Origin of the sequence: Metasolibacillus sp. (assembly GCF_025291715.1) — a bacterium.
Taxonomy (GTDB): Bacteria; Bacillota; Bacilli; order Bacillales_A; family Planococcaceae; genus Metasolibacillus; species Metasolibacillus louembei.
Window position 1 is genome coordinate 1 of record NZ_JAMBIZ010000022.1, and the last position, 57,671, is coordinate 57,671.

The 57,671-nt window shown below is 39.4% G+C and carries 56 protein-coding genes and 1 riboswitch (1 of these 57 running past the window's edge); of the genes, 10 read left to right on the forward strand and 46 right to left on the reverse strand.

What is annotated here, in order from left to right:
- Window positions 1-113: 113 nt before the first annotated feature.
- Complete coding sequence (locus M3Z76_RS13235; RefSeq protein WP_293927874.1) at window positions 114-1,466, reverse strand: sodium-dependent transporter; 1,353 nt, start codon at window positions 1,464-1,466, stop codon at window positions 114-116.
- Between the two features lie 126 nt (window positions 1,467-1,592).
- A complete protein-coding gene (locus tag M3Z76_RS13240; protein WP_066166526.1) occupies window positions 1,593-1,829 on the reverse strand; it encodes a NifU family protein in 237 nt (78 codons plus the stop codon).
- 84 nt (window positions 1,830-1,913) lie between these two features.
- Between M3Z76_RS13240 and M3Z76_RS13245 the strand changes: the two genes are divergently transcribed.
- The gene (locus M3Z76_RS13245; protein WP_293927869.1) at window positions 1,914-2,249 is read left to right on the forward strand and encodes a YuzD family protein; all 336 of its coding nucleotides are present in this window, start codon (window positions 1,914-1,916) and stop codon (window positions 2,247-2,249) included.
- Window positions 2,250-2,378: 129 nt separating this feature from the next.
- Here the strand turns inward: M3Z76_RS13245 and M3Z76_RS13250 are convergent, their stop codons facing one another.
- Window positions 2,379-3,446, reverse strand: coding sequence for an NAD(P)/FAD-dependent oxidoreductase (locus tag M3Z76_RS13250; protein WP_293927867.1), 1,068 nt, complete (start codon window positions 3,444-3,446; stop codon window positions 2,379-2,381).
- A gap of 158 nt (window positions 3,447-3,604) precedes the next feature.
- On the opposite strand from M3Z76_RS13250, the gene M3Z76_RS13255 reads away from it, so the two are divergent.
- Window positions 3,605-3,841: a YuzB family protein gene (locus tag M3Z76_RS13255; RefSeq protein ID WP_293927865.1), complete on the forward strand. Its 237-nt coding sequence runs from the start codon at window positions 3,605-3,607 to the stop codon at window positions 3,839-3,841.
- A gap of 76 nt (window positions 3,842-3,917) precedes the next feature.
- Here M3Z76_RS13255 and M3Z76_RS13260 read toward each other — a convergent pair whose 3' ends face one another.
- The 8 genes from M3Z76_RS13260 to M3Z76_RS13295 form a co-directional block, all read right to left on the reverse strand.
- The gene (locus M3Z76_RS13260) at window positions 3,918-4,433 is read right to left on the reverse strand and encodes a pyrophosphohydrolase domain-containing protein (RefSeq protein WP_293927863.1); all 516 of its coding nucleotides are present in this window, start codon (window positions 4,431-4,433) and stop codon (window positions 3,918-3,920) included.
- A gap of 75 nt (window positions 4,434-4,508) precedes the next feature.
- Window positions 4,509-5,177 carry a GGDEF domain-containing protein gene (locus M3Z76_RS13265; protein WP_293927860.1) on the reverse strand — a complete coding sequence of 223 codons (669 nt, stop codon included), beginning with the start codon at window positions 5,175-5,177 and terminating at the stop codon, window positions 4,509-4,511.
- A 115-nt stretch (window positions 5,178-5,292) separates the two neighbouring features.
- Window positions 5,293-6,273, reverse strand: a complete 981-nt coding sequence (gene nrdF / locus M3Z76_RS13270; RefSeq protein WP_293927857.1) for a class 1b ribonucleoside-diphosphate reductase subunit beta — start codon at window positions 6,271-6,273, stop codon at window positions 5,293-5,295.
- Window positions 6,261-8,354, reverse strand: coding sequence for a class 1b ribonucleoside-diphosphate reductase subunit alpha (gene nrdE, locus M3Z76_RS13275; RefSeq protein WP_293927854.1), 2,094 nt, complete (start codon window positions 8,352-8,354; stop codon window positions 6,261-6,263). The genes nrdF and nrdE overlap by 13 nt, the downstream gene beginning before the upstream one ends.
- Window positions 8,351-8,722 (reverse strand): class Ib ribonucleoside-diphosphate reductase assembly flavoprotein NrdI, encoded by a 372-nt coding sequence (gene nrdI, locus M3Z76_RS13280; RefSeq protein WP_293927851.1) that lies wholly within the window; start codon window positions 8,720-8,722, stop codon window positions 8,351-8,353. The genes nrdE and nrdI overlap by 4 nt, the downstream gene beginning before the upstream one ends.
- Entirely contained in the window at window positions 8,719-8,949 is a 231-nt protein-coding gene (locus M3Z76_RS13285; RefSeq protein WP_293927849.1) for a glutaredoxin family protein, read from the reverse strand. The genes nrdI and M3Z76_RS13285 overlap by 4 nt, the downstream gene beginning before the upstream one ends.
- Before the next feature lie 476 nt (window positions 8,950-9,425).
- A complete protein-coding gene (locus M3Z76_RS13290; RefSeq protein ID WP_293927882.1) occupies window positions 9,426-10,190 on the reverse strand; it encodes a TIGR01457 family HAD-type hydrolase in 765 nt (254 codons plus the stop codon).
- On the reverse strand, window positions 10,190-10,639 hold the full coding sequence (locus tag M3Z76_RS13295) for a DUF86 domain-containing protein (protein WP_293927846.1): 450 nt from the start codon (window positions 10,637-10,639) through the stop codon (window positions 10,190-10,192). The genes M3Z76_RS13290 and M3Z76_RS13295 overlap by 1 nt, the downstream gene beginning before the upstream one ends.
- Before the next feature lie 90 nt (window positions 10,640-10,729).
- Here M3Z76_RS13295 and M3Z76_RS13300 point away from each other — a divergent pair, with 90 nt between their 5' ends.
- Window positions 10,730-10,996, forward strand: coding sequence for a DUF3055 domain-containing protein (locus M3Z76_RS13300; RefSeq protein ID WP_293927844.1), 267 nt, complete (start codon window positions 10,730-10,732; stop codon window positions 10,994-10,996).
- Window positions 10,997-11,104: 108 nt separating this feature from the next.
- On the opposite strand, the gene M3Z76_RS13305 is transcribed toward M3Z76_RS13300, so the two are convergent.
- From M3Z76_RS13305 to M3Z76_RS13350, 10 genes are all read right to left on the reverse strand, one after another.
- On the reverse strand, window positions 11,105-11,422 hold the full coding sequence (locus M3Z76_RS13305) for a YutD family protein (RefSeq protein ID WP_293927842.1): 318 nt from the start codon (window positions 11,420-11,422) through the stop codon (window positions 11,105-11,107).
- A 30-nt stretch (window positions 11,423-11,452) separates the two neighbouring features.
- The gene (gene lipA, locus M3Z76_RS13310; protein ID WP_293927839.1) at window positions 11,453-12,376 is read right to left on the reverse strand and encodes a lipoyl synthase; all 924 of its coding nucleotides are present in this window, start codon (window positions 12,374-12,376) and stop codon (window positions 11,453-11,455) included.
- Between the two features lie 121 nt (window positions 12,377-12,497).
- On the reverse strand, window positions 12,498-13,244 hold the full coding sequence (gene yunB / locus M3Z76_RS13315; RefSeq protein ID WP_293927837.1) for a sporulation protein YunB: 747 nt from the start codon (window positions 13,242-13,244) through the stop codon (window positions 12,498-12,500).
- Window positions 13,245-13,307: 63 nt separating this feature from the next.
- Window positions 13,308-14,408, reverse strand: coding sequence for an HD-GYP domain-containing protein (locus M3Z76_RS13320; protein WP_293927835.1), 1,101 nt, complete (start codon window positions 14,406-14,408; stop codon window positions 13,308-13,310).
- Between the two features lie 142 nt (window positions 14,409-14,550).
- Window positions 14,551-15,912: a bifunctional metallophosphatase/5'-nucleotidase gene (locus M3Z76_RS13325; RefSeq protein ID WP_293927832.1), complete on the reverse strand. Its 1,362-nt coding sequence runs from the start codon at window positions 15,910-15,912 to the stop codon at window positions 14,551-14,553.
- A 17-nt stretch (window positions 15,913-15,929) separates the two neighbouring features.
- Entirely contained in the window at window positions 15,930-16,751 is an 822-nt protein-coding gene (locus M3Z76_RS13330; RefSeq protein WP_293927830.1) for a sulfite exporter TauE/SafE family protein, read from the reverse strand.
- A complete protein-coding gene (locus M3Z76_RS13335; protein WP_293927828.1) occupies window positions 16,751-17,608 on the reverse strand; it encodes a DUF72 domain-containing protein in 858 nt (285 codons plus the stop codon). The genes M3Z76_RS13330 and M3Z76_RS13335 overlap by 1 nt, the downstream gene beginning before the upstream one ends.
- A gap of 156 nt (window positions 17,609-17,764) precedes the next feature.
- Window positions 17,765-18,877, reverse strand: a complete 1,113-nt coding sequence (locus tag M3Z76_RS13340) for an amidohydrolase (RefSeq protein WP_293927826.1) — start codon at window positions 18,875-18,877, stop codon at window positions 17,765-17,767.
- A 1-nt stretch (window position 18,878) separates the two neighbouring features.
- Window positions 18,879-20,282 carry a YfcC family protein gene (locus tag M3Z76_RS13345; RefSeq protein WP_293927824.1) on the reverse strand — a complete coding sequence of 468 codons (1,404 nt, stop codon included), beginning with the start codon at window positions 20,280-20,282 and terminating at the stop codon, window positions 18,879-18,881.
- Between the two features lie 201 nt (window positions 20,283-20,483).
- Window positions 20,484-21,710, reverse strand: a complete 1,227-nt coding sequence (locus tag M3Z76_RS13350) for a hypothetical protein (RefSeq protein WP_293927821.1) — start codon at window positions 21,708-21,710, stop codon at window positions 20,484-20,486.
- A 33-nt stretch (window positions 21,711-21,743) separates the two neighbouring features.
- On the opposite strand from M3Z76_RS13350, the gene M3Z76_RS13355 reads away from it, so the two are divergent.
- Together M3Z76_RS13355 and M3Z76_RS13360 are read left to right on the forward strand one after the other, a co-directional pair.
- The gene (locus M3Z76_RS13355) at window positions 21,744-22,853 is read left to right on the forward strand and encodes a mandelate racemase/muconate lactonizing enzyme family protein (protein WP_293927819.1); all 1,110 of its coding nucleotides are present in this window, start codon (window positions 21,744-21,746) and stop codon (window positions 22,851-22,853) included.
- A gap of 644 nt (window positions 22,854-23,497) precedes the next feature.
- On the forward strand, window positions 23,498-24,295 hold the full coding sequence (locus M3Z76_RS13360) for a hypothetical protein (protein WP_293927816.1): 798 nt from the start codon (window positions 23,498-23,500) through the stop codon (window positions 24,293-24,295).
- 462 nt (window positions 24,296-24,757) lie between these two features.
- On the opposite strand, the gene M3Z76_RS13365 is transcribed toward M3Z76_RS13360, so the two are convergent.
- The 8 genes from M3Z76_RS13365 to gltB all read right to left on the reverse strand — a co-directional run bounded on the left by M3Z76_RS13365 (window position 24,758) and on the right by gltB (window position 36,865).
- Window positions 24,758-25,192, reverse strand: coding sequence for a VOC family protein (locus tag M3Z76_RS13365; protein ID WP_293927813.1), 435 nt, complete (start codon window positions 25,190-25,192; stop codon window positions 24,758-24,760).
- A gap of 157 nt (window positions 25,193-25,349) precedes the next feature.
- Window positions 25,350-26,747: a Fe-S cluster assembly protein SufB gene (sufB, locus tag M3Z76_RS13370; protein WP_293927810.1), complete on the reverse strand. Its 1,398-nt coding sequence runs from the start codon at window positions 26,745-26,747 to the stop codon at window positions 25,350-25,352.
- A 23-nt stretch (window positions 26,748-26,770) separates the two neighbouring features.
- On the reverse strand, window positions 26,771-27,211 hold the full coding sequence (gene sufU / locus M3Z76_RS13375; protein ID WP_293927807.1) for a Fe-S cluster assembly sulfur transfer protein SufU: 441 nt from the start codon (window positions 27,209-27,211) through the stop codon (window positions 26,771-26,773).
- Complete coding sequence (locus M3Z76_RS13380; protein WP_293927805.1) at window positions 27,201-28,430, reverse strand: cysteine desulfurase; 1,230 nt, start codon at window positions 28,428-28,430, stop codon at window positions 27,201-27,203. The genes sufU and M3Z76_RS13380 overlap by 11 nt, the downstream gene beginning before the upstream one ends.
- Window positions 28,430-29,737 (reverse strand): Fe-S cluster assembly protein SufD, encoded by a 1,308-nt coding sequence (gene sufD, locus M3Z76_RS13385; protein ID WP_293927802.1) that lies wholly within the window; start codon window positions 29,735-29,737, stop codon window positions 28,430-28,432. The genes M3Z76_RS13380 and sufD overlap by 1 nt, the downstream gene beginning before the upstream one ends.
- Window positions 29,738-29,756: 19 nt before the next feature.
- Window positions 29,757-30,536, reverse strand: a complete 780-nt coding sequence (gene sufC, locus M3Z76_RS13390; RefSeq protein WP_293927800.1) for a Fe-S cluster assembly ATPase SufC — start codon at window positions 30,534-30,536, stop codon at window positions 29,757-29,759.
- 318 nt (window positions 30,537-30,854) lie between these two features.
- Window positions 30,855-32,339 (reverse strand): glutamate synthase subunit beta, encoded by a 1,485-nt coding sequence (locus M3Z76_RS13395; protein ID WP_293927797.1) that lies wholly within the window; start codon window positions 32,337-32,339, stop codon window positions 30,855-30,857.
- 14 nt (window positions 32,340-32,353) lie between these two features.
- Window positions 32,354-36,865 carry a glutamate synthase large subunit gene (gltB, locus tag M3Z76_RS13400; RefSeq protein WP_293927794.1) on the reverse strand — a complete coding sequence of 1,504 codons (4,512 nt, stop codon included), beginning with the start codon at window positions 36,863-36,865 and terminating at the stop codon, window positions 32,354-32,356.
- A 118-nt stretch (window positions 36,866-36,983) separates the two neighbouring features.
- Here gltB and gltC point away from each other — a divergent pair, with 118 nt between their 5' ends.
- Window positions 36,984-37,886 (forward strand): glutamate biosynthesis transcriptional regulator GltC, encoded by a 903-nt coding sequence (gltC, locus tag M3Z76_RS13405; RefSeq protein WP_293927792.1) that lies wholly within the window; start codon window positions 36,984-36,986, stop codon window positions 37,884-37,886.
- Between the two features lie 251 nt (window positions 37,887-38,137).
- Here gltC and M3Z76_RS13410 read toward each other — a convergent pair whose 3' ends face one another.
- The 7 genes from M3Z76_RS13410 to M3Z76_RS13440 form a co-directional block, all read right to left on the reverse strand.
- Window positions 38,138-39,010, reverse strand: a complete 873-nt coding sequence (locus tag M3Z76_RS13410) for a MetQ/NlpA family ABC transporter substrate-binding protein (protein ID WP_293927790.1) — start codon at window positions 39,008-39,010, stop codon at window positions 38,138-38,140.
- Between the two features lie 58 nt (window positions 39,011-39,068).
- Complete coding sequence (locus tag M3Z76_RS13415) at window positions 39,069-39,737, reverse strand: methionine ABC transporter permease (protein WP_293927787.1); 669 nt, start codon at window positions 39,735-39,737, stop codon at window positions 39,069-39,071.
- On the reverse strand, window positions 39,730-40,755 hold the full coding sequence (locus M3Z76_RS13420) for a methionine ABC transporter ATP-binding protein (RefSeq protein WP_293927784.1): 1,026 nt from the start codon (window positions 40,753-40,755) through the stop codon (window positions 39,730-39,732). The genes M3Z76_RS13415 and M3Z76_RS13420 overlap by 8 nt, the downstream gene beginning before the upstream one ends.
- A gap of 86 nt (window positions 40,756-40,841) precedes the next feature.
- Window positions 40,842-40,946: riboswitch (SAM riboswitch) on the reverse strand.
- A gap of 58 nt (window positions 40,947-41,004) precedes the next feature.
- The gene (locus tag M3Z76_RS13425; protein ID WP_293927781.1) at window positions 41,005-41,310 is read right to left on the reverse strand and encodes a thioredoxin family protein; all 306 of its coding nucleotides are present in this window, start codon (window positions 41,308-41,310) and stop codon (window positions 41,005-41,007) included.
- A 10-nt stretch (window positions 41,311-41,320) separates the two neighbouring features.
- The gene (locus M3Z76_RS13430) at window positions 41,321-41,638 is read right to left on the reverse strand and encodes a toprim domain-containing protein (RefSeq protein WP_293927780.1); all 318 of its coding nucleotides are present in this window, start codon (window positions 41,636-41,638) and stop codon (window positions 41,321-41,323) included.
- A gap of 82 nt (window positions 41,639-41,720) precedes the next feature.
- Window positions 41,721-42,101, reverse strand: a complete 381-nt coding sequence (gcvH, locus tag M3Z76_RS13435) for a glycine cleavage system protein GcvH (RefSeq protein ID WP_293927779.1) — start codon at window positions 42,099-42,101, stop codon at window positions 41,721-41,723.
- 77 nt (window positions 42,102-42,178) lie between these two features.
- Entirely contained in the window at window positions 42,179-42,535 is a 357-nt protein-coding gene (locus tag M3Z76_RS13440; RefSeq protein WP_293927778.1) for an arsenate reductase family protein, read from the reverse strand.
- A gap of 114 nt (window positions 42,536-42,649) precedes the next feature.
- Here M3Z76_RS13440 and M3Z76_RS13445 point away from each other — a divergent pair, with 114 nt between their 5' ends.
- The gene (locus M3Z76_RS13445; RefSeq protein ID WP_293927776.1) at window positions 42,650-43,099 is read left to right on the forward strand and encodes an AraC family transcriptional regulator; all 450 of its coding nucleotides are present in this window, start codon (window positions 42,650-42,652) and stop codon (window positions 43,097-43,099) included.
- A gap of 116 nt (window positions 43,100-43,215) precedes the next feature.
- Here M3Z76_RS13445 and M3Z76_RS13450 read toward each other — a convergent pair whose 3' ends face one another.
- The 3 genes from M3Z76_RS13450 to M3Z76_RS13460 all read right to left on the reverse strand — a co-directional run bounded on the left by M3Z76_RS13450 (window position 43,216) and on the right by M3Z76_RS13460 (window position 48,637).
- Window positions 43,216-44,988 (reverse strand): acyl-CoA dehydrogenase family protein, encoded by a 1,773-nt coding sequence (locus M3Z76_RS13450; protein ID WP_293927773.1) that lies wholly within the window; start codon window positions 44,986-44,988, stop codon window positions 43,216-43,218.
- Window positions 44,989-45,057: 69 nt separating this feature from the next.
- Window positions 45,058-46,230: an acetyl-CoA C-acetyltransferase gene (locus tag M3Z76_RS13455; RefSeq protein WP_293927879.1), complete on the reverse strand. Its 1,173-nt coding sequence runs from the start codon at window positions 46,228-46,230 to the stop codon at window positions 45,058-45,060.
- 22 nt (window positions 46,231-46,252) lie between these two features.
- Window positions 46,253-48,637 carry a 3-hydroxyacyl-CoA dehydrogenase/enoyl-CoA hydratase family protein gene (locus M3Z76_RS13460; protein WP_293927770.1) on the reverse strand — a complete coding sequence of 795 codons (2,385 nt, stop codon included), beginning with the start codon at window positions 48,635-48,637 and terminating at the stop codon, window positions 46,253-46,255.
- A gap of 234 nt (window positions 48,638-48,871) precedes the next feature.
- Here M3Z76_RS13460 and M3Z76_RS13465 point away from each other — a divergent pair, with 234 nt between their 5' ends.
- Window positions 48,872-49,189 carry a thioredoxin family protein gene (locus M3Z76_RS13465; RefSeq protein WP_293927768.1) on the forward strand — a complete coding sequence of 106 codons (318 nt, stop codon included), beginning with the start codon at window positions 48,872-48,874 and terminating at the stop codon, window positions 49,187-49,189.
- Window positions 49,190-49,315: 126 nt separating this feature from the next.
- Here M3Z76_RS13465 and M3Z76_RS13470 read toward each other — a convergent pair whose 3' ends face one another.
- Complete coding sequence (locus M3Z76_RS13470) at window positions 49,316-49,912, reverse strand: zinc dependent phospholipase C family protein (protein WP_293927766.1); 597 nt, start codon at window positions 49,910-49,912, stop codon at window positions 49,316-49,318.
- Between the two features lie 109 nt (window positions 49,913-50,021).
- On the opposite strand from M3Z76_RS13470, the gene M3Z76_RS13475 reads away from it, so the two are divergent.
- A complete protein-coding gene (locus M3Z76_RS13475) occupies window positions 50,022-50,360 on the forward strand; it encodes a DUF3221 domain-containing protein (RefSeq protein WP_293927764.1) in 339 nt (112 codons plus the stop codon).
- Window positions 50,361-50,388: 28 nt separating this feature from the next.
- On the opposite strand, the gene M3Z76_RS13480 is transcribed toward M3Z76_RS13475, so the two are convergent.
- From M3Z76_RS13480 to M3Z76_RS13495, 4 genes are all read right to left on the reverse strand, one after another.
- Window positions 50,389-52,980 carry an EAL domain-containing protein gene (locus M3Z76_RS13480; protein ID WP_293927762.1) on the reverse strand — a complete coding sequence of 864 codons (2,592 nt, stop codon included), beginning with the start codon at window positions 52,978-52,980 and terminating at the stop codon, window positions 50,389-50,391.
- A 148-nt stretch (window positions 52,981-53,128) separates the two neighbouring features.
- Window positions 53,129-53,992: a DMT family transporter gene (locus M3Z76_RS13485; protein ID WP_293927759.1), complete on the reverse strand. Its 864-nt coding sequence runs from the start codon at window positions 53,990-53,992 to the stop codon at window positions 53,129-53,131.
- 97 nt (window positions 53,993-54,089) lie between these two features.
- A complete protein-coding gene (locus tag M3Z76_RS13490; RefSeq protein WP_293927756.1) occupies window positions 54,090-55,340 on the reverse strand; it encodes a hypothetical protein in 1,251 nt (416 codons plus the stop codon).
- Window positions 55,318-55,833, reverse strand: coding sequence for a sigma-70 family RNA polymerase sigma factor (locus tag M3Z76_RS13495; RefSeq protein WP_293927754.1), 516 nt, complete (start codon window positions 55,831-55,833; stop codon window positions 55,318-55,320). Before M3Z76_RS13495 ends, M3Z76_RS13490 begins: the two co-directional genes overlap by 23 nt.
- Before the next feature lie 109 nt (window positions 55,834-55,942).
- On the opposite strand from M3Z76_RS13495, the gene M3Z76_RS13500 reads away from it, so the two are divergent.
- Window positions 55,943-56,452 (forward strand): C39 family peptidase, encoded by a 510-nt coding sequence (locus M3Z76_RS13500; protein ID WP_293927752.1) that lies wholly within the window; start codon window positions 55,943-55,945, stop codon window positions 56,450-56,452.
- 90 nt (window positions 56,453-56,542) lie between these two features.
- Here M3Z76_RS13500 and M3Z76_RS13505 read toward each other — a convergent pair whose 3' ends face one another.
- Together M3Z76_RS13505 and dmpG are read right to left on the reverse strand one after the other, a co-directional pair.
- Complete coding sequence (locus M3Z76_RS13505; protein WP_293927876.1) at window positions 56,543-57,334, reverse strand: 2-keto-4-pentenoate hydratase; 792 nt, start codon at window positions 57,332-57,334, stop codon at window positions 56,543-56,545.
- 3 nt (window positions 57,335-57,337) lie between these two features.
- A protein-coding gene (dmpG, locus tag M3Z76_RS13510; RefSeq protein ID WP_293927750.1) for a 4-hydroxy-2-oxovalerate aldolase crosses the window boundary here: on the reverse strand, window positions 57,338-57,671 show its 3' end. Its footprint extends 683 nt past the window's final position; the window shows 334 of its 1,017 coding nt (coding positions 684-1,017); the start codon falls outside the window, past its right edge; it ends in the stop codon at window positions 57,338-57,340.

Below are 57,671 nucleotides of genomic sequence, written 5' to 3' on the forward strand. Positions count from 1 at the left end.
GCTCTTGGCTAACCTCTACTTCTGTCTTCGGGGTTCGGGACTTGCACCCTATAGTTCATGCGCATGCTGGGCGCACACAAAAAGCTGTAGGGTGCCTCCTACAGCTTTTTGCATTAAAACTTCAACAGCCCAATCGCATCTAAAAAGACAATAATAATCGCAATTGGTGCTATATATTTAATAGCAATTAACCATATAGCAAATATTTTTTTGGCATAGCTTGCCCCATCGCTAATTTCTTCTAGTAACACTTTGCGTGGAATTTTAAAGCCTGCGAATAAGGCGATTAATAATGCACCTAACGGCATTAAAATATTGGATACAAGATAATCGGCAGCATCAAAAATCGTTTTATCGAAAATCGTAAAATCGCTTAACACCCCGTAAGATAAGGCAGAAGGAATACCAACGATAAAGATTAGGATTCCCGTAATCCATGTTGTCCTTTTACGCTTTGTGCGATCTTGCTTCGTGACAGCTGCTACGATGATTTCTAGCATTGAAAAAGCAGATGTTAATGTCGCAAATAAGAACAAAATTAAAAAAATAAATAAGAAAAATACTCCAAACGGCATTTGATTGAACACAGCAGGTAACACAACAAATAATAGCCCAGGACCTTCAGTCGGCTCAAAGCCAAATGAAAATACTGCTGGAAAAATCGCTAGCCCTGCTAAAAGCGAAATAAATAAATTCATCATAACAATCATCAATGCTGATTTAGGCAAATCTTCATTTTTCGATAAATAGGAGCTGTATGTGACCATAACAGACACCCCGACACTAATAGCGAAAAAGGACTGTCCTAATGCAAATAAAATTGTCTTAGAGCTCATATTTGAAAAATCAGGATATAAGAAAAAGTGCAGCCCTTCCCCAACGCCATCCAATGTTAAAGAGCGGATAATTAAAATAAGAAAGGAAATAAATAAAGCTGGCATCATCATTTTACCTGCGCGCTCAATCCCCTGCTGAACACCTTTTGCTACAACATAAATGGTAATCGCCATAAAAATAAATTGGAATAGGGTCGCATATATCGGATTGGCGATAAAATCATTAAATAGCGGTGCATAGGCGCTTTCTGAAAGCCCCGATAAATTCCCAATAACAGCTTGAACCATGTAAAGAATAATCCAGCCACCAACAACACTGTAAAAGGATAATAAAATAAAGCATGTAACCATGCCAAGTATCCCGACAAAATGCCATTTCGAATTAGGGGCAAATGTTAAATATGCTGAAACGGCATCCTTTTGTGAGCCTCGTCCAATAACAAACTCTGCAAGTAAAATTGGCAGACCCATAAATAATGTAAAAATTAAAAAGATGAGAAAAAATGCACCCCCACCAGAAATTCCAGCTATATAAGGAAACTTCCAAATCGCGCCTAATCCAATAGCGGAGCCAGCTGTTGCTAAAATAAAGCCTAATCTTGATGTCCATTGTTCTTGCTGTTGACCCATAAATAAACTCCTTCATCGTAAAAAACTATATTAAAAAACACACCTATCCATTATACATGAAATGAACATAAAAAAGCGGAATTCGGAAACAGCTTGCTTCCAATTCCACTTTTCATATAAGCTATATTAGAATACTTGCTCTACTTCGACAATGCCTGGTACTTCTTCTAATAATGCACGTTCAATACCAGCTTTTAATGTAATTGTAGAGCTTGGGCAGCTACCGCATGCGCCTAGTAATCGTAATTTCACAATACCTTCTTCTACATCTACTAATTCGCAATCTCCACCGTCACGTAGTAAAAACGGACGTAATTTATCTAAAACTTCCTGTACTTGTTCGCGTTGTTCTAATTCTGTCATTTTTCTCGACTCCTTTCATTAAAATCATTATAATGTGAACAAGAGAAAAAAGCCAATATTGTATTACGAAAGGTCGGAATTTATATGACAACATCTAAAGCAGTAATCGAAATATACGGAGCAGACATTGTTTGTGCAAGCTGTGTCAATGCCCCGTCCTCTAAGGACACATACGAATGGCTACAAGCCGCAATTGATCGCAAATACCCAAATCAGCCTTTTACAATTCGCTACGTTGATATTGAAGGAGACTTAAATGACGATCGAGATCTTGATTATGCCAATCGCATTCAAGATGATGAATTTTTCTACCCACTCGTTTTAATTAATGATGAAGTCATCGGCGAAGGCTATATTCAAATCAAGCCTGTCTACTCCGCCCTTGAAAAACTAGGCTATATCCCTGAAGAAAAAGCCTAATCCAATGGAACGTGCCTTTTCAGACACGTTCCTCTTTTAATTCAGTGATTTGGCAATCTTACGGGCGAATTTCACAATTTCACGGGCGAATTCGACCACCTTACGGGCGATTCATTACTTTCACCAACCCTAATTGTTTTGGCGCTTATACATCCACAACAAGCCTGATTTCATTAAGCGTGCGATACGCCCTGTTACTGTTGTATCTGCTAAATGTACAAAGCCCTGTTTCTTTCCTAACGCGCCCATAAAGCCTTTTAATTTAATTTCTGGCATTGTTTCTGGTAGTGGCTCGTTATTCCAACGGTGACGCAATACTTTGACGATACGCTCGCCTTGCTCCTCCGCAAGCTGTGCTGTCGGTGGTAAATCTGAGGAAGCACAGTCCCCTACGACAAACACATGCTCATCATTTGGTAATGTGAAGTATTTTGTAACAATTGGGCGTCCAAATTTATCTTTCTCAACTTCCATATCGCGTACAATTTTCACAGGCTGTACACCTGCTGTCCAAACAACAGCATCTACATCAATTACTTGGTCATGATTATAAATTTTATTTTCCTCAACCTTTGTAATATTAGACTCTGCAATTACTTCTACATCATGTTTAATAAACCATGACTTCACGTAATTGCTTAGCTTTTCAGGGAAATCGCGTAAAATTCGTGACGAGCGATCAAATAATTTAATTTTTAAATCTGCACGGCTTTCACGTAGCTCACTTGCCATTTCAATACCTGATAAGCCTGCACCAACGATGGCAACAGTTGAATCAGGTGGTAAGCTACAAAGCTTTTCAAATGTAATACGTGATTTTGCAATTGTTTGGATGCTAAATGTATTTTCTTTAGCTCCTGGTACGCCATGATATTTATCCTCACAGCCCAGACCGATTACTAAATCATCGTACTGTACCTCTTGACCACCCTCTAGGAAAACTGTTTTCTCTTCACAGTCAATGCGAATTACTTCACCAAAAACTGTTTTTAAGCGTGGGTGCTCTGGAAAGGCTACACGAATTTCTTTATCCGTTGAAGTACCTGCAGCAAGCGCATAAAATTCTGTTTTTAAGCTATGGAATGATGTGCGGTCAATTAAAATAATTTCTGTATCTTCCGGTAAATTATTCGGTAGTAGACGCAGCAATATACGCATATTGCCATAGCCGCCACCTAATAGCACTAGTTTTTTCATATGAAAATCTCCTTTTTTACTTATACGATTTATTTATCCAATACGAGTATAGCTCATTGTGATATATTTCACAATATATTTTGTGAAACATTTCACAAAATAGGATGTTTGACGAAATCGCTAAAAAAAAGTAGCATACAATTGTGAGGTGACATGTTGTGAATCCAATGGTTGAATTTTGTATTAGCAATTTGGCAAACGGTGCACAGGAAACATATGAAGCACTTGAAAAAGATCCAAATATTGATGTGCTAGAATACGGTTGCTTGAGCTTCTGCACAAAATGTTCCGAATCCTTTTATGCACTTGTTAATGGAGATATCGTAGAAGCTGACTCTCCGAGTGAGCTAACGAAAAAAATATATGACTACATTGAGGAAAATCCTCTTTGGTGATCAATTACGCTGTAGCGTAATTGCGTAATAAAATAGCTGTAGAGAAAGCATCCGCTCTTCCCTACAGCTATTTTTTCTATTTCATCTGTTTTAATACTTCTTCTTTAATAAATGGCTCAGGGCTATAAAAATCTGGTGATTTAATAATTTTGCCATCCTCGCGACATTTCGCATATTTATTGCCATTTTCATCTGTAAAAAGCTTTGACATATTTGCACCTTGCACAATATCAAAGACCGGCTCGATATCAACACCAATCTCCACTGCTGAACCGAATGAAAAGTATAGCTGATCCGCTAAAGCATCTGCCTGTGCAATTACTTTTTCTTCAGCTGTTTGTGGGAATTCACCATTTAATGATTTTTCATATGCTTTGTGAATACCTGCTAAAAATACTTCAAAGCTTGCTTCGAATTGTTCTTTCGTTGTACAAGAAGCAGCAATAAACTCAATTGCCTCCTCCGCTGTCCAAACGCTACGATTAATTGCTCGCTCGCGTTCCATCGGCACAAGCTGCTCAGGTGCGGGGTGACTAAATGCGACATGAAAGTCACGTACATGGTTTTGTAATTTGTTTGCAAACTGTTTCATAAAAACTTCTACTCCTCTTTCAATATAGTTTTAATCATACACGAACTAAGTTGAAAGAGAAACCATATCCATTTTTTAAGAAAGCAATTTACTTAAAAATGCCGTTTGATTACGTCCTGCTTTTTTCGCTGTATAAAGTGCTTGGTCTGCCAAATCAATGTATTTTTCAAACTGCTCCAAGCTTTCAACCTCTTGCACGACATAGCCAAGGCTTATTGTGACATACGGAGCGACCACTGACCTTTCATGTGGTATTTGCAGTGCTTCAATTGCTAAACGAATTTCTTCAGCAATCATCGCCGCATCCTGCTCTGACATATTTAAGCCTACAACTAAAAACTCCTCTCCACCATAGCGACAAGCGAATAAGCCTTTTTCTTCTACAAAATGGGTCAACGTTTCTCCGACAGCTTGCAGCACTTTATCCCCTTGTGGATGTCCATAAAAGTCGTTATACATTTTGAAGGAATCTATATCAAAAATAAAAATAGCCATCTGCCATTTTTCCGTTAACACTTTATTCATATGGCGCTCCAAATAATAGCGGTTCGCCAGCCTTGTGAGCGGATCACGGTTGGCATAAAACTCTAAAGTTTGATTCATTGCAATTAATTCTTCATTTTGTTCGTTTAATAACAGCCCTTGTTTATAGTTTTTTTCGGTTTGCTTATACATAGACTGTGCGCCAATAATAATAAAAGTCCAAAAGAAGGAAATATTAAGGATATGTCCAATTAATATCATCTACTCTCGCCTCCATTAGTAAATACTATATGTTACTTTATTAATAGCCCTTTTAACTATACAACGTTAAAAGGGTAGCAAGAAGTTTTTTTACTTCTTGCTACCCTACATGTTGTTATTTTCCTAAAAAATCAAAGTTAAATGTATCATCTGTAATCGGCTGGACTTTTGCAAGTGCATATGTTGAGCCTTTTTGAGAGAAGAAATCGTATGTCGAGCCTTCATTGCGAATACCGTTCATAACGATTGGGTTGACTTCCTCTTCTGGGAACATTGTGTCTAAGCCTAGGTTCATTAATGCTTTATTTGCATTAAAGCGCACATATGCCTTCACCTCAGGCGATAGCCCTGTTTCCGCGTAAATATCTTCCGTATATTTCATTTCATTTTGATATAAGTCTAATAATAGCTCATAGCCCCATACTTTTAACTCATCTTGCTTTTCTGGCGAGAACTTTCTAAAAATATTTTGTGCAAAGAAGCCGATAGCTACACCGTGAATTGATTCGTCACGTAAAATAAGTGAAATCACCTCTGCACTATTGCGTAAAGTACCTTGCCCACCTAAATAAAGTGGATAGAAGAAGCCTGAATAGAATAAAAAGCTTTCCAGCATAACAGAGGCGAACATCGCTTTCCACAATGATTCATCATCATTTTCTTGAATTGCTAAATATACTTCACTAATACGGTTTGCTTTATATTGTAAAAATTCATTTTTCTTTACCCATTCGAAAACGGCATCAATCTCATCATTATTACATAGCGTTGTGAAAATATATGAATAAGACTTGGCATGAATTGCTTCAAATGAGCCGAAAACAGTTAACACTGCTTTTTCTTGCAGGTCATTGTTATATTTTGCAATTTCATTCATCCCAATATTTGTTTGCACTGTATCTAATAGCGTTAAGCCGCCAAATACTTTTTTGTACGTATCCTGGTGCTCAAAATCTTTCCATTGCTTAATGTCCTTTGATACAGCAATTTCCTCTGGCTGCCACATCTGCTTCCATTGCTGGTCCCAAAATACTTTTGCTAAATCACTTGTCGGCTTGTTCCAGTTAACCGCCTCATATTGTTTTAAATCGAGCATGATACACACTCCTCTAAAGTTTGTAGTCGTTGGCGTACATAGTAAATTGTTTTAATGCCCTTCATCCAAGCATAAATATACACTTTCGCCAATTGCTCTGTCGTCCAGCGGTCCGTTACGTACAATGTCATTGAAATGCCTTGGTCGACATGCTTTTGTGCAGCTACATATAAATCGATTAAGCGGTATGGGTCTACTTCATATGCTTCCACATATAAATGTCTGTTGTCATTGTTTAAAAATGGCATTGGATAAATTGTACGGCTATCTGCATAGTCACGAATTTCCACACGCTCTGTACATGGTGCAAGTGAAGCAGTACTGCTGCGGATATAGGAAATGCTTCCCGTTGGTGCAACCGCTAAGCGATAGGCATTAAATACACCATGCTCCATCACTTGCTCCTTTAGCTCCTGCCACATTGCAGCTGTAATAACCGGCACATTGCCTAATGCTTCTTTTACAGTCGGTGATGGCTCTTTATCCTCTTTCGTTACGTACGAATCAAAATAATGACCATTCGCATACTCGCTATCTTCATAGCGATAGAATGTCTCACCTTTTTCCTTTGCAATTTGCATTGATGCTTGTAGCGAATAGAAGTTCATTGCCTCCATAAAGTAATCAACAAACTCAATTGATTCTGATGAGCCGTATAAAATGTTTGATTGCACTAAATGCCCATGCAAGTTCATCACACCGAGACCTACCGAATGCATTAATTTATTAGCTTTTGCTACAGATGGCACATTCGTAATATTCGTCATTAATGATACGTTCGTTAATAGCTGCATGCTTGTCGTAATCAGCTCACCAAAGTGCTCGCTTTTCGTTGCGCGGTGAATGTCGATAGAGCCTAAATTACATGATACATCTAAGCCATAGTTGTTTGGCTGATCCATATCCGTAATTTCGCTCGTTGTTTGTACTTGTAAAATTTCAGTACACAAATTCGACATTTTCACGCGGCCGATGCCTTTTAATGCATGGTTGTCATTGACGTTATCATCAAACACTTCGAATGGGTAGCCCGATTCGAATTGCGTTTTCTTAATTTCTGTATACAGCTTGCGTGCATTGACGCGTTTTAGCTTTCGGATATTTGGATTGTCTAGCAATTCATAATACATTTCCGTCATGCTAATTTCTGACATGCGCTTGCCATATTCACGATAAATATCGTATGGGCTAAATAAAATAATATCTTTATCGCGCTTCATTAGCTCGAAGAAAATCGATGGAATAATAACCCCTGTTGATAATGTCGCTAAACGTATTTTTTCGTCTGCGTTTGGCTTTTTCGATGAAATAAATTCCTCGATATCGCCATGGAAAATATTTAAATAAACAACACCAGAGCCATTGCGTTGGCCTAGTTGGTTGGAATAAGAGAAGGAGTTTTCTAATAGCTTGGCAACAGGCATTACACCACTCGCACGATTTAAAATTCCTTTAATTGGATCACCTAATGGACGTAAATCGGTTAACAGCGTGCCGACACCGCCACCTAAGCGCGAAAGCTCTAAACAGTAGCCGATATTTTCCGCAATGGAGTTCATCGTATCATCAACTGATAATTTAAAGCAGCTAACAAGCTCACCACGCGCCTTTTTACCGCTGTTTAATGCTGTTGGTGTCGCCGGCTGATACGCCTCCATAATGCTGCGCACAGCACGCTCTGCAAGGTCTTGATCACCTTGTGCTAAATATAAAGAAATAATTGTAATACGGTCCTCATATTTTTCTAATATTTCCTGACCGTCACGGCTCTTCATTGCGTAGCTTTCATAAAATTTGCTAGCACTCATAAAGGATGGGAAGCGGAACTTATAGGAATAAGCGATTTTAAATAATTTTTTTATAAATTCGAATGGATACATTTCTAAAAAATCTTTTTCATAATACCCTTCATCGACTAAATATTCGAGCTTTTCCTCTAAATCGATATAGTAGCGCATTTTCACATTTACATTTTCCAAAAAGTATTTACGTGTTGCCTCTTTATCTTTATCTAAATCTAAAATACCTGTAGAGCTGTAACTATTCAATAAATCATTGTTGAGCTTTAAATACTCTTTCAAGTCGTTTCCCCACCTTTAATTACTGTTTGATAATATTCTCGAATCACTTCATAGTCGTGCGCAAACCCGCGAAGCTCTATTTTGCGAACAATTGGGATTTGATAAGCAGCACTTATTTTATCAGCGGAGCCACAAAAAACATGGTGTCCAAAATTGGAGTTACCACTTGCAATAACACCTTTACAATATACAGCATTGTCTTGCAAAAACTCCTCTACTATTTGTGGCACCGTTCCAAGCCCATCCGTATAAGTAAATAATAAATAGGGCTCAGTTACTTTGAGCCCCTTTGCTATCTCGATGTTTGGTAATTGGAGCTGATTAATAATAAAGCGCACATTGCCTGTTCGACTTGCAAAGACAATCATCCAACTAGCTTGCTAATCTCTTCGTTAATTTGTGAAAAATCATGGATTAGCTGACCATCGATTTCTAAAATGGGCACAGTTAAAAAGCCTGCATTGACGATTTTTTCTTTTGCTTCTGCATCTACGTCAATATTTACCGTTTCATAGCGGCCTTCTAAACCCGCTTCATTTAGCTCCGATTTAACAAACATGCATTTTGGACAAACTGTTTTTGTATACAAAATCATTATAATAACCTCTTCCCATTAATTTTTTATAAAGCATGTACCAACAAAATGCGTCATTCTTCATTTATTAGCATAATTAATTACGAACAATTCTTATAGTTTGAAAACTAAATTTCAAATTTTAATCATCCTTATCTCGTCAAATGCATTTATATCTAAACAAAAAATATACATCGGTACCTGCCAAAACATGAGGAAAAGCCCTTCATATGGCTATTCTCGCTATATTTTCTATATGTAGTGCAAATCAAAACACCACTACACTATATATAGTGTTTATTTTGAACTGCATTTATTGTAACATACCCGATTTTAAAAAAACAACTCTTGCATTTTTTTAATTTTCATGAAAACATATATTCCTTTTTGAAAATCCGCATAAATACCTATTGCATTCAATTTGTTTGTCATCAAATTTTAACAAATAACAAAAAGCTATATTAAAATAATTTTAATATAGCTTTTTATCTACTAATCTATGCCCACTCAGCCATTGAAGAAAGACAGTATGTTGGCTGCTCCTGCTGCACTTGTACTTGGGCTGTAGATGTCACGCCTGTATTTACGTGAATCGTATCACAGCCGAAGCGAATACCGCATAAAATATCAGTTTGATAATTATCGCCAATCATCACCATTTCGTTTTTACTATAATGATGCGCCTGTGCAATTGCCTCTAGCATAATTGGAGAGGGCTTGCCTATAAATAGGGGCTCAGTTTCTGTAACTGTTGCTACAAGGTGAACGAAGGAGCCATTTGCAGGAACAAAGCCTTGTTCTGTTGGAAACTTCATATCACCATTTGTTCCGATTAATTTTGCTCCGTTTTGAATCGCTAAACATGCGCTTGCAAGCTTCGCATAATTGATTTCACGATCCAATCCCATGACAACGGCACTCGCATCCTCATCATTCGTTATATGTATGCCTTTTTCTGCTAAAGCAACACGAATGCCATCTGAGCCAATTACCTGCACCTTCATTTGTCGAAAATGCTGCTCAACATATGTCGCCGTGACAAGTGCGCTCGTATAAATATGCTGTAAAGGAGCCGCAATACCTAAAGCAGCTAGCTTTTGCTGCACTTGCTCAGGCGTTTTCGTTGCATTATTTGTAATGTAAAACGGTTCAATACCTTCTTGCTGCAATTTTTTGATAAAGGCAATAGCACTCGCAATCCCTTCATCGCCACGATAGACCGTACCATCTAAATCAAAACAATAAGCTTTATAACGTTTCATCATTGCTCCTCTGGTAAAAATGCTGATACAGGACCAAGCTCATTTGTTAAATAACTTTGCACTTTGTCTGAGAACTGTTTTAAAGCGTGTAGAGAGCCTGTTAACACTTTTACGACTTCTTCATCATCCACTTGAATAAACTCGCGTACAAGCATTTTACGCAAGCCAACAACAGCCTTTAAAGGAGCATCCATCTCTGCTGTAATAACTTTTTCATCTACTAAAATATCAATAATGTCTTCATAGCTACCTGGATCGCGCATAATAAAGCCATCAATCATTAAATTGCCGACATCCATCATCGACTCCATTACATTATGACCGATACGCTCAAGTGCTAGCTTTGTCACATCGCTTTCCAGCCAATTTTCTTGCCCTTCAAAAATAGCGAGCAATGTGTCTAAATGTTGTAAGTTTAATGAAATTTTATTTCGATCCACGAAATACATTCCAAACGCCTCCTAGTACCTAAAAAGTTGATAGTGTTTTCTTATCTATAGTAACATATTCTAGAGATACGGAAGGAGATAGAAATACAAATGGAAAGATTTTTCTTATATGATGATGTAGAAGATACAAAAACACGCTTCGTTAGCTTTGCAGGAAAAACGCAGCGCTATGATTTAGCTATCTTACAAAGCGGTCGTTTTTTTGGTAAAGTGCTTGTTTTAGATATTCAATTTGGTCGCTTTGCTATTATTGGTCCAGACGATGTCGAGGAGCCAGGCTATTTAGAGCATGTGTACAACCGTAGCGAGGAAGAAACAGTAGATTTACGCGCTTATTTAACGGAGTTGCTAAGCTAAAACTTCGTTCGAAAGTCATGATTCGCACGTTAATGAAGACATTTCGCACGTAAGAGGCATGAATTCACACACAAAAAAGGGCTGTAGGAAAATTCCTACAGCCCTTTTTTATAATTCCTCTACAACTTCTTCCATCGCCTCTTGCTGTGGTGCTCGCCCTGTTTTTTGAACGATAAAATAAGCACAGCCAAAATTACAGTATTCAAATAAATAATCTTCAAATGTGCTAATTTTCGTGTCGAATGTCGATTTATGATTTTTATCATCAAAAAATCCTTTTAAACGAAGCTGACCATAGCCCCAATCACCTACGATGTAATCGTATTTTGTTAATATGTCGGAAAAGCGCTCCAAAAATACTTCTTCATTAAAGCCTTCTCGCACATTTTCGATTACCTCATACATATAACCTTCCGCAACAATCATTGAAAACCCACCTATCTATTTGCACATGCCTTAGGCGTTTACGTTTGCCTGTTCTTGACGTTCTTTTGTTGCTGCATTTACTTGCTCATCCGCATGATAGCTACTGCGCACTAATGGGCCTGCCTCACAATGACTAAAGCCTTTTTCCATCGCAATTTTACGCAGCTTGCCAAATTCAAGTGGCGAATAATATTTCTTCACAGCTAAATGCTTTTTCGTTGGCTGTAAGTATTGACCAATTGTCATAATATCTACATTGTTTGCGCGTAAATCATCCATTACCTCTAAAATTTCATCCCATGTTTCGCCAAGACCAATCATTAAAGAAGATTTCGTTGGAATCTCAGGCTGCATTTCCTTAGAGCGACGTAAAAATTCTAATGAGCGATCATATTTTGCACGTGCACGCACTCTTGGTGTTAAACGGCGAACCGTTTCGATATTATGGTTTAAAATATCTGGCTTCGCATCCATAACCATTTGCAAGTTTTCCTCAATACCACCTAAATCAGATGGCAATACTTCAACAGATGTTGCTGGACTTTTACGACGAATCGCACGAATTGTTTCCGCTAACACTTCTGCGCCACCGTCTTTCAAATCATCACGCGCTACCATTGTAATAACAACATGCTTTAAATCCATGATTTTCACAGAATCTGCTACACGCTCTGGCTCCGCTAAATCAAGCTCTGTCGGTAAGCCTGTTTTTACTGCGCAGAAACGACATGCACGCGTACAGACAGACCCTAAAATCATCATCGTTGCTGTACGGCGTTCTCCCCAGCATTCATGAATATTTGGACAACGCGCTTCCTCACAAACTGTATGCAAGTTATTTTCACGCATTAATTTTTTTAAGCCTTTGTATTGATCATTTGTGTTTAATTTTATTTTTAACCATTCCGGTTTACGTAAATGCTCTTCTTTTGCTGTAGGTTTACAAGATGTCATTCAAATTCGCCCCTATCAAAACTATAGTACTTGTAGTCAATGTACCATATTCCATGCGCCACAACAACTCTTTATCTCGATTCAGCAGGAGCCGATGCTTATAAAACCTCTAGTTTTTCCTTTAATCATAAGGCACTGGCACCTCTAATGATGGCTGTACACCTTCTCCTCCATTTGTGTAAATATGCGGGACAGAGCCTTGCACTAACCCGATGGCAACTGGGATATATTGCTCTACAGTGGACGATTTGCTTGCAAACGGGACAATAATTTGAACATTTACCTCTAAATGAATATTTACTTCTACATAAGCGTTATTAATCCCAAATTCTCGAATTGTAGATTGTACATCACTATGCACATTGCCAATAATGTGAAAGCGTATCGGTATTTTTGGTCCTAAGTTTCCTAACAAAGGAAGGTTCGCTGCCTGACCGAGCGGTACAAAAAATACAATGCCATCGCCCGCCTCCATTTTTCCAACATCGTATTCGACATTTTCTAAGTTTGGCAAATGGGTTAGGTCGCCATTTTCCGCCTGCTGTAAATATTCCTTTACTAAAGCCTGTGTTTCTGCACGCACACGGTTAATAATTTCAGTGTTAAACTTTGTCGTAATCATTTCACTTGAGCCCGATGGCAAATTTTCAATAATATCATTGACGTCTAACACACTCGATGTGCGCGCATTAATCGCTTTATTGACAACGAATGAGGCCACTTTGTTTGTTTGCACCTCTGCATATTGTAAATAGGTGGGCATTAGACGAGCATTCAACCAGTATAAAAATAAAATAACTACAATGATTAGTGTTAAAATAACGAAAAAAGCTAAATTTCCTCTTTTTTTATACTTTCTAAAACGCATTTTTCTTCGTTGTAAAAACAGAAAAATCCCCCTTGCTCTATTCGTATGAGCAAGAAGGGATAACTATTCGGAAGGAATAAATTCCGTGTCGACTTTTTCAATGATTTTAGCTGATTCAATTGCTAAATTGATTTCATATGTAGCAACAAGCATTTCACCGTTTTCCTCAAAAATCCTTACATATGGCGTTGCAGGATGTAACTCATTTTGTCGTGAAACAATGCCGCGGCGATTATTAGACAAGGTAAGCACTGTGCCGTTCGGATAATGGACAACACATTTTTTCAATGCTTCGACAACATTTGCATCATACAATGTACCTGCCCCCTGTTCCAAAATGGCTACCCCTTCTGAAGGTAGTAGTTTATCTCGATAAACACGATTCGACGTTACCGCATCAAAAACATCCGCCACAGCGATGATTTTAGCAAATGGATGAATTTCAAATTCCACTAATCCTCTAGGATAACCACTGCCGTCTAAGCGTTCATGATGTTGAAATGCACAATGCGCCACTAATAGGGAGATGGAATGTAAATTGCGTAATAAATCAAAGCCATAGCGAGTGTGCAGCTTCATTTCATTGTATTCCTCTTCAGTTAGTGCTCCTGATTTATTTAAAATTTCTGTCGGTATTAATAGTTTGCCAATGTCGTGCAATATTGCACCAATGCCAATTAAACGTAGCTCCTCATAGGAGTATCCTAGTTCCTTTGCAATCGCAATTGAATAGAGTGTGACTTGGAAAGAGTGGTGGTATAAGTATTGATCATATAAATATGCGTCAGATAAAATCGTTAAAAATTCATGACTATTTAAAATCGTATCTAAAAGCCCTTCGACTATACCACTAATCGCTTTCGATTGTTGGTCAATTATATATGAAGCTTGGGCGCCCTTTAACGTTTTAACCGTCTCAAACGTTTTAGTAATTTCTGTTACTACCCTATGACGTACGACTGGATTTACCGTTTCCTCTATTTGAATGCCGTTAGATATTAAATCATCTATATAAATATATCGAATGTTTAATTGCCGTAATCTTTCAATTATTCTATGATTGATGACAACGCCTTGGTGCAAGAGTGGATGACCTGCCTCATTCCATATCGTCTTGCCAACGACCATGCCTTCCTTCACAACATTTAATGATATTAGTCGCATATTTATCATTTAACCCCAATTCTACTATATACATTATTTTTTATTATATAAGTAATAAATCAAATAAGATAGATGTACAATAAAAAAATATCCTGTCTCACCATTATATGATAGACAGAATATTTCACTTTTTCTCTTGCATTTAATTCAATTTGTTTTGTCCATACCACTGCATGATATCGCGCAAAAATAAAGGGAGCTGATAGTGCTTTTTCGCATATTTAAAGCTTGGGAAAAAATAACCGAATGTAAATAAATCGAGCGTAACTAATTTATACGTGCGCTGTAAGTCTGCAACCTCACCATTTATGATAAGCTCACGCTGGGCATTTAAATTAAAATGATAGGTTAGCAGCTTGCCGAATACGATACCTCTAAAGCCTAGCCCTTTGAATTGCAGCTGTGGCCATTCTTCATTCATTGATTGTATATAAATTTCCTTTAGCTCTGTCCCCGTTAGCTCTATCGTACATAAATTAATGGGGTGTGGCAAAATGCGATGGAGGTCATATGCTGATACGTTGCCTTTGTGCAAATCCTCCAAAAAAATACCTGCATTGAATAAAGCGCAGTCTGCTGCTGTATAATCAATAATTGCCTCTGCAAACAAATCGGATAGCTGCGAGTAATGAAACCATTCTTTATGATAAGTTTTCACGGTTGTAAAAGCAGGTTTATCGAGCTTTTGCTGCGCCTCTTTCAATAGATTTTGTAAAAACGGTAGCTCTTCTTTTGGGCTAGGGAGCAATGCACATTCAATGACTTTTTCCTGTCTCGTCAATTGTTTCGTCTGATGGTCAAACTCTATTATTAAATGTCCTATATATTGACCAAATTTGCCACAGCCTGTGAGTAGTACGTTGCCAACATATTCGCCTGTTTCAAATAAATGATGCGTATGAGAGCCGAAAATGACATCAATTTCAGGACATTCCTCTGCAAGTAGCTCATCCTCTGTTTTTCCTAAATGAGATAAGCAAATAATAATATCCACCTGTGTCTTTAGCTGCTCAACAATTTGAATAATGGCAATACGCGGCTCTGTCACCTGCCATTTTAATGAGCGATAAAATGCCTCAAATTGTGCCGTAGCACCAACAACGCCAATCTTTGTTCCATATTTCGTCGTTAAAATCGTATATGGCTTTAACCATGCAGGCTGGGGGCCTTCTGATGCCTGTAAATTAGCGACAACCACTTCAAATGTAGCATGCTCATATAAGTCCATCAAATCTTCATGTGCAAAAGTAATGCCCTCATTATTGCCGATTGTCACGACATCATAATTGGCGTTATTCAGCATTTGCACATTGCCCTTCCCTTTTAACGCCTCTGTATAAATATGAGAGCGGTCAATATGGTCGCCAATGTCTAGTAAAAAGCTAGGCTCACCTTGCTGTGCTAATAGTGTGCGTTGTGCATGGACATAGCTCTGCGTACGCATCCAAAATTCAAAATGACTATGTAAATCGTTTGTATGAAAAAAATGAATTTTCTCTTGCACAATGCACACCATCCTTTTTAAAATAATCCGTCGATAATTGAACGAATCCCTAATAGTAATAAAATAATTCTTAATGCGAGCACTAATGTTTCCGATTTTAACTTTTTATTTAATTGCGCCCCAAATTTCGCTCCAATATATGCCCCTGGAATGACTGGCAACGTATAGAGCCAAGGCACGTGCCCTAAATAAATATGCGAGGCAGAGTTAACAATTGACGTTAAAAATACTAAAAACATCGATGTGGCAATTGCCACATGCGGTGGGAATAAAAATAAAATAAGCATTGCTGGCACAATCATCGAGCCGCCACCGATGCCAAACAGCCCCGACATACAGCCAATAACAAATGTTAATATGAAAGCAAACCAAATCGGATAACCGTACACATATTCCTTACCTTCACTATCAACATATGTATGCTTTGTTCCATGCTCCACAAACCAACGTACAGGCTTTAATTTATCACGCACTAATAAAATGATAGATAAAATAATTAATAAAATGCCAAAATATAAATTAAATGATGGTAAATCTAAGCCTTTGTTAATCCATGCCCCTAGCATCGCACCTGGGATACTACCAGCAAAAAAAATAAAGCCTGTTTTATAATCAACGGTCTTCGATTTCATTTGTGATAATGTAGAAGCAAGCCCTGTAAAAATCATCATCACAACAGATAACCCGACAACCGTTTGTGGGGTAATATCTGGAATATAGCCTAAGTTAATTCCTATAAATAAGGTAGCCGGTACTAAAATAACGCCGCCACCTAACCCTACGAGCGCTCCGACGATTCCTGAAGCTGCCGCAATAATAAATAGCAGTATAAATTCCATTAAACTTCTCCTTCAAAAATATTTAATTGCTTTGGTGATAAATTGTCAAAATGCAAGCCTAATATTTCCTTTAAACGTTGTGCGTTCGGTGCTGCATGGTAATCTGAATTATTGTTAAACAGCACGTAAACATCCTTCGCTTGCTGTTGCAGCTGCCGAATATGTACAGCTAAGGATTGCAGCTCGTCCTCATTATAATCGTATAAAAAGCGAACTTTGCGCCAATTATGTGCATTGCCGCTATTGCGCCAGCCATGAATATTGCGTCCATGTATGCGTAAAAGCGCTTTATTAGCTGTCGCAATCGGCACTAACGGAACGGAGCCAACCCCTGCCTGCGGCTCATCACAAACTGTATGAATAAAGCTATGCTCCCGTAAAAATTGCAGCGTTTTTTCACGCATCGCTGCCGCATACCAAGTTTGATTGCGAAACTCAATTGCTAATGGTAAATCTGGCAATTGCTCTTTAACATATCGAATATAATTAACATTTTTAGTTGTACAATCAAACCACGGTGGAAATTGTACCAACACCATTGCTAGTTTATTAAAGCGTTGGAATGTATGTGCACATTGCAAAAAAGCTTCAAACATATCATTGCGCGTCTCATATGGTAAATCCTCACGTAAATGTCCTGTCATTCCTTGATAAGCCTTTAATATAAATTGAAAATTATCAGGTGTATCACGGCACCATTTCTCTACATGTTGATTATTTGGAATTGCGTAGAAAGATGTATCCACTTCTACGATTGGAAAATGCCCGCTATAGTCAAATAATTTATCACGAGCAGTCGTCACTGTTGAATATAGCGCAGGGTGATCTCCCCAGCCAGTTAACCCAATCGAAATCACGACCTCTCCCTCCTCACTACTATCGTATCCTTTATCATAACATATTTTCAAATATGGCATATATCCATTCAAAAGTCCCTATTCGCCCAACGACGCTTTAAATTCATCCATCCGATATGCCCTTTCACCCAGCAAATTGGAAAAAGCTGTCCGAATTTAGACAGCCGATTCCTTCTCTCTTTGCAATGTGCGCAAACAAACATCTGTTAAAATCTCAATTCCGTTAAAAATCGCCTCATGATTAAACAGCATATACGGATCGTGCAGCCCTGGCGTTACATCTGCTCCTAAGCCAAGCATCGTCGCCTTTAAATATGGTCGCTCAATCGTATAAAAATGAAAATCATCTGCGCCTGGTGTGACAATCGTCGGTAATGCTGGACATCCTAGTACATGTTCAATCGACTGTGCCATCAATGCAGCCGCCTCCTCATTTACTGCTGCCGCTGGAACGTAATCGAAAAATTCAATATCAATCGGCACTTGATGCATCGCACTTAGTTGTGCACAAACTGTTTTTACTTGATGCTGCAATTCATCCATAACTGCATTTGTTTGTGCACGTAAATCTAAGCCGAAAGTTGCTTTACCTGGAATAATATTAAAATTTTCCGTTCCCGCATGTAAATTCGTCATTTTCACCGTTGCCGCAACATGTGGGTCTGTGTACGTTAATCCTAAATGATGCACAATCGAGGCAGCTACTTCAATCGCATTAACGCCTTTATGTGGTCTCGCACCGTGATGATCCAATCCGCCAATTTGCCCTTTAACAAAGACACAGGAGCCATGCTGAATACCTTGTGCACAATTTGGGAAAGCCATTTCATCAAATGGGCGTAAATGAACGCCATAAAAATAATCTAAATCATCGATAACGCCCTCTTGAATAACGCTTAATGAGCCGTTACCAAGCTCCTCCGCTGGCTGAAACACGGCGCGTACTGTGCCACCTATATCACCGATTTCCTTTAATTTATGCATCACGCCAGTGACAATCGCCATATGTGCATCATGTCCACATGAATGGTTGGCCTTCATTTCTCCATTCACTTCCTGCCATAGTGCATCCATATCTGCACGCATCCCTACTTTCGGTGAGCCAGAGCCAATCTCTACTGAAAAGCCTGGGCAATTTTGAAAACGCTTTGGCTGAAAACCAGCTTCCTCAAATAATGCTACAAGATAATTTGTCGTTTCAATCTCTTTCCAGCTTACTTCACCATGTGCATGTAAATGCTCAAAAATTTGCATTACTTTTTCTTTCATTTTAAGAAACTCCTAACATAACAGCAGCAACTAAAGCAATTGCCGCAATAATTAACCAAATGACAATCAGCTTCCAAATAAATTTCACCCAGCGCTCATACGGAATACCTGCAATCGCTAAATAACCCATTAAAGCTGCGGACGTCGGAATAATCGAGTTCGTAATCGCATCACCGTATTGGAATGCTAAAACGGCTATTTGACGTTCCATTCCAAGTAAATCGGCAATCGGTACCATAATTGGCATCGTTGTTGCAGCTTGCCCACTCCCTGAAGGAATAAAGAAGTTAATAATCACTTGTACACCAAACATACCAACAGCATTCAATGTTTGTGGCAAGTGTGAAATTAATTGCACTAAGCTATAAACAATTGTATCAATAATAACACCTGATTCAAGTACGACTAAAATCGCGCGAGCAAAACCTACAATTAATGCCCCGAAGGCTACGATTTTCATGCCATCCACTAAAGCATCAAATAATTTATTAATGTTCAAACCACCTAATATTCCTGCTACAAAGCCGACAATAATAAAGTTTGCTGCTAGTTCATCTAAAAACCAGTCCAGTTTAAATACGCCATACATATTTACTAAAATTCCAGTAAGCAATGTTAACAGCACTAAAATGTGACGTGTTGTAAATTTATCAAACGTATCAATATCTGAAACCTTTACTAGCTTTATCTTTTGCTCAATATCATACATAATACTTTTCGTTGGATCTGCTTGAATTTTTTTTGCATAGCGCATTACATATGTTATAGCTATGAGCAAAATAAATACATAGACAACCGAGCGGAAGCCAATACCTGAAAACAGCTTTACTTCTGCTATTTCTTGCGCTATCCCAACCGTAAATGGATTGAGCATCCCACCAATAAAGCCGCTTGCAGCCCCCGTTGAAACCATCGCTGTCCCAACAAGCGCATCATAGCCTAGTGCTCTCGCAATCGCTATACCAATTGGTACGAAAATAATTGTTTCCTCACTCATCCCTGTTGAAAAGCCTAAAATAGAAAAGACAGTCATGGAAATGGGAATAAGCCATATACCTGAGCCTTGCATTTTTTGTACGAGTGCATTAACACCTGATTCAATTGCCCCTGTTGCTCGAATAATACCGAACGCTCCTCCTACGAGGAAAATATAGAAAATAATACGCGCCCCTGCCTGCATACCAAGCGGAATCGCTTTAAACATTTCAAAAATAGAGACAGGGCTTTGTTCTACCTGTGCATAACTATTTTCAACAACAATCGTGCGCCCTGCTTCTTCCATTCTTTCATATTGTCCTGCTGGTAAAAAATAAGTCGCTAACGTCGCAATAATAATAATTGAAAAAATAATTGCATATGTATGCGGAATTAAAAACTTCTTTTTCTTCTCTGTAATTTGTCCCATCCGATCACTCCTATAATTCTTTTGTTTACCCTTGACTTCATCCTATTTGCTTTGTACGATACAATTAACGACTATCTAACGACATCTTTTATTGTAAAAAAATTTTTTGTTATATGCAAGGAATTTTCTGAAAATAAAAAAAGAGCCGTCTGAAAAATTTCAAGACGACTCCTTTGCGACAAATCATCGCAGGAGCAAATATTATTTCTTTAAAGCAGGAAGCTCCAAGCGATAAAGTGCTGACGGACGACCCTTTTGATGGGCAGACTGCTCGCCAATAATCATTACATAGCTAGCATCATGCAGCTTTTTTAGCATGCGCTCTGCGGTCCTTCTCGTTACTTGTAAAAACGTCGCTAATTGTGCAGCAGTAAAAGGCTCATTATATTGTAAAGCAGCATATGCAAAAATACGCGACATATTTTGTGTGCTTATATGTACTTGCTGTGCAAGTGCTACGAGTTGTGGATGCTCTATCGAATGTATGGATTGATGTGTGAAAATTGGATAAGGGCCATGCAATATTTGCTTTGCATCCATAAAGTAAAACTGCTTTGATTGTGTAAAGGAGCTTGCAACAAGTGCATTGTTATACGCTGCTTCCATCGAATGCCCACTACCAAAGGAAATTCGCATATTTGGATGCAAAGCATTGTGCCACTTTGTAAACAATGGATGGGCAATAACCGCCTTTACTTTGCCAACTGTGGAATACGCCGCAAGCCCATGTGCAGTTTCCGTTAATGTCGCACCCATTAGCTGCGCAAATTCAGCGAGCTCCCCTTGTGAGCAATGTTGACCTTGGATAAGCCCGACAGCAACTTGAGCTGCTTGTGCTTTTGCTAATAATGCCTGCTCCTTTGCCTTTGTTAATGTATGTAGGATGTCGTTATCTGTATCTACAATGCGCATCGCTGGATAGCCCTCCTCACATAGCTGATCATAGACGGCATGAATACTCGTAATGGCAAAATCCACTTGTCCACTGTCTAATGCCCTACGATGAAATGTCAATACAGGCTGAGATGGCTGTGCGCTTTGTAAACATAGCGTATGCTCTGTTGGTGGGTGATGCAAATCTTTGCACAAGCTTTGCCACTCTTCCTCATGGCGATAGTCAAGGGAAATACGCATTAAAGAATAGCCTAGCTGTGCAGCCTTTAATAGCGTAATCGCTAATGCTTGCACATCTTGACGTAAATAAATGACAGGTATTTGTAGCTGCTCAAGTTGTTGCTTTGAAAAATCATATGGCAGCGAGCCTGAAAACATTAATGCATCACAGTACTCAATCGTTTTTACGAGCTGTGGTGCCTCAGCTGCCTCTTTATATTCGTAGCATACTAGCTTGTATGAAGCATCTTGTACAGCAAGAGCCTGCGCTTTTTGGCAAAAGCTTGCTGAGCCGATTAAAGCAATTGTTACCATAAAGAAAAACCCCCTTTGAAAGGATGTAGAACGATGAAAATTGAAAAAATTGAATTATTCGCTATTGAATTACCATTAAAGGAACCATTTATTATTAGCTATGCTACCTATTATACGATGCCTTCCTTAATCGTCAAAGTGACTTTAGATAATGGAGTTGTTGGCTATGGTGAAGGTGTAGCAGATGAGCATGTAACAGGCGAAAGCATGTATGGTGCCTTCGAAATTATTGAGAAAATTTTAGCACCACGCTTAATTGGTATGAATCCGTTAAATATGGAGGCTATTCATGACGTAATGGATCGCGCTATTTTAGCTGCACCAACAGCAAAGGCTGCACTAGATATTGCATGCTATGATGCTGCCGCAAAATCACTAAATGTACCTGTTTATGATTTACTAGGCGGACGCTTCCATGAGGAATTTCCGATTACCCATGTATTAAGCATTCAAGAGCCTGCTGTCATGGCACAGGAAGCGCTCGATAAAATGGCAGAGGGCTATCGCTCCTTCAAGCTGAAGGTTGGTGCGAAAATGCTAGAGGATGTCAAACGCATTCAAGCAGTAAGAGCAGCAGTTGGACCTGAAATCGCTATTCGCGTCGATGTCAACCAAGGCTGGAAAAACAGCGCAACCGCCCTACAAGCACTTGCCCTGCTTGAAGATTGTCACCTTGATTGGATTGAGCAGCCAATTGTAGCACACGACTTTGATGGCATGGTTGAAATTAAACAAAAAACGTCAACGCCTGTGATGATTGATGAGGGGCTTGTTGGCATGACAGAAATGCGCACAATCATCCAAAAGCAGGCCGCGCATAAAGTGAATATTAAGCTGATGAAATGTGGCGGTATTTATAAGGCAAATAAGCTCGCTATTATGGCTGAAATGGCCAATATTGAATGTCAAGTAGGCTCCATGGTCGAATCATCTATCGGTTCAGCTGCAGGTTATCATGTCGCTTTTTCTAAAAAATCAATGACGAGTGTAGAATTAACAGGTCCGTTAAAATATAGCGTCGATGTAGGCAACCTACAATTCGATATCCCATTTATTCGTTTAAATGATAAACCGGGTTTAGGTATTGATGTGGATGAAGCTCAGCTTGCTAAGCTAACAGTGAAACAAAGCATAATAAGCTAAGTGCTTAAATTTGAAAGCGTCTAAAAGCCACATAATTGCTGGCATTTTAGATGCTTTCGTTTTTTAACTTATTAGCGGGCACCGAAAAAGTCGATTTGTCACAAAATACGTGATATAAATCGACTTTTTTATGTTTAAATTTGTCGGAATACAAAGTTCTATTACAATAAATTCACTTCTAGTTTTTAGTACTCTCCGATAACTTTTTGAAACACAGACTTTTTCTAAAAAGTCATTGGGGCTGTCCAAAAAGCCGTGCATAGCCGTCATTTTGGACAGTAGCGAGGATGTTTCACAAAATGTTGATTCATATAAACAGAAAACGCCTCTTTTAAAAAAGGGATGAACATTGGCTTTAGCGGCGTGATCCTTCAGTAAAAGGGAAGCGATGAAAACATTGATTTCAATGCGGTGCAAATCAAAATGGACTTTTCGGACAACTCCGCAAGTGACAGAAACTTCGCTTTCAATATTGGCTACCAGCGTCAAAAACAGATAATCTATAGTTAAATTTCTCTATAAAAATCCATTTACCCCCTTTTAAAGCCTTATTTTTACTCTCTTGTAACAAGTTATTTAATCAATTACTATTATTTTAGATAATGTATTTTTCTAAATATTCCATATAAGGAGTGTGTTTTATAGTGAAAAAGCTGCTAGGACTGCTTTTTTTAATGTTGCTATTATTAGCCGCGTGTGGCAATAATACACCAAAAGAAAGCTCGACAGATCATAGCGAAACAGAAAATAAAGAAGCTGTTGCTTCTGAAAATGAGAATGAAGAAGTAGAAACGGAAGCAGATGAAGAAGCCACTGTTAGCCTAAGCTCACTAGCCTCTTGTGAAGGTATTTTATTAGAGGTTGGGAAAATTATTGAAGGAAAGCAGCTGGCTGCATGTATGGCAGATGCAATGATTGCAGCAGGTAGTGGCTCGCATAAAATTATTTCATCGACTGGTACTACAAAGGTTGATTTTCAATGGAATCCCGATTTTTCGATGCATGTTGAAAGCGAACATAGCACTGTTATCGTTGATGGTGATACAGGGTGGATGAATATACCAGGCAGAGGCTGGGTTGAGGAAACAGATAACCCGAATGATACCGATGAAGTCATCGCATCAAACGTTGTACAATTAACGCGCGCTTTAGGGCATCCAATAGCCATTGCTGAGAATTTTGCACAATCCCCTACTTGGCATGTTATTGCACAAGGTCCTGTACCTGATGCAGACGCTTTCGTTGATACAGCCTGGCACCTGGCCCCAGAAGGACCGATTAATCTTGGTGACGCTATACTTACAGATGTCCAACTATGGGTAACTCAAAATTATTTAGGAGCCTATTACATTTCAACAGCAACAATTAGTGGACTAACTGATACAACGAGCAATACATTTTTACAATGGGGAGAGCCTGTTGATATTCCAAGCCCTAAATAATAGGAGCTTAGCTTTATGAAAAAAGTTCGCTTATTTTTTAGCATGCACTTTATTCATTTCAGCTTATGGTAAAAAATAATTCTTAACAGCTCAAAACGACTTAATTTAAAATACTTCAAGCCCACCATAAACGTCTGAAAAGCATGTTGAAGCACAGCTTTTCAGACGTTTATCCCGTATTAACAAATTTGTTTGCGACGAGTAACCGCAGGAGCACAGACCTCCACTTCAAAACAGCAGGTAAAATCAAGATGTTTAAGTGGGGGATCCAACAGCCTGCAAAAACTAAGAATGAGGCCAACACGATGTTGGTCACACAAGCGTTTTCGCAGAATGCGAAGATCCTAGCTTGTGTACCTCTATCACCAATCAGTGGGGGATGTGCGAAAATCCCCACTGATTGATAGTTTCACTTTATTAGCAATTTATTAACTTCCATTTTTCTGAAACGAATATCTCGAACTAATTCGCTTCATTATCCTCTAATATTTGTACGCGCTCCTCAAAGCTAACTACTCTATGCATCTCATGCAGCATCCAAAGATAGCCGAATTCATCACTGAATACAGCATTCGATATGCCAAAATCAGGCAGTTCAGTAACTGCTTGTACTTCCTTACAGCCTGCCTGCATTGCTTTTTCATATGTGTCTGCAATATTTGGCACTAATATATTAAACCAAATCGGCTTCGGATCATCTGGCTTAGGTGCAATCATTTGATATGCAGGATTTTCATCTAATAAATGAAACCTAACATCATATAATTTAAAAACTGCTTCATTTTTGCCAACAGGGAAATCTGTTACTTCCACACGCTCTATATCAAAAATTCTCTCATATAATGCCAGCGCCTTCAAACTATCCGTCACAACCATATCGATTTCTACACCAACCATTTTAGACACTCCTTTAATTTTAATGAAATCCTATTATTAGAGTACCACAATGACCGTTAATTATTACATCATTCACATTCGAGTTATTGCGATATGCAAAAAAAAGACGTCCGAAAAGCAGTGCTTTGCATGCTTTTTGGACGCCCTGAGTAATCTATTAACCGATAGAACCTTCCATTTCGTAGTTGATTAAACGGTTCATTTCTACTGCATATTCCATTGGTAATTCTTTTGTGAATGGCTCGATGAAGCCCATTACGATCATTTCTGTCGCTTCCACTTCTGAAATACCACGGCTCATTAAGTAGAATAATTGCTCTTCTGATACTTTTGAAACTTTTGCTTCGTGCTCTAATGACACGTCGTCATTTAAAATTTCGTTGTATGGAATTGTATCTGAAGTTGATTGGTTATCCATAATTAATGTATCACACTCGATGTTTGCACGTGCGCCAGTCGCTTTTGGACCGAAGCGGACGATACCGCGGTATGATACTTTACCACCATGGTGTGCAATTGATTTCGATACGATTGTTGAAGATGTGTTTGGTGCAAGGTGAATCATTTTTGCCCCTGCATCTTGGTGCTGACCTTTACCAGCCAAAGCGATTGATAATGTCATACCACGTGCACCCTCACCACGTAAAATACATGCTGGGTATTTCATTGTTAGTTTTGAACCGATGTTGCCATCAACCCATTCCATCGTGCCGTTTGCATCTACAACTGTACGCTTCGTTACAAGATTGTAAACGTTATTTGCCCAGTTTTGGATTGTTGTATAACGGCAATATGCGTCTTTACCAACGATAATTTCTACTACTGCTGAGTGCAATGAGTTTGTTGTGTAAACAGGTGCCGTACAGCCTTCTACATAGTGTACATGTGCGCCTTCGTCTACGATAATTAATGTACGCTCGAATTGACCCATGTTTTCAGAGTTAATACGGAAGTACGCTTGTAAAGGAGTTTCTACCTTTACGCCTGGTGGTACGTAGATGAATGAGCCACCTGACCATACTGCTGAGTTTAATGCTGCAAATTTGTTGTCTGCGTAAGGAATAACAGTACCCCAATATTTTTTGAAAATGTCTTCATTTTCTTTTAATGCTGAGTCTGTATCTTTGAAGACGATACCCAAGTCTTCTAAATCCTTTTTCATGTTGTGGTAAACTACTTCAGATTCGTACTGAGCAGATACACCAGCTAAATATTTTTGCTCTGCTTCTGGAATACCTAATTTATCGAATGTTGCTTTGATTTCTTCAGGCACTTCATCCCATGAGCGCTGTGTTGCTTCAGATGGCTTTACGTAATACGTAATTTCATCGAAGTCTAATGCTGAAAGGTCGCCGCCCCATTGAGGCATTGGCATTTTATAAAATTGTTCAAGAGCTTTTAAGCGGTAGTCAAGCATCCACTGCGGCTCTTCTTTCATATTTGAGATTTCTCGTACGATTTCTTCTGTTAACCCACGTTTTGAACGGAAAATTGATACGTCCTTATCGTGGAAGCCATATTTGTAATCGCCGATATCAGGCATTTTTTTAGCCATTAGTTCTCCTCCGTTCATTACAATTATTGCGCTTCGCTTTTTACACCCTTTTCCATTGCTTTCCAAGCCAATGTTGCACATTTAATGCGAGCTGGGAATTGCGACACGCCTTGTAGCGCTTCTACATCACCTAAGTCATATTTGTCTAGGTCGTACTCTTCACCAAGCATCATTTTTGAGAAAATATCTGCTAGCTCTAACGCCTCTTCAAGTTTTTTTCCTTTGATGATTTGTGTCATCATCGATGCAGAGGACATGGAAATCGAGCAGCCTTCACCATCAAATTTCGCGTCCTCTACAATACCGTCAGTCAATTTTAATGTTAAATGAATGCGGTCACCACAAGTAGGGTTATTCATATCGATTGTGACGTTATTTTCTTGTAAAATCCCTTTGTTACGAGGGTTTTTATAATGTTCCATAATAACAGAACGATATAGCTGATCTAAATTATTAAAAGACATCGTTGAAATACTCCTTCGCTGAGCGCAGTCCTGCAACTAAGCGGTCGATATCTGCTTCATCATTATATAGATAGAAGCTTGCACGTGCTGTTGCAGTTACTTGAAGCCATTTCATTAACGGTTGAGCACAGTGGTGACCAGCTCGTACTGCGATTCCATTCATATCTAATACTGTTGCAACATCATGTGGATGGACATCATCTAAGTTAAATGTCACAAGTCCACAACGCTGCATTGGATCGCGAGGGCCAAAAATTTGTAAGCCTTCGATTTTCTCTAGCTCATCCATTGCATATGCAGCTAATTGATGCTCATGTGCAGCTATATTATCTAAGCCGATTTCATTTAAGAAATCGATTGCTGCACCTAAGCCGATTGCTCCTGCAATGATTGGTGTACCACCTTCAAATTTCCACGGTAGCTCTTTCCATGTTGACTCATAAAGACCTACGAAATCAATCATTTCACCGCCAAATTCGATTGGCTCCATGTTGTCTAAAAGCGCCTCTTTTCCATATAGTACACCAATACCTGTTGGCGCACACATTTTATGCCCAGAAAACGCTAAAAAGTCACAATCTAAATCCTGCACATCGACTTTGACATGTGGTGCTGCCTGTGCGGCATCAACAACGATAATTGCTCCGTTGTCATGCGCAATTTTCGCAATATCCTTAATTGGATTAATCGTTCCTAAAACATTCGATACGTACATAATAGAGACAATTTTTGTTTTGCTAGTAATTGCTGCACGCACTGCATCTAAAGAAATTGTACCATCTTCTTGTAAATCAATATATTTCAGCACAGCACCCTTTTCTTTCGCAAGCTGCTGCCATGGGATAATATTCGAGTGGTGCTCCATGTACGTAATGACAATTTCGTCACCCTCTTGCAGCGTTTGACGACCGTAGCCTGCTGCAACTGTATTTAAAGCTGTTGTTGTACCACGTGTGAAAATAATTTCCTTTGTAGAACGGGCATTAATAAATTTACGTACCTTTTCGCGTGCACCCTCATAAGAATCCGTTGCGCGGTTTCCTAAAGTATGAACACCACGATGGACGTTCGAATTATCAAATTCATAATATTTTTTTAATGCTTCAATCACTTGAATAGGCTTTTGCGACGTTGCTGCACTATCAAGGTAAACAAGCGGATGTCCGTTTACCTCTTGATTTAGCACAGGGAAATAGTTTTTTATGTCTTTTATATTCATTATCGAACTTTCCTTTCGATAACCTCCGTCAGTTGCTTTTTAACGCCCTCAATTGGCAACTTTGTCACAACTGGCGCAAGGAATCCGTGAATGACAAGACGCTCTGCCTCTGCTTTTGAAATACCGCGACTCATTAAATAGTAAAGCTGAATCGGGTCAACACGACCTACAGATGCTGCGTGCCCTGCTGTTACATCGTCTTCATCAATTAAAAGGATTGGGTTAGCATCGCCACGTGCTTTTTCAGAAAGCATTAAAACGCGTGATTCTTGCTCTGCGTTTGCCTTTGTTGCACCATGCTCGATTTTACCGATACCGTTGAAAATAGATTGTGCACCGTCTTTCATGACACCGTGCTTTAAAATTTGCCCATCAGAGTTTTTACCCCAGTGGCGTACTTCTGTTGTGAAGTTTTGCTTTTGCGTACCGCGACCAACAACAACTGTTTTCGTATCTGCAACAGAGCCATCGCCGATTAAATGTGAAATGTTTTCAGAAATTGTATCTGAATCATTCATTAAGCCAAGTGCCCATTCGATTTTACCATCACGTGCAATGTTTGCACGACGGTTTACATATGTTGTAAAGCCTTTTGCAAGAACATCTACAGCACCGTAAACAACTTGCGCATTGTCTTTAATAACAACTTCCGCAATGATGTTTGCTTGTCCCTTTGATTCTTCAATTGTCGATACATATGTTTCAACATATGTTACACTTGAAGATTCCTCAGCTACAACTAATACGTGGTTAAATAATGAAGCATCTGCATCATCATTAACAAAAACAACTTGTAATGGCTCTTCTACAACAACGTTGCGTGGTACGTATACGAATACGCCACCATTGACAAGTGCTGCATGGTAAGCAGCTAATTTATGCTCATCTACTTTAACAGCCGTTGTCATGAAATATTTTTGCACTAAATCGCTATGCTCACGAACCGCTGTTAAAATATCTGTGAAAATAACACCTTGTGCTTTTAGCTCTTCTGAAACTTTGCTAAATGCTGGTGTGTTATTGCGTTGAATGTAAAGATTTTGTTGCCCCTCTACATCGATTAAAGCAGCTACCTCTGCTGGTAAGCTAGCTAATGATGTGTATGGTGCACTTTCTACTGTATGTTTAGGGAATTCAGTAAAGTTCCATTTTTTAATATTCGTTTTATCAGGCGTTGGTAATGCTAGCTCTGCCGCTTGTGCAAGTGCCGCCTCGCGGAAATCAGCAAACCACGCTGGCTCATTGTTGCTTTGTGAGAACGAGCGTACTTCTTGTGCTGATAACGCCAATTTTGTTTCCACCGTCATCTTGTTCGTCCTCCTCTAATTATGCTTCTGCTTCTACAGTTTCTTCTTCGATACCTAGCTCTTGCTTAATCCAGTCGTAACCATCTGCCTCTAAGCGTTGTGCAAGCTCTGCACCGCCAGATTTCACAACTTTACCTTGCATCATTACGTGTACATGGTCTGGTGTGATGTAGTTTAATAAGCGTTGATAGTGCGTAATCATTAAGCAGCCGAAGCCTTCGCCGCGCATTTCGTTAATGCCTTTAGATACCACTTTTAATGCATCGATATCAAGACCTGAGTCAATTTCATCAAGAATTGCGAATGTTGGCTTAATCATCATTAATTGTAAAATTTCGTTACGCTTTTTCTCACCACCAGAGAAGCCTTCGTTTAAGTAACGTTGACCCATTTCCTCTGGCATTTCTAAAAAGTCCATCGTTTTATCTAATTCGCGGATAAATTTCATTAAAGAAATTTCATCGCCTTCTTCGCGACGCGCATTGATTGCTGAGCGTAGGAAGTCTGCGTTTGTTACACCAGCGATTTCAGATGGGTATTGCATTGCAAGGAATAAACCAGCTTTTGCACGCTCGTCAACTTCCATTTCTAACACATTTTCACCATCTAATAATACTTCGCCTTGTGTTACTTCATATTTAGGATGACCCATAATTGCAGATGCTAACGTAGATTTACCAGTACCGTTAGGACCCATAATTGCGTGTACTTCATTTGTATTGATTGTTAGGTTTACACCTTTTAAAATCTCTTTTCCGTCGATTTCAACGTGAAGATCTTTAATTTCTAAAGTTGCCATTAAATTACCTCCATAATGTTCATTGCATGGGTATCCCATTGCATAATTATTGTCATGTACAATCTTAACTGAAAAGAGCTAGTGTTGCAAATAGTTTAGAATAATTTTAATTAAATAATTGTAAAAAAAGATAGTAGCCAGTATGCAACAATTCATAATTTATTAATAATGCAGTAGCAACAATTATCAATTAGCTCATTGTCAATAAGAATTATGACTCAAGTAATAGTCAGAGTGCATATAAAGTTTTAATTTGCTTTATCCGCATTTTTAACAAATAAAGGAGCGCTCATAATTAGAACGCTCCTTCATTTATTATTATTGCGAAATCGCTAGTTCTTTCATTAAATAGGCATCCACACTCGCTGCGACAGAGCGTCCCTCTTTAATCGCCCAAACAATTAAGCTTTGCCCTCTGCGTGCATCACCTGCCGCAAAAACACCTGGTACATTTGTAGAGAAGTCTTTGATAGATGCTTGAATACGATTGTTGGCAATCGTCACACCAAAATGTTCAGGTACTGTGTGCTCTACACCCTCAAAGCCAATCGCTACAAAAACGTGCTGAGCTGGCCATATTTTTTCAGTGCCAGGTAGCTCCTTAAAATAATAGAAGCCATCATCCCCTAGCACTTTTTCCATTTGAATTGTATGCAATGCTTTCACACAACCACTCACATCCTTTTCAATTTTCGTTGTTTGAATGCAATATTCACGCGGATCATGTCCTTGCGCTGCCTCCACCTCTGCATAAGCGTAATCTAGCGTATAAACATTCGGATCTTTCGGCCAAGGTGTCTCCTCTGTACGTCCTGTCGGTAGCTTTGGATGCTTACCAAATTGGTAAACCGAATTGCATTTTTGGCGAATAGCTGTTGCCACACAGTCAGCCCCTGTGTCGCCACCACCAATAACGATGACATCCTTCCCCTCTACATTCAATGCTTGCCCGTCCTCAAAGTTTGAGTCTAATAAGCTTTTTGTGACATCTGTTAAATAATCCATCGCTAAATGAATCCCGTTTGCGTCGCTGCCCTCCATATGAAGCAAGCGCTGCTTTTGTGCACCTACACATAAAATAACAGCATCATAGGTGCTCTGTAGCTCATCGGCAGTAATATCTTTCCCTACCTCTGTATTGACAATAAATTCAATGCCCTCTTGACTCAAAAGGTCAACACGACGCTCAATAATATCCTTTTCTAGCTTCATATTCGGAATACCGTACATGAGCAAACCACCAAGGCGATCAGCTCGCTCAAAAACTGTCACAGCATGCCCTGCCTGATTTAATTGGTCAGCCGCTGCTAAGCCTGCTGGACCTGAGCCAACAATCGCTACTTTTTTACCAGTGCGCTGTGCTGGAATACGAGGTATTACCCAGCCATTTTCAAAGCCTTTATCAATAATGGTACGTTCAATCGACTTAATGGCAACAGCGGGGTCTGTAATCGCTAATGTACAAGACCCTTCACATGGTGCTGGACAAACACGCCCTGTGAATTCTGGAAAATTATTCGTCATATGCAAGCGCTCTAGTGCTTCCTTCCATTGCCCGCGATAAACTAAATCATTCCATTCTGGAATTACATTTTGAATTGGACAGCCCGCTGCTGTACCACGAATTTCAATACCCATATGGCAAAATGGTGTGCCGCAGTCCATGCAGCGTGCGCCTTGTATTTGCAATGCTTCATCTGTTAAGCGAGAAGCATACTCCTTCCAGTTTGTGATACGCTCTAGTGGCGCGATTTCCTTTGTTTTTTCTCTTTTATATTCCATAAATCCTGTCGCTTTTCCCATTCTAGAACCCCCCTTTACTTGGAAATAGCTAGCTCTTTTATGCTCGTTGCTTCGACAAATGCCTGCATTGCTGCTAAATCAGTTGTTAACCCCTGTGCCTCATGCTGAGCAATTTTATTCAGCATCGCCTGATAATCTGTTGGCACAACTTTGATCAAGCGCTGAACAGTTTGCTCCCAATTTTCTAACACCTCATAAGCCTTTGAGCTATTTGTATAATCAAAGTGCTGTGTAATCATTGCATGTATGATATCCATCTCCTGTTTTTCTTCAAGCTTCGCAAATTCAATCATTTCCATATTGCACTGCGCTTTAAATGCCGCCTCGTCTGTTGGCAGCACATAGGCAATACCGCCTGACATCCCAGCAGCAAAGTTTTGTCCTACATCGCCTAGCACAATAATTTTGCCACCTGTCATATATTCACAGCCATGGTCTCCAATGCCTTCAACGACGATATGTGCACCTGAATTACGAACTGCAAAGCGATGCCCTGCTCGCCCATTAATAAATGCCTGACCACTTGTTGCGCCATATAAACAAACATTGCCTGCAATGACATTGCGCTCTTGCTGTCCTTTAATCGGTGCAATCGCAAGCACTTTGCCACCTGATAAGCCTTTCCCAAAGTAATCGTTGACATCTCCTACACAGCTTAACGTCATACCACGAGGCGTAAACGCGCCAAAGCTCTGTCCTGCATGTCCTGTGAAATTTAGGCGAATCGTATGCTCTGGTAAGCCTTGCTCTCCATAGCGGCGAGATATTTCACTACCGATAATTGTGCCGACAACACGGTCTGTATTTTTAATTGGATAGTGTAATGTAATAGGTGTTCTGCTTGCAATGCTCTGTTCCACCTTTGGCAACAGCTCACGCATATCAAAGCTTTCTGCAATTTTATGGTCTTGCTCCTGCTCTTTCGTACGCACGCCTTGCACCTGATATAGCAACGCTGTTAAATCGAGCTGTCCTGCCTTCCAATGCGCCTTCGCACGTTTAGACACTTCAAGGACATCTGTGCGTCCAACCATTTCCTCTACTGTGCGGAAGCCTAGCAATGCCATATACTCACGCATTTCCTCTGCTACAAAGCGGAAATAGTTCACAACATGGTCTGCATTCCCCATAAACTTCGCACGTAGCTCTGGATTTTGCGTTGCTACACCTACCGGGCATGTATCTAAATGACAAACACGCATCATCACACAGCCTAAAACGATTAATGGTGCTGTCGCAAAGCCATATTCCTCAGCTCCAAAAAGTGCTGCCATAATGACATCTTTTCCTGTCATTAGCTTGCCATCTGTTTCTAATACGACACGGTCACGCAAGCCATTTAACATCAGCGTTTGATGTGCCTCCGCTAAGCCTAGCTCCCATGGTAAGCCTGTATGCTTAATTGATGTTTTCGGTGAAGCACCTGTACCGCCATCGTAGCCTGAAATAACGATGACATCTGCCGCTCCTTTTGCTACGCCAGCTGCAATTGTACCAACGCCTGCCTTTGCCACAAGCTTGACAGAAATTCTTGCATAGCGATTGGCATTTTTCAAATCATGAATGAGCTCAGCCATATCCTCAATAGAATAAATATCGTGATGTGGTGGTGGAGAAATTAAACCAACACCTGGCGTGGAGCCACGTACCTCTGCCACCCATGGATATACTTTATTGCCCGGCAATTGTCCGCCTTCACCAGGCTTTGCCCCTTGTGCCATTTTAATTTGCAATTCCTCTGCATTCACTAAATAATGCGATTTAACACCAAAACGTCCTGAGGCAATTTGCTTAATCGCACTGCGACGGCTATCACCGTTTGCGTCTTGTATATAGCGAGCAGGGTCTTCGCCACCTTCTCCAGAATTTGAGCGTGCACCAAGGCGATTCATCGCAATCGCCAATGTTTCATGAGCTTCTTTCGATAATGAACCAAATGACATTGCCCCTGATTTAAAGCGTTTAACAATTGATTCCACCGATTCCACTTCCTCTAAAGGCAAACGCTTCTCCGCCTTTTTAAAGTCGAATAAATTGCGTAAAAAGCCGATGCGCTCTTCATTTGCCATTTCGGCATACATACGATATAAGCCGTAATCATTTTTACGTGTTGCCCATTGCAATGTATGAATTGTTTTTGGGTTGAAGGCATGATGCTCACCGTTTGCACGCCACTGGAAGTCACTGCCTGAATCAAGCTCCTGCTGCTTCATTTGTAGTGCAGCTTGATGGCGCTTTTTCGTTTCTTCACCGATCGTTTCTAAATCAATGCCATCAATTTGCGAGGCTGTTCCTGTGAAATGCTCCTCAATAACAGCTTTACTAATCCCTACAGCTTCAAATATTTGCGCACCACGATAGGATTGCACTGTTGAAATACCCATTTTTGACATCACTTTGACAACGCCATCCGTTATGCCCTTACGGTATTTTTGAATCGCTGTTTGATAATGGAGTGGAATATGCCCTTTCTGAATTGCCTGCTCAATCGTTGCATATGCTAAATATGGATAAATTGCATCAACACCAAAGCCAATTAATGCAGCAAAGTGGTGCACCTCTCTCGCCTCGCCACTGCTAACAATAATGCTTACCTTAGTGCGTAAGCCTGTTCGCACTAAATATTGATGTAAGCTACTTGCAGCTAATAAAATTGGCACTGTCGGTATTGTGATATCCTCATTTTGATCTGTTAAAATTAACAATGTTGCACCATGCCCAATCGCCTTTTTCGCTTGCTGCTGTATACGCTGTAATTCTTCCGCTAAGCCTTCCTTAAATGTTAATTCCATCACAGTGTGCTGGAAATCTGATTGTTTTAGTAGCTCGGTATATTCCCCATGCGTTAAAATTGGTGTATCAAGGAAAATTCTACGTGCATTTGCTGCTGTCGGATGCAATAAATTACCTTCAGCGCCAAGCAACGTCATGGTCGATGTGACAACATGCTCACGTATGGAATCAATCGGTGGATTTGTTACTTGCGCAAATAGCTGTTTAAAGTAATTGAACAGCGATTGTGGGCGCTCAGATAGTACAGCAAGCGGTGTATCATTGCCCATAGCACCAAGTGGATCCTTCCCTTCCTTCGCTAAAGGCACAATATATTTTTGAATATCCTCAAATGTATAGCCATAAATTTGCTGCTGACGTGTAATATTTTGCACTTGTACAGATGGCTCTTCCTTTGCTTCAAGCTTGACCATATGCTCCTCTAGCCACTCTGCATATGGATATGCTACGGCCATTTCAGACTTTAGCTCATCATCTGAGATGATTTTCCCTTGCTCTAAATCAACAAGCAGCATTCGCCCTGGGCTAAGACGGTCCTTATATAAAACATTTTCCTCTGCTATATCAATAACACCTGTTTCAGAAGAGAAGATAATATGGTCGTCCTTAGTTACATACAAGCGACCTGGACGTAAGCCATTGCGGTCTAAAATAGCGCCAATTTGCTTGCCATCTGTAAAGCAAATTGCTGTTGGCCCATCCCAAGGCTCCATTAAGCTTGCATGATATTGATAAAATGCTTTGCGCTCTTTTGCAATGCGTGGATTTTCTGTCCATGGCTCAGGAATTAGCATCATTGCTGTATGTGCAGGTGTGCGTCCTGCTAGTACGAAAAACTCAAAGGCATTGTCTAACATTGATGAGTCTGAGCCTGTCGTATCGATAATCGGTAAGATTTTTTGTAAATCTTCCCCGAAAGCCTCTGAAATAAATTGCTGTTCACGTGCTTGCATCCAGTTAATATTGCCACGCAACGTATTAATTTCACCATTATGAATAATGTAGCGATTTGGATGTGCTCGCTCCCACGATGGGAATGTATTTGTAGAATAGCGTGAATGGACAAGTGCTAATGCGGAAACAAAATGCTCATCTTGTAAATCTAAATAAAATTCACGTACTTCCTCAGGTGCTAGCAGCCCTTTGAATACAATTGTTTGACTGGACATACTTGGACAATAAAAGGTATAATTTTGCGCTTTTGCCCAATGCTCTGCCTGTTTGCGAATTAAATATAGCTTGCGTTCAAAGGCAAGATTATCTGTTGTATTAGCTGCGATAAATACTTGACGAACAATCGGTGCTGTCGCTTTTGCCACCTCGCTTAAACATTCTTTATTAATCGGTACTGTACGCCAAGCAATTAGTTGCTGCCCCTCTTGCGCAATCAATTCGTTTATTTTTTCTTCGATTGCCTTGCGCTGTTCCTCATTATTTGTAAAAAATAATTGCCCAACACCGTACATCCCTTTATTAGGTAATTGTAGCTCTGGACATTGCGTTTTAAAAAAGGTATCTGGAATTTGCACCATCAGCCCTGCACCATCCCCAGTTTTCCCATCGCTTCCACGCCCTGCACGATGCTCTAAGCGACATAGCATTTCTAAACCATTTTTGACAATATCATGAGAAGGTTGCCCTTTAATATTTGCGTACATGCCAATACCACATGCATCATGTTCAAACTCTGGTGAATAAAGACCTTGTGTGACTGGCAATTGATGAAATGTCATAGATGATTCCCCCAATTTTTTCAATAACGTATTTACATTTTATATTTTTGAGAATAATATAAACAATATATAGTTTGGATATAATCTATCTAAAAATCAGATGAATGGGGTGGAAACGTTGGAGTTACGTCAATTACGTTACTTTGTTGAAGTGGCTGAGCGCGAGCATATTTCAGCAGCAGCAGAGCATTTACATGTGGCACAATCAGCAATTAGTCGGCAAATTGCCAATTTAGAGGAGGAATTAGGTACCCCACTTTTTGAGCGTGTTGGTCGCAATGTCAAGCTGACACCAGTTGGGAAAATCTTTTTAGAGCATAGCTTAACCGCTTTAAAGGCGATAGATTTTGCTACAAAGCAAGTTGAGGAATATTTAGACCCACAAAAAGGGGTCATTAAAGTGGGCTTCCCAACAAGCTTAGCAAGCTATGTTTTACCAACTGTGATTTCCGCCTTTAAACGCCAATATCCCGATGTCGCCTTTCAGCTGCGTCAAGGGTCTTATAAATACTTAATTGAAGCTGTAAAAAATCGAGAGCTCAATTTAGCTTTATTAGGGCCGATTCCACCCAAGGATGAGTTAATTGATGTCCGTGTGCTTTTTAGCGAAAATATGTATGCACTGCTGCCAACATCACATCCATTAGCTAAAAATGAATCGATTAATTTAATTGATTTACGTCATGAAAACTTTGTACTCTTTCCTGAGGGCTATGTTTTGCAAAAGGTGGTCGTCGATGCATGTCGTTCAGTAGGCTTTTTGCCAAACATTACATCTGAGGGTGAGGATATGGATGCATTGAAGGGGCTTGTTGCAGCTGGTATTGGTATTACACTATTACCTGAGAGCTCGCTCTATGACTCCACACCGCGCTTAACCGTCAAAGTACCTATTGCAATGCCTGTTATCCGCCGCACAGTTGGTGTCATTTATCCGACAACTCGCGATTTAGCACCATCAGAGCAAATCTTTTTATCGTTTGTTGGCGATTTTTTCTCAAGGCTGACGCAGTTTCAGTAAAGAATGTGGATGGTGACCCCCACAGGAGCACACAATATGTAATGTAAAAGCAAAAGGGGGCGTCCTGTTGGGACGCCCCCTTTGCGACGAGGATGGTGACAATTGATCGTGACCACCGCAGGAGCACAATTTTAATCAAAAATTTATTATGCAAAAAAGCGGAGCTGTTCAGAAAGTGAACTTTCTGGACAGCCCCTCTGTTTTAAGGGAGAACTTTCATAATAGTTGTAAGCGATTTAGAAAGTTATCTATTATTTTTCAACTGGCACAACAGCGCCTTCCCATTCCTCTAAAATAAAGTCTTGGATTTCTTTTGATGTTAATACTTCTACTAATTTTTTGATCGCATCGCTATTTTCATCGCCTGTACGTGTAGCAATAATGTTTACATATGGAGAATCTGAGCTCTCAATTGCGATTGAATCGTTAATTGGGCTAATGCCTGCATCGATAGCGAAGTTTGAATTAATGACAACAACGTCACCTTCACCATTTTCAAAATAAGTAACTAACATTTCTGGTGCAGAGTCTGCATCAAATACAAGATTTTTTGGATTTTCTACAATATCCTCTAAACGCGCCTCAGATTTTACAACGCCTTCTTTTAAAGTAATTAAACCTAAGCTTTCAAACAATGTTAAAATACGACCTTGCTCTGTTACAGAGTTTGAAATAATAATTGTTGCGCCGTCTGGTAATTCATCAAGTGATTTATATTTTTGTGAGTAAACGCCGATTGGCTCGATATGAATACCACCTGCATTCGCAAAGTCATAGCCTTTTTCCTTCATTTCATTTTCGAAATATGGAATCGTTTGGAAATAGTTCGCATCTAATTCACCAGAATCTAAATCTTGGTTTGGCAATATATAATCTTGGTATGGACGAACTTCAATTTCAACGCCTTGCTCAGCTAAAATTGGCTTCGCTTTTTCTAAAATAATATCATGTAAACCGTATGATGCACCTACTACTAATTTTGTTGGCTCTGCTGTTTCTGTTGTACCATTGTCACCTTCTGTGTTGCTACCTGTTGTTTCTTGCTCTTTATCTTCTTTAGCACCACAAGCTGCTAATACTAGCGCAAGTGCTGAGAATAATAAGATTGATAACCATTTTTTCATGTTTTTTCTTCCTCTCTTTTTTCACTTTCTATATGTCAACAAGTTACCTTGTAAAGACCTAACGTTTATCTACTTTGACTGTCAAAATATCACCAATCCATTGAATAATAAAGACGATGACTAAAATAAAAATTGTTGCTACTTGTGTTACATCGCTACGGCTACGTTGGAAGCCATCGATATAGGCAAGCTGACCTAAACCACCTGCACCGATAATCCCTGACATGGCTGTATAGCCAACAAGTGCAACGGCTGTTACTGTAATACCTGAAATTAAAGCTGGCAATGATTCAGGAATCAAGACCTTCCAAATAATCGTCGATGTTTTCGCCCCCATTGAACGTGCTGCCTCGATAACACCTTTATCAATTTCACGCAATGCAATAAGTACCATGCGCGCATAAAACGGTGCTGCTCCAACAATTAAAGCTGGTAGAGCAGCATTCGTTCCACGAATTGTTCCCACGATGAATAGCGTAAAAGGAATTAATAAAATAATTAAAACGACAAATGGAATGGAACGAAAAATATTCACAAGTGACCCAGTAATAAAATTGACGATTTTATTTGCCCACAGCTGATGTGGGCTTGTTAAAAATAGTACAATACCGATTGCTAGCCCTAAAATAAATGTAATTACAGTAGAAATTGTTGTCATATAAATCGTTTCATAGGCTGCTTGCCACATTTTGTCCCAATTGACGTTCGGAAATAATTGCTCAACCACGTTCAATCACCTCCGCTTGAATATTGTTTGTTGCTAATAGCTGCAATGCACTTTCAATACTTTCTTTACCTCCATCAATATGCACGATGAGCGTACCGTAAGGACCATTTGCCGTATGTGAAATAGCACCATGCAAAATATTAATATCAACATCGAATTGTTTAATTAGCTGCGACATAATGGGCTCTTTTGTTGATTGACCTACAAAGGTCACGCGCACAATTTTGCCAGTCGGATAGTTAGCTACAATTTGCTCGATGGATTCCTTCGTCTCACTTGAATCAGAAACTTGTGACACGAAGTTTTTCGTAATCGTTGCCTGCGGATTTTGGAACACCTCAAGCACTTTGCCTTGCTCGACAACTTGTCCAGCTTCCATCACTGCAACGCGATGACAAATTTTACGAATAACATGCATTTCATGTGTAATTAAAACGATTGTCAGCCCTAGCTTTTGATTAATATTCAAGAGTAGCTCTAAAATAGCATCCGTCGTTTCAGGGTCTAGCGCTGAAGTTGCCTCATCACAGAGCAATACTTCTGGGTTATTTGCTAATGCACGGGCAATGCCAACTCGCTGCTTTTGCCCTCCTGATAGCTGTGAAGGATATGCTTTCTCCCTTCCGTTTAAACCGACTAGCTCCACTAGCTCCTGCACACGGTTTGCTCGCTCGCTTTTACTAACACCCGCAATTTCTAATGGAAATGCGATATTTTCCTCAACCGTACGTGACCAAAGCAAATTAAAATGTTGAAAAATCATGCTTATTTTCTGACGTGCTTGGCGTAAGCTTGCACCAGAAGTATGCGCAATATCCTCACCATTGACAATGACTTCTCCAGTTGTTGGCTTTTCCAAACCGTTAAGCAAGCGAATCATTGTACTTTTTCCTGCGCCACTGTAGCCGATAATGCCAAATATTTCGCCTTGATTGATTGTTAAATTAACATCACGAACAGCGGTCAAATCGCCATTTTTCGTTTTGTAAACTTTCGTTATATTAGATAATTGAATCATCGTTATTCTCCTTTTAAAAATCAAAAAAACCTTTCCACTTTGAGCAAGCAGAAAGGTTTTACATAATGAATTTATGTTGAACCATTCTCTCATCTTTCAAAGTGTATACTTTGTGTGACTTGGCACCTTTTCACATTCGTGATGGTTGCCGGGCTTCATAGGGCACTTCCCTCCGCCGCTCTTTATAAGAGGATTTATTTAATTTGTAAATTTAGTATGAATGTACTTTATCACGATATAAAAAGTGCGTCAACTACTTTTTAATATTTCATATAAATTTAGTACGGATTGAAAGGCATAAATTTTTTCCATTGTGCCGTCATCCCTTGCTATTACTAGGCATGGAACACTTTCTACTTGCAACTCCAAGGCTAATTTTTCAGAATAGTTTAAATTCATTTTTCCTATTGGCATAGTAGGTAATAGCTGTTCCACGACATCCATCATTTTCGATGCGATGGCACATGTTCCACATATTGGCGTATATAAATATAGCGTGACAACATCATTATTAGTTAACTGCTGTTGCCACTGCTCGATTGTCCATTCTTCCATTATCATTGTCCTACTTTGTACGTATATTTGCTTTTTTCAAAAGTGTAGCTAACACAGTTGTTGGGGTTGTTGCAACCTCTTTATATTGTGCAGGTATTTCGAGCTGAATAGCCTCTGAATAAACTCGCTTCATTAGCTTACGCATTTTTTGCCCTGATACATCCGCATCAAAAAGCGTATAAAATTTAAGATACTCATATGGTGCTAAAAGTTCAAGCAAATTGTCTTCACTCATCGTTCCGTTTGTACATAATATAATCGCATCCTCGGCAATTACTTGCTCCAGCTTTAATTTATCCGAACGCCCTTCTACAACCATACAAATCATCAAAATTCTCCTTTCATACGCAAATGGGGTGCCAGGAAAGCAGATCAATATCTGTTTTACCGACACCCCCTTTATATTTGTTTTACTCAGCAGTCATTTCGTCGTATTGCTCCGAAGTCATTAACTCATCTACTTCAGATGGGTTCGATAGCTCAACAACAACCATCCATGCTTGCTCATATGGAGATTCGTTCACGAATTCTGGGCTATCACCTAACTCTTCGTTTACTTCTACAACTTTGCCTGATACGGGCGCATATAGCTCCGATACAGTTTTAACTGACTCAACGCTACCAAATGGCTCGTTCAACGTTAATTCGTCGCCTACTTCTGGTAGTTCAACGAATACGATATCGCCTAGTTCATTTTGTGCAAAATGCGTAATACCGATACGCGCCTTGCCGTCTTCAACTTTTACCCATTCGTGCTCTTTAGAATAACGTAATTCTGTTGGTGTGCTCATGAAAACCCCTCCAAATATGTAATACATTCATTTTCAGTTTGCCATATTTCTTACGTAAAAACAAGCTACTATTCACGTTATTTCCACGATTCTAAGAAGTCAGACTCCTTGAAGCCTAACGTCACTTTTTTGCCATCCGTTACAAGCGGTCGCTTAATCAGCATACCATCAGACGCCAGCAAGGCTAATTGCTCATCCTCTGTCATTTCTGCTAGCTTATCCTTCAAGCCTAGCTCCTTATATTTCATCCCAGATGTATTAAAAAATTTCTTCAACGGCAGCCCGCTCGCCTCATAAATTGCTTGCAGCTGCTCCTTTGTCGGTGTTTCTTCTACAATATGTATCGACTCATACGTAATATGCTGATCATCCAACCATTTTTGCGCTTTTTTACATGTTGAACATTTTGGATATTGATAAATTTGAATTGTCATTTGCCAGTCGCTCCTTTTTCATTGCTTCTTAAAAATCATATCATAAATTCTTTTAAAAAGACCTTGAAAAACATTTTATATCATATTACCTTGTTCTAGAAAGGGGACTGAAGTATGAACATGACAATTGAACAACTACCCTCATCAAAAATCGCCTATTTCCGAAGCATCGGGGAGTATGGAGGAGAGAAAAACCAAGAATTGATGGAAGCTTTTAAAGAATGGGCAAAATTGCAAAATATATTTGAGCAATCTATTATTTTAGGCATACCACAGGATAATCCACAAATTGTTCTGAAAGAGGAATGTCGTTATGATGTTTGTGCTATTGTAAGTGAAGATTTTAACGTCACAGCGCCCGCTCAAGTTGGTAAATTTTCAGGTGGCAAATATGCTGTTTTCTTACTTGACCATACCAAAGAAGCTGTTAGTGAATTTTGGAAAAATATTTTTAATATGATTGAAAAAAATCATTTATCTATTAGGGAGCAGCCGATTATTGAAAGGTATACGGCTCAAATGATTAATCAGCATTTATGTGAAATATTAGTGCCTATTCAGTAAAGGGAAGTGCTGTTATTTTTTAATTCAAAAGTAACAATTCGCCCGACCAAGTGGCGAATTCGCTCTACCAAACATAAATAGAAGGCTATCCAAAATATTTGGATAGCCCCACAATATTAAACGATGTACTTCTCTGCCTCGATTAATTTCTCAGCAGCTTCACGTTTTTTTGTGATTAAGTTGTATGGGTTGTTGCGTGTTAATTTGCGCAGTGCTGATAATGTCATACGACCTGCATCACCTTCAACTGACGCAAGCAATGTATCCTTTGCTTCTTTTTCGATTTCTGCAAATGCTTCTTGACAGAAAATTTGCGTATATAGAAGCTTTTGTGCTGCTTTTTCTGCACCATCACGCTCGATTGCTTTTTGCGTGCGGATAACTGCTGATTCCATTGCGTATAATTGGTTGGCGATGTTGGCGATTTTCACCAATACCTCTTGCTCCGCCTCTAATTTCACACCAAAACGCTGAGCTGCTGCGCCTGCTGCTAATACGCCAATTTTTTTGGCGTTTTTCACTAAGTATAGCTCTTGTGCTAATGGCTCATCGCCCACTTCTTCAGGCATCATCATTAATAGCTCTGATTGCAGGTTTTGCGCAACTTGTAATAATGGTAGCTCACCTTTTAACGCCTTTTTCATAAATGTGCCTGGTACGATCATACGGTTGATTTCGTTTGTACCCTCGAAAATACGGTTAATACGAGAGTCGCGGTAAATGCGCTCCACCTCGTATTCTGCCATGAAGCCATAGCCGCCGTGTAATTGCACTGCTTCATCTGCCACATAGTCCAATGTTTCAGAGCCGAATACTTTAGCGATCGAGCACTCAATTGCATATTCAGCTACTGCACCAGCAATTGCTTTGCCATCCTTTTGTTCTTCAGCTGATAATTGACCTAGACGATCTTCGAAGTAGCCTACTGTACGATAGTTTAACGATTCAGATGCATAAATATGTGAAGCCATCGTTGCTAGCTTTTCTTTCGTTAAATTGAAGCTTGAAATTGGCGTATTGAATTGCTTACGTTGGTTGGCATATTGTACAGCTAATTCAAAGGCACGCTTTGAGCCACCTACAGTACCTACACCTAATTTATAGCGTCCGATATTTAAAATGTTGAAGGCAATAATATGACCGCGTCCTACTTCACCTAATAAGTTTTCAACAGGTACTTCTGCATCCTCTAAAATTAATGTACGTGTTGAAGATGATTTAATCCCCATTTTCTTCTCTTCAGGACCTACAGAAACGCCTGGATATGAGCGCTCTACGATAAATGCAGAGAATTTGTCGCCATCAATTTTAGCGTAAACAACGAAGACATCCGCAAAGCCTGCGTTCGTAATCCATTGCTTTTCACCATTTAATACGTAGTGTGTGCCTGCATCGTTTAGCTTTGCTGTCGTTTTTGCGCCCAATGCATCGGAACCTGAGCCTGGCTCTGTCAAGGCGTATGCTGCAATTAATTCACCTGAAGCAAGCTTTGGTAAGTATTTTGATTTTTGCTCATGGTTTCCGAACAATACGATTGGTAATGAACCGATACCAACATGGGCACCGTGTGTGATTGAGAAGCCACCTGCTACAGACATTTTTTCTGCGATTAGTGCAGAGGAAATTTTGTCTAAGCCTAAGCCTTCGTATTCTTCTGGTACGTCTGCTGCTAAAAGACCTAATTCACCTGCTGTTTTTAATAAACGTACAGAGTGGTCGAATTCATGGTTTTCTAAATTTTCTACAACTGGTAGTACTTCGTTTGCTACATACTCCTCTGTTGTTTTCGCAATCATTTTTTGCTCATCCGTGAAATCCTCTGGCGTAATGACGCGATTAATATCTACTTCTTCTACTAAAAAGCTTCCACCTTTAATAATGTTTGTCATTATTAGTTCCCCCTTATTTTGAGTGCCAGGCACTCACACAATTCTCACACAATTTCCAATCTAGCCTTGTTATAGTATTTCGAACACACCAGCAGCACCCATACCGCCACCGATACACATTGTCACAACGCCATATTTGCCGCCACGACGCTTTAGTTCGTGAATTAATTTCAATGTTAAAATCGTGCCTGTTGCACCAAGTGGATGCCCCAATGCAATCGCTCCACCATTGACGTTTACTTTTTCTTCATCAATGCCTAAATGACGTACAACCTGCAATGATTGTGAGGCGAACGCTTCGTTGATTTCCCATAAATCAATTTGCTCCTGCGTTAAGCCAGCAATTTCTAACGCTTTTGGCACAGCGACAATCGGACCAATGCCCATTACTTCTGGCGCTACTCCACCAACCGCAAAGCCTAAAAACTTTGCAAGTGGCTTTAAGCCTTGTGCCTCTGCCTCTTCTTTATCCATCACCAAGACTGCGGCTGCCCCGTCTGATGTTTGTGAAGAGTTGCCTGCTGTTACAGAGCCTTTAACATTAAAGGCTGGACGTAATTTAGCTAAACCTTCCACAGAAGTGCCTGGACGCACACCCTCGTCTGTATCGAAAATAAATTTCTTTTCCTGTAATTTGTTTTTCTCGTCTACATAATGCTGGACAACTTCAACAGGTACGATTTCATCCTTAAATTTGCCCTCTTTAATCGCTTTTTCAGCTAATTCATGTGAGCGTACCGCAAATTTATCTTGGTCTTCACGGCTCACTTCATAGCGCTGTGCTACTTCCTCTGCCGTATGTCCCATGCTCATATAATACTGTGGTGCTTCCTCTGCAAGCTTCGGATTCAAGCGAATCGTATTTCCTGTCATCGGAATCATACTCATCGACTCAACGCCACCTGCTAGTATCGCCTTGGAATGTCCTAGCATAATGCGCTCTGCAGCATAGGCAATTGTTTGTAAGCCTGATGAACAGAAACGGTTGACTGTTAATGCAGGTGTTGTATCTGGTAACCCTGCTAATGCTCCAATATTACGTGCTATATTCATGCCCTGCTCTGCTTCTGGCATCGCACAGCCCATAATTAAATCATCAATCGGCCCTTCGTAACCTGCTCGATTCAATGCTTCTTTGACAACAAGTGCACCGAAATCATCTGGACGGACTGTTGCTAACGACCCCTTCTTTGCTTTCCCAATCGGTGTACGAGCACCTGCTACAATGACGGCTTCACGCATCATTCATATCCCCCTTCTATGACTAGTTACGTAATGGCTTTCCTTTTACAAGCATGTGCTGCATACGCATTTGCGATTTTGGATCAGCAACTAATTGTAAAAATGCCTCTTTTTCTAAGTTTAATAAGTATTCCTCTGTCACTTCTGTTCCATATGGTACTAAGCCCCCTGCAATTACATATGCAAGCTTTTTGGCTATTTTTAAATCATGCTCACTAATATAGCCTGATTGGAACATGCCCTGTGCACCTAACAGCAATGTTGCATAGCCTGGTGCCCCAACAACCTTCACCTTTTGCTTTAACGGTGCAGTATAACCCGTCTCATATAATGCTAGCGCTGCTTGCTTCGCATCATAAAGTTGATGATCTGCATTAACAGAAATACCATCCGCAAAGTTTAAGAAATTGTTTTCACGCGCTTCCTCACCAGATGTTGATACTTTCGCCATCGCAATTGTTTCAAATACTTTTGTTGCAATTGCTTGGTAATCGATTTCTACCCCATTTGGCAAGCCTTTTAAGAACTTTTGATAAAGACCGATATTACCGCCGCCCCCTGGAATTAAGCCAACGCCTACTTCTACAAGACCCATATATGTTTCAGCAGATGCTTGAATATGCGCTGCTGGTAAGCACACTTCCGCTCCGCCACCTAAAGCCATTTGGAAAGGTGCTGCGACAACTGGCTTTGTGCAATATTTAATGCGGCGCATCGCCTTTTGGAATGCGCTCACGACGAAGTCTAGCTCGAAAATATTATCATCCTGTGCTTCCATTAAAATCATGCCTAAGTTCGCCCCAACACAGAAGTTCTTGCCCTGGTTACCAATAACTAAGCCTTTATAATTTGCTTCTACTTCGTCAATTGCGAAGTTCAGCATTTGAATAATGTCTAAGCCAATGGCATTTGATTGTGAGTGGAATTCTAATAATGCAATGCCATCGCCTAAATCAATTAAGCTAGCACCCGTATTTGATTTAATGACACCATGCTTTTTCTTATAGCGCTTTAAATCAATTACTTTCGGATTCGTTGGCACTTTTTCATATTCTGTCCCATTATAGAAGGCTAAATCGCCATCAATTTCTGAGTAGAATGTATCAAAGCCTTTTTCTAATAAACCTTTCACGAATGCTGGCACTTCTCGACCTTCTGCCTCCATTTTTGCAACAGAGTCTTTCACACCAATTGCATCCCACATTTCAAATGGCCCTTGTGCCCAGCCGAAGCCCCATTTCATCGCATTGTCGATTGCCACAATGTCATCTGCAATTTCGCCATGTAGCTGTGCTGAATAAATCAATGTCGGTGCAAAAACATTCCATAATAACTCGCCTACACGGTCATTTGCATAAACCAGTGTTTTTACTTTATTGGCTAAGCCTCTAGCTTGCTTTGCCATTTCCATAGAAGGCGTTTTCAGCTTTTTCACTGACTCATATTCAAATGTTTGTAAGTTTAGCTCAAGAATTTCCTTGCCTTGCTTTAAGAAGAAGCCTTGACCTGACTTCGCACCTAGCCAGCCATTGTCAATCATCTTTTTCACGACTGCTGATTCTGCAAATACTTGTTGCTCTTCACCTGTCGTATTGTCATAAACGTTTTTAGCAACATGCGCAAATGTATCTAACCCTACAACATCTAACGTACGGAAAGTTGCTGATTTTGGGCGACCGATTAAAGGACCTGTTACGGAATCAACTTCACCGATTGAATAGCCACGCTCCTGCATTTCACGCATCGTTACAAGTAAACCGTATGTACCGATACGATTTGCAATAAAGTTTGGCGTATCTTTTGCGATAACAACCCCTTTGCCAAGCACATCTTCACCGAATTCACGCATAAATGCGACCACTTCTGGTGCAGTTGTATTTGCTGGGATAACTTCTAAAAGCTTTAAATAGCGCGGTGGATTGAAGAAATGCGTTCCTAAGAAATGCTTTTGGAAATCCTCTGAGCGTCCCTCTGCCATCGCATTAATGCTAATACCTGATGTATTTGATGTAATAATTGTGCCAGCTGTTCTCACAGCATCAATTTTTTCATATAAGCTCTTTTTAATAGCTAAATTTTCAACAACAACTTCAATAATCCAATCCACATCTTTTAGCTTCTCTAAATCATCCTCAAAATTCCCTGGTGTGATTAAAGCTAAGTTTTGCTTCGAAGATAGTGGTGCTGGTTTTTGTTTTAATAGTTTTTGCATTGCCCCTTGTGCAAAACGATTGCGTACTACAGGATGCTCAAGCGTTAACCCCTTCGCTTGCTCCTCCGCCGTTAATTCCTTCGGTGCAATATCCAACAATAATGTCGGAATACCGATATTCGCTAAATGTGCTGCAATACCTGATCCCATAACCCCTGAGCCTAAAACGGCTGCCTTTTTAATGCTGTAAGCCACGAGCAATTCCCCCTTGTGCAATTCTTTGAATGAACAGTCATTCATTTTGTAGCGAAAAAAAATAGCTCACTACTAAAATATTTTTTTCACATTATTTCTGTTTTTAGTGTAGTGTATTTCTTTTATTAAAGCAATATTTTTTTCACAGTATTTTCAAAATTTTTTCTATCGACAAGCAAATTGCTTTCGTTCACATTTGAAAATCGGTACACTAATCATAAAGGAGTGAGATCAATGGAACAAATAACAACATTAGAGCAATTTAACGAATTAACTTCAACAGAGCAAGCAGTCATCATTAAATTTTTTGCAGGCTGGTGCCCTGATTGCACACGCATGGATATGTTTATTGACCCAATTATCGAGGAATACAACCAATATAAATGGTATTCTATCAACCGCGATGATTTCCCAGAGCTAGCTGAAAAATATCAAGTAATGGGCATCCCGTCATTATTAATCTTCAAAAATGGTGAAAAATTAGCACACTTACATAGTGCCAATGCTAAATCACCTGCACAAGTAACTGAGTTTTTAGACGCACAAGCATAAAAAAACAAGCTCCCGCTTGGTCGGGAGCTTGTTTTTTGCGTTTCGATGAGCGAATTTTACATTTGGTTGAGCGAATTTGCCGTTTGGTTGAGCGAATTCCACCATTCGTTGAGCGAATCTCTACTTTTAAACCAATTCTTTCATTAACTGCTGTCCCTTTTCAACCGATGTTTCAATATAGCCGATGATTTGTGGCAAGGTGAAAACCTGTAAATTTTGCTTTAGCATATCCTCATCATACACCATGTCACCTTGTACATAAGGTAAAAACTGCATAACCTCCTGTTCAGTTACTTCCTCTAAATTCACAATGGTTGCTTTAGATGGCAATATAGATTCATTGAAGCCGTAATATGCTAATAGCTGCCCATTTAGTAGCATAAAATCTTGATGATAAAGCCTTCCTAGATTTTGGTCATTTTCCATACGATTTTTTAGCCAAGGTAGATAAAAGCCTTGCAACCATAAATCATCTGCAATTAAATGCGTATAGTAGCCGAGTATGTATGACTGTTCTTTGTGTGTATTATATTTTTCTAAAAAACCTGTATAATCAATTTTTCGTGTATAATCTTCCTGTTGACCAATATAAAAATGCGAGCGCTCTTTGTCTAATGCAGCATCCGGTGCGATGCCACCTGCTAAAAAGCTCGCTTTGTCCTTTATTTCGATCCGTTCTGCTATCTTCTGTGAGATAATCAAATGCATAATTCTTGAACCCATTTCTTGCCCCCCTTTTCTTTTCCAAAATCACAACGTTTTTCCTGCCCTATAAGTTGCAGCTTTACCTATACAAAACTTCTTAATAAGATAATAGAAGGGGGCTTTAAAGATGAAAAAGAATATTACATTCATCATTTTAATAACCAGCTCTATTCTCCTCATCGCTTTTTCACAAATGATTATGAATAATGCAGCTTCTCCTACAACAAATAATGAGGAATTGCTTGTTATTACTGGAGAAATTATAGAATTAGAGAGTGGTAGGTTTTTACTCCAAGGTAGCTCCTCTGAATCAAATCATCAGCCATTTGATAAAGTTTGGATTTCTAGCAATTCAATGGATTCTTTGAAAATTGGTCAAACTGTCTCTGTGTGGGTAAATTTCGTTGAGACAAGTGATCCTGCACAGGCAAGTGCAACTAAAATTGAAATTAACACAGCTGACTGAAAAGATGATATCTTTTCAGTCAGCCATTTCAACGGACTAAATTCATTTCACGAAAATATTTGTGCGGCTCTGTATAAATAAAGAGCGTATTCGGAATTGCCTCCATTTTTCGCTCATAGCGACTTAATTTATTTATCGTTGCGGCTAGTCGATTTTCTACATTTATATTTGTCATAAAGTGAATGCCGTAGCCGAATACATCGAGCTTTTTCTCCTCCCACCAACGCAGCTGTCCTGCCACTTCAAAATGCTCGCCCATAATATTAAATGTCACATTAAACTTCATATCCTGATGGACTGGTAGCTTTAAATTAGATAAAATTTTCACGCCACCTAAGCTTATATTTTCAATTAACACAGGTGTTTTCCCAAGCGTTATCGCTTGTCCATTGAACTCAGTAATTGTTAAAAACCCTTGTAATAGATGCTGGAAACGATAGCGGTAATATTGCCGTCTCTCTACAGTGACTGCTCTTTTATATTTGCTTTTTGGTATAACATAGCCTGTTTTTAAAATGGCTTTAAATGTCGATTCTTTTGCAGGCTTTGAGAAAATATATCCTTGGACAGCATCACATTCCAATTGCTTTAAAAATTCGAGCTGCTCTACCGTTTCCACCCCCTCTGCAATCACCTCCATCGAAAGCGACTTTGCTAAATAGATAGTCGATTTAATAATCGCATCATCAATGCTATTTTCTTCAAACAAATTTTGAACGAACACTTTGTTTACTTTCAAAATATTCGGTCTTATTTTTCGAATATAATCTAATGAGGAATGTCCTTTGCCAAAATCAGCAACAACCACTTGAATGCCTAGCTGTTTAAATGCTTCTATTGATTCATGAATAATGTCTTCATGTAAAAATGTATTTTGATTCATTTCAAAGCGTAAGAAGGCTGGATTTATATTGTACTGCTCAAGCAATCGAATAACTAAATCATAAAAGCCCTTTTTCAATAGTCGAAGCGCTGGAATAATGACCGTAATAGGCTTTAATGACAGCTGTTCAGCCTGCCACTCCTGCATCGATTGCAGCACTTTTTCTAGTAGCCAGTCGGTAATGGGATTAATTAAATGATTTTCTTCTGCCAATGGGAGAAACTCATCTGGCATGACAAGTCCCCAGTCTGGATGATTCCAGCGAATAAAAGCTTGTGCCCCCGTCAACAGCCCTTTTCTCGTATCAACTTGCGGCTGATAAAAAACGGCAAATTGCTTTTCAGTAATAGCTTTTCTCATATCTCGCTCTAGCATATATTGCTTAAATGTTGAAATACTTGCAACATGTGATGAAAGCTCATACGTATTCTTTCCTTTTTTCTTTGCCTCCTGTAAAGCATTATATGCTTTTTCAAGCAATGTTCTTTCGTCTCCTGCCTCTGCTGGATAAAATGAAATTCCTATGCTAGCTGTCACATTCAATTCAAATTCTTGAATCGTAAAAGGCTGCTGAATTGTTTTTAAAATTTGTTCCGCTAATGTGATGATCTCTTTTTGCCATATGTGAGGCACAAGCATTAAAAAGTTATTATTGCTCATACGGGCAATTTCACCATTTTGAGGTGTTATTTGTTTCAATCTTTGTGCTAATATTTTCAATGCTTCATTACCTGTTGAATAGCCTAATGAATTGTTAATAACATGGAACCGGTCGATATCAATGTTTAAAATAGTGAAAGGCTCTTGCTTTGTTGTATATTGCCCCAATACTTTTCTCATTTTCGTTTGATTCGGCAAACCTGTTAATGCATCATATTGCGCTAAATATAATAATTCCTGCTCCATTGCAATTTCCCTTGTAATATCAAGCACAAGTCCAAAAACATTTGTGACATCTCCCTGCTGATTAAAGCGTGGTATAATTTGCTCAAGCAGCCATTTTTTCTCGCCATTTTGACAAGTAATTGCATAGATTTCCTGTATTTTTTCTCCTGCCACAACACGTGCCTTTGCTTTATTCATCACATCAATATACTCTTCATTAACAAGCTCAAACCAAGCTTGCTCATTTTCATAAAGTGTATTAGTTGGAAGGTTTAATATGTCCTCCAGCCCTTTTGAAGTGTAAATAAACGGCCCATCCATTGATTCTCGCATCCAAATTCCCGAAGTCAAATGATCGAAAATATATTGATATTCATCGCGACTTTGCTTTAACGTAAGCTGCTGCTTAAGTAAATATTTCTCTAAATTGCTGCTTACCTTCACATAGACACTCGTTATTTGATCGCCCTCTTTAATTGGCACAAATGATAAAGTAAGCGGTAGCTCCTCTAGCTGTTTATTGCGAACAGTAATATCAACTTGTGTCGTTATTCCTTTTAATGCATTGATAAAGCTAATTTTTAATTGTTTCAATGTTTCAGGGGAAGTAAATTTTCGAAAGTCATTTGTCGATGTAATTTCCGTTCCAAAAAACGCTTCCATTTTCTCTCTGTTTGCAACATATAGCTCACCTTGACGTGAAAAAACAAAGACGATTTCTGGATCATTCGTTACAAGTGAAGTATAAATTTGCAGTAAATCATCATGTGTTGTTTCCATTACATACGTGCTATCGCTCTTTCTTTTAGAAAAAACATTGAAAAAACGGTTTTTATTGTACATTTCTTTCATCTTCTATCCCTCCCTATGAGAAAGTACATGCTTGTTATTATTAATTATAGTATAAAAGAACTTTTTATTTAATGGGTATTTAGAATTGTTTGAATATTTTTTAAATAAAAAAGGTACTAGAAGAATGAGCTCCTCTAGTACCTTTTCATTAAGCTTTCACTTTATTTCCTACAGTTAATACGATAATTCCAGCAAAAATCAGCACAACACCTAGCCATGATGTCCACGCTAAATATTCATTCAAGAAAAACGCACCGAGTAGTGCTGCTGTCAATGGCTCCGCTAAGCTTAACGTTACTGCCGCAGAGGATGGAACCGCCCGCAAGCCTGTTAAAAATAAAATATAGGCAATGCTTGTCGCTGCTATTCCCATATAGCCCATTGTCAATAGGTTTGTCGTTTCTCCTAGCCAGCTCCAGCCATCAGACCATGCAAGCGGTACTAAAAATAATGCGCTTAATGTAAAGGTCATGGCTACTGCAGGCAATGTCGCAGCATGCTCCGTCAAACGTTTGCTAACATTCGTATAAAACGCAAACATTATGCCACCACATAGTGCAAGCAGCACCCCAAAGCCATTGACTGTCGTATCACCACCAATTGCAAAAAGCAACACACAGCCAACAATAGCAAAGCTTGTAGAAATTGCCCAAACACGTGTCGGCTTAACCTTCCAAAGAAGCCATTCAATAATGCCTGCAAAAACTGGGGCACTGCCAATTGTTACAACCGTTCCAATGGCCACACCAGTATAGCGTATAGAAGAAAAAAACAAGCATTGGAAAAGTGCAATGGATAGCGCCGCCAGTAAATTCCATTTCCAAGGCCATGTTTTCCATTGAATGCTCCTTGCTAAAAGTGCAAAAATTAATAACGTACCGCCACCAATAGCTGAGCGCACACATGCGACCGCAAATGGTGAAATATTCCCCTGTAAAAATGTTTGTGTTGTTCCTGTCGTTCCCCATAAAACAGCAGCAAGTAGCACTGCGATATATGGTAATAGATTCATTTTCATATCCTCCGTCTAATTAAAATATAATATTAGCGAAGGTTTACTGGTACATCCTGTTCAAATAATGGCTTCCAAAGCATTAAAATTCCTCCTCTCACTTCATTGATGCTTCCTCTAAGGAGTGTAAATAATAATAAGGCGTTGACCTTTCCGTATATAGCTCTTGATACTGGATATCAAAAACCTCTCCACCTACCATACGCACTGCTAATAGCTCTTTCAGCAATAAAGGCATATCCATTGCATCTAAAATATTAATTTGCTTTAATGTCCCGTCTTGAACAAAGGCAATATTTGCATGAGCTCCATCAAAAGTATATAAAGGCTCCTCTGTCAAATTTGTTTGAAAAGAAGCTGGACCATTCGTTTTGCTCAACTGCCCTTTGACAGATTGGAAATTATCGATATGCTCATTATAGTATATTAATTCGTAGTCTACATCTTTTAAAGAATCTCCTATTGGTTCATTCATTACATGAATTGTGTTCATTCTTTCTACAATAGAATATTGTGTTTGTGGATCGTCTCTGAAAGAAGTAATTTCATAGTAGTCCCCATCTTTTTCAAGTATTAAAAATATTCCGCTATATCCAATCGTATTATTGCCTTGTTCAATCATGCGCTTTTTCATAAAATGAACAATTACATTGCTATTATTTAGCTTTTGTGGTGATGGCACATTGCTAGCTACAGGCTGATAGTCATCAATTTGAACAATTTGCGCTGTTGGAGCATCCTCGGGTGTTAGCTGCAACGCCTTTGGTGCTTCAAACTGTTCAAAAACGAGCCAATCCTCATATATATCTTCCAGTACTTTAAAGTCATTTGATCCCCATCTACCAACCTTTAAAGTATGAATATATATTTCTCCATCTGTTACATCCTTGTGCGCTATATAAATTTGATACAAATTACCTGCGTCCAGTGACTGTACTTTAATCATTTTTAATGTTGTGAAATCAACGTTTTCATATTTTAAAATTATTTCTTTATTTGATGCGGTGACATCAGTTAATGAAACTTGCCCCAGTGCCGCATAATCCTGTTGTGCAATTGCCTGCAAATAAGCCTTGAGTGCTTCAGTAGCTAGCTTTGGTAACCCTTCTGCGAATCGCTCTATATTTAACTCATTTGCTGGATGTATCGGCTCGCTCGTAGGTGGCAGCAAATAAATGATAAAGGCTAGGCAGGCGATAGCAACAACTGCAAAAATAGGCTGAATGATTGGTATTAAACGGCGTTTTTTTGGTTTCCTGAGCATTTTTTGTACTTTTTCCTCTGTCAGCCAACGCTCCTCACCAATTACTGCATCAATTCCTTTTTTAATTTGTGAATCGCTCATCATATCCGCTCCCCTCTAAATTATATTTGAGCTTTTCTCGCCCTCTACGTAGCCGTGTTTTCACCGTGTTAATAGAGCAATTTAAAATTTCCGCAATCGTTTCAACTTTCATATCCTTGTAATAATAAAGCACGATGACTTCGCGATATTTAATTGGTAATGCAAGTACCGCATGACCAATTTGTTGCTGTTCATTATTGCGTAGCATCTGCTTTTCTGCAGAGCTCTCTCCTTGAAAAATCGTCTGAATTTTCATTGTCAGCACGGTGTTTTTGTAGCTCCAGCTTCGTAAATAATCGTAGCTGCGATTAATTGTCATGCGATATAAATAAGTTCGATAGCTCGCAGCACCGCGAAAATCCTGCTGCTTTTCAAATGCTTTTAGTAGCACATCCTGTACAATATCCTCTGCTATTTCCTTGCTTTTGACATATGTAAAGGCGAGCCGCAGCAGCTCCTCACCATGCTCACGAATAAATTGCTCTAGCTGTGACAACGGCCATCCCCCCTTTGTTGTTTCACGTTAGACGGAGCACTTGTTCATTTGGTTTCAAATTTGAAACTATATGTTATTTTAAACGTATAATAACCGAGGAGTGATGACAATGCGCATAATGCTAAATAATATAGAAGGAATGTCACAATACGATACAAGCGTTCATCCCAACTATCAAAACTCCGCATGTGGACCAACAACGCTGCATGTCATTTTGCGCTATTTTAATATAGACAAAAATGTCAATGACTTATATAAACAGCTCGGCACAACGAAAATTGGCTTGTTTAAATGGCGCTTAATCAAAAGGCTTCGCCATATGCTAGGCAGTCATTTTACAATTAACAGCTGCTCACTTGCTGAAGCTTTAGCACAATTGGACCGTGGCAATCCCGTTGCACTCAAATTTGACCAATATTTCCGCTTTCAATGGCGCTCAAAAAAGAAGCCTTTATTTAAATATCATTGGGTTCCGTTAATTGGCTATGAGCGCAAAGATGGGGAGCTTTATTTCATTATTCACGATAATGGTGGACGAGGGCGGAGCAGTCAAATACGTACATTTCGCTATGAGGATCAAAAGCATGTACTTAGCTTTGTGAAGGTTGAGAAAAAGTAAAAACGTGAATAATCAATTTTTCACACATTGATTGTTCACGTTTTTTCTCTATTCGTAATGAAGCAACAGACTAGCTGTCTTCTTACTGGCTCACTTGCAATACATCGCCACACTGCCTAAACTATCAAATTGTGCAGTAACAGCATCACCTGCTTGAAAGGTAATCGCTTCTGACATCGCACCACTTAATACAATATCACCTTTTTTAAGCCCTTTTCCTCTAGCACCCAATTCGTTTACTGCCCAAGCGATAGCATTTGCAGGATGCCCTAGAACAGCTGCACTCGAGCCCGTTTGTGCCACTTCTCCATTTTTAGATAGCACCATGCCGATATTTTCTAAATCAATTGCATCTGGTGAGACCCATGTACTGCCAATAATAAATTTGGCAGAGGAACAATTATCTGCTATAACATCAACTAAAGTGAAACGGAAATCTTTATAGCGGCTATCAATCACTTCAAGAGCAGGTGCTACATATTTTGTGGCGCGCAGTACATCTGCTGCTGTAACATTGGTGCCCTGTAAATCTTCTGCCATTAAAAAGGCAATTTCTGGCTCAACCTTTGGATGAATAAGTGCAGTATATTGTATAGCCTCCCACTCAAAAGCGAGCATATCGCTTTGTAAAAATCCGTAAATTGCCTTATCAACACCCATCATTTCCTGTTTTACCTTGCTCGTCAGCCCTAGCTTTACACCAATGAACCTCACATCTTTCTCCACTTGTCTACGCACTAGTAATTGCTCTTGAATTTCATAGGCTTGTGGTAATGTTAGTTCAGGAAAGTCATCTGTTACCTTGATAACTTCGCAGACATTTTGTTCAGCAGCCAACAAATAATTAATAATCTCTATTTCTTTTTCCGGCACTAGTTTCATCATCTATCCCCTCACCTTCATGCTTTTCGCCATATCAGCCGCTACATCAAGAATCATATCTTCTTGACCACCTACAACCTTCATTCTGCCTAACTCCATTAAAATATCCCTTGCATCCAGTCCAAACCTTTTTGCTGCTCGCTCTGCATGTAATAAGAAACTTGAGTAAACACCTGCATAGCCTAGTACGAGGCTACCTTTGCGAATTTCCTGTGCAACTGGTAGGATAGGCGCCACAATGTCTTCTGCTAAATCCATCATCTTATATAAATCAATCCCCATATTTATCCCCATTCGTTCTAACACAGCAAGTAAAACCTCTGTTTGTGTATTGCCT

Bases quoted from the DNA above. Each gene is read 5' to 3' on its own strand.
- M3Z76_RS13395 (WP_293927797.1), bottom strand. From the start codon at position 32,339: ATGGGAAAAGCGACAGGATTTATGGAATATAAAAGAGAAAAAACAAAG.
- gltB (WP_293927794.1), bottom strand. From the start codon at position 36,865: ATGACATTTCATCAATTGCCAGTCACACAAGGTCTTTATTCACCAGAG.
- lipA (WP_293927839.1), bottom strand. From the start codon at position 12,376: ATGACATCTTGTAAACCTACAGCAAAAGAAGAGCATTTACGTAAACCG.
- M3Z76_RS13330 (WP_293927830.1), bottom strand. From the start codon at position 16,751: ATGGAATTTATACTGCTATTTATTATTGCGGCAGCTTCAGGAATCGTC.
- M3Z76_RS13365 (WP_293927813.1), bottom strand. From the start codon at position 25,192: ATGGTTGGTGTAGAAATCGATATGGTTGTGACGGATAGTTTGAAGGCG.
- M3Z76_RS13350 (WP_293927821.1), bottom strand. From the start codon at position 21,710: ATGGTAACAATTGCTTTAATCGGCTCAGCAAGCTTTTGCCAAAAAGCG.
- M3Z76_RS13455 (WP_293927879.1), bottom strand. From the start codon at position 46,230: ATGCGTGAAGCCGTCATTGTAGCAGGTGCTCGTACACCGATTGGGAAA.
- gcvH (WP_293927779.1), bottom strand. From the start codon at position 42,101: ATGAGCACACCAACAGAATTACGTTATTCTAAAGAGCACGAATGGGTA.
- M3Z76_RS13380 (WP_293927805.1), bottom strand. From the start codon at position 28,430: ATGAATATAAAAGACATAAAAAACTATTTCCCTGTGCTAAATCAAGAG.
- M3Z76_RS13485 (WP_293927759.1), bottom strand. From the start codon at position 53,992: ATGAATCTATTACCATATATCGCAGTGCTACTTGCTGCTGTTTTATGG.
- M3Z76_RS13305 (WP_293927842.1), bottom strand. From the start codon at position 11,422: ATGATTGTTGCGGAAGGTTATATGTATGAGGTAATCGAAAATGTGCGA.
- nrdF (WP_293927857.1), bottom strand. From the start codon at position 6,273: ATGCTCGATTTAAAACAATATGAGGCGGTTAACTGGAACAAGCCGACA.
- M3Z76_RS13500 (WP_293927752.1), top strand. From the start codon at position 55,943: ATGCGCATAATGCTAAATAATATAGAAGGAATGTCACAATACGATACA.
- M3Z76_RS13265 (WP_293927860.1), bottom strand. From the start codon at position 5,177: ATGATATTAATTGGACATATCCTTAATATTTCCTTCTTTTGGACTTTT.
- M3Z76_RS13285 (WP_293927849.1), bottom strand. From the start codon at position 8,949: ATGATTTTGTATACAAAAACAGTTTGTCCAAAATGCATGTTTGTTAAA.
- sufU (WP_293927807.1), bottom strand. From the start codon at position 27,211: ATGTCTTTTAATAATTTAGATCAGCTATATCGTTCTGTTATTATGGAA.
- M3Z76_RS13250 (WP_293927867.1), bottom strand. From the start codon at position 3,446: ATGAAAAAACTAGTGCTATTAGGTGGCGGCTATGGCAATATGCGTATA.
- M3Z76_RS13260 (WP_293927863.1), bottom strand. From the start codon at position 4,433: ATGAAACAGTTTGCAAACAAATTACAAAACCATGTACGTGACTTTCAT.
- M3Z76_RS13450 (WP_293927773.1), bottom strand. From the start codon at position 44,988: ATGACAAACATTATTAAAGGTGGAAGCTTTTTAGTAGAAGAAGTAGAT.
- M3Z76_RS13430 (WP_293927780.1), bottom strand. From the start codon at position 41,638: ATGATTTGTATGGTTGTAGAAGGGCGTTCGGATAAATTAAAGCTGGAG.
- sufD (WP_293927802.1), bottom strand. From the start codon at position 29,737: ATGACGGTGGAAACAAAATTGGCGTTATCAGCACAAGAAGTACGCTCG.
- M3Z76_RS13295 (WP_293927846.1), bottom strand. From the start codon at position 10,639: ATGTATTTCGTGGATCGAAATAAAATTTCATTAAACTTACAACATTTA.
- M3Z76_RS13410 (WP_293927790.1), bottom strand. From the start codon at position 39,010: ATGAAAAAATGGTTATCAATCTTATTATTCTCAGCACTTGCGCTAGTA.
- M3Z76_RS13475 (WP_293927764.1), top strand. From the start codon at position 50,022: ATGAAAAAGAATATTACATTCATCATTTTAATAACCAGCTCTATTCTC.
- M3Z76_RS13445 (WP_293927776.1), top strand. From the start codon at position 42,650: ATGAACATGACAATTGAACAACTACCCTCATCAAAAATCGCCTATTTC.
- M3Z76_RS13290 (WP_293927882.1), bottom strand. From the start codon at position 10,190: ATGAAACGTTATAAAGCTTATTGTTTTGATTTAGATGGTACGGTCTAT.
- M3Z76_RS13505 (WP_293927876.1), bottom strand. From the start codon at position 57,334: ATGAAACTAGTGCCGGAAAAAGAAATAGAGATTATTAATTATTTGTTG.
- sufC (WP_293927800.1), bottom strand. From the start codon at position 30,536: ATGGCAACTTTAGAAATTAAAGATCTTCACGTTGAAATCGACGGAAAA.
- M3Z76_RS13340 (WP_293927826.1), bottom strand. From the start codon at position 18,877: ATGAAAGAAAAAGTAATGCAAATTTTTGAGCATTTACATGCACATGGT.
- M3Z76_RS13425 (WP_293927781.1), bottom strand. From the start codon at position 41,310: ATGGAAGAATGGACAATCGAGCAGTGGCAACAGCAGTTAACTAATAAT.
- M3Z76_RS13235 (WP_293927874.1), bottom strand. From the start codon at position 1,466: ATGGGTCAACAGCAAGAACAATGGACATCAAGATTAGGCTTTATTTTA.
- sufB (WP_293927810.1), bottom strand. From the start codon at position 26,747: ATGGCTAAAAAAATGCCTGATATCGGCGATTACAAATATGGCTTCCAC.
- yunB (WP_293927837.1), bottom strand. From the start codon at position 13,244: ATGCGTTTTAGAAAGTATAAAAAAAGAGGAAATTTAGCTTTTTTCGTT.
- M3Z76_RS13320 (WP_293927835.1), bottom strand. From the start codon at position 14,408: ATGCGACTAATATCATTAAATGTTGTGAAGGAAGGCATGGTCGTTGGC.
- M3Z76_RS13480 (WP_293927762.1), bottom strand. From the start codon at position 52,980: ATGAAAGAAATGTACAATAAAAACCGTTTTTTCAATGTTTTTTCTAAA.
- M3Z76_RS13440 (WP_293927778.1), bottom strand. From the start codon at position 42,535: ATGACAATTCAAATTTATCAATATCCAAAATGTTCAACATGTAAAAAA.
- M3Z76_RS13470 (WP_293927766.1), bottom strand. From the start codon at position 49,912: ATGGGTTCAAGAATTATGCATTTGATTATCTCACAGAAGATAGCAGAA.
- M3Z76_RS13465 (WP_293927768.1), top strand. From the start codon at position 48,872: ATGGAACAAATAACAACATTAGAGCAATTTAACGAATTAACTTCAACA.
- M3Z76_RS13490 (WP_293927756.1), bottom strand. From the start codon at position 55,340: ATGATGAGCGATTCACAAATTAAAAAAGGAATTGATGCAGTAATTGGT.
- nrdI (WP_293927851.1), bottom strand. From the start codon at position 8,722: ATGATTGTCTTTGCAAGTCGAACAGGCAATGTGCGCTTTATTATTAAT.
- M3Z76_RS13420 (WP_293927784.1), bottom strand. From the start codon at position 40,755: ATGATTCAATTATCTAATATAACGAAAGTTTACAAAACGAAAAATGGC.
- M3Z76_RS13355 (WP_293927819.1), top strand. From the start codon at position 21,744: ATGAAAATTGAAAAAATTGAATTATTCGCTATTGAATTACCATTAAAG.
- M3Z76_RS13245 (WP_293927869.1), top strand. From the start codon at position 1,914: ATGACAACATCTAAAGCAGTAATCGAAATATACGGAGCAGACATTGTT.
- M3Z76_RS13240 (WP_066166526.1), bottom strand. From the start codon at position 1,829: ATGACAGAATTAGAACAACGCGAACAAGTACAGGAAGTTTTAGATAAA.
- M3Z76_RS13300 (WP_293927844.1), top strand. From the start codon at position 10,730: ATGGAAAGATTTTTCTTATATGATGATGTAGAAGATACAAAAACACGC.
- M3Z76_RS13345 (WP_293927824.1), bottom strand. From the start codon at position 20,282: ATGGGACAAATTACAGAGAAGAAAAAGAAGTTTTTAATTCCGCATACA.